General features: G+C 60.7%; 51 protein-coding genes (1 of these 51 only partly in view). 21 read left to right on the top strand and 30 right to left on the bottom strand.

Going from position 1 to position 57372, the window contains the following annotated elements; all coding sequences use genetic code 11:
- Both gdhA and ettA read right to left on the bottom strand, forming a co-directional pair.
- On the bottom strand, window positions 1–148 hold the beginning of the coding sequence (gdhA, locus tag FIV35_RS23905; RefSeq protein ID WP_034139367.1) for an NADP-specific glutamate dehydrogenase. It extends 1190 nt beyond the left edge of the window; only the first 148 of its 1338 coding nucleotides appear in the window; it begins with the start codon at window positions 146–148; its stop codon lies beyond the left edge, outside the window.
- Between the two features lie 296 nt (window positions 149–444).
- The gene (gene ettA / locus FIV35_RS23900) at window positions 445–2109 is read right to left on the bottom strand and encodes an energy-dependent translational throttle protein EttA (RefSeq protein ID WP_034100827.1); all 1665 of its coding nucleotides are present in this window, start codon (window positions 2107–2109) and stop codon (window positions 445–447) included.
- Window positions 2110–2393: 284 nt separating this feature from the next.
- Between ettA and FIV35_RS23895 the strand changes: the two genes are divergently transcribed.
- On the top strand, window positions 2394–6245 hold the full coding sequence (locus FIV35_RS23895) for a bifunctional diguanylate cyclase/phosphodiesterase (RefSeq protein WP_034139368.1): 3852 nt from the start codon (window positions 2394–2396) through the stop codon (window positions 6243–6245).
- Between the two features lie 228 nt (window positions 6246–6473).
- The gene (gene glyA, locus FIV35_RS23890) at window positions 6474–7727 is read left to right on the top strand and encodes a serine hydroxymethyltransferase (RefSeq protein WP_034115170.1); all 1254 of its coding nucleotides are present in this window, start codon (window positions 6474–6476) and stop codon (window positions 7725–7727) included.
- 112 nt (window positions 7728–7839) lie between these two features.
- On the opposite strand, the gene yjiA is transcribed toward glyA, so the two are convergent.
- From yjiA to FIV35_RS23875, 3 genes are all read right to left on the bottom strand, one after another.
- Window positions 7840–8799: a GTPase gene (gene yjiA / locus FIV35_RS23885; protein WP_034100832.1), complete on the bottom strand. Its 960-nt coding sequence runs from the start codon at window positions 8797–8799 to the stop codon at window positions 7840–7842.
- Between the two features lie 153 nt (window positions 8800–8952).
- Window positions 8953–9150: a YbdD/YjiX family protein gene (locus FIV35_RS23880; RefSeq protein WP_003194308.1), complete on the bottom strand. Its 198-nt coding sequence runs from the start codon at window positions 9148–9150 to the stop codon at window positions 8953–8955.
- 15 nt (window positions 9151–9165) lie between these two features.
- The gene (locus tag FIV35_RS23875) at window positions 9166–11232 is read right to left on the bottom strand and encodes a carbon starvation CstA family protein (protein ID WP_034139369.1); all 2067 of its coding nucleotides are present in this window, start codon (window positions 11230–11232) and stop codon (window positions 9166–9168) included.
- 174 nt (window positions 11233–11406) lie between these two features.
- Between FIV35_RS23875 and FIV35_RS23870 the strand changes: the two genes are divergently transcribed.
- Window positions 11407–11775: a PilZ domain-containing protein gene (locus FIV35_RS23870; protein ID WP_034139370.1), complete on the top strand. Its 369-nt coding sequence runs from the start codon at window positions 11407–11409 to the stop codon at window positions 11773–11775.
- A gap of 2 nt (window positions 11776–11777) precedes the next feature.
- Here the strand turns inward: FIV35_RS23870 and FIV35_RS23865 are convergent, their stop codons facing one another.
- Genes FIV35_RS23865 through katB form a run of 4 tightly spaced genes read right to left on the bottom strand, consistent with a single transcriptional unit; the run spans window position 11778 to window position 16064 of the window.
- The gene (locus FIV35_RS23865; protein ID WP_034139371.1) at window positions 11778–12506 is read right to left on the bottom strand and encodes a hypothetical protein; all 729 of its coding nucleotides are present in this window, start codon (window positions 12504–12506) and stop codon (window positions 11778–11780) included.
- 16 nt (window positions 12507–12522) lie between these two features.
- A complete protein-coding gene (gene radA, locus FIV35_RS23860) occupies window positions 12523–13890 on the bottom strand; it encodes a DNA repair protein RadA (RefSeq protein WP_017528869.1) in 1368 nt (455 codons plus the stop codon).
- Window positions 13891–13925: 35 nt separating this feature from the next.
- The gene (locus tag FIV35_RS23855; protein ID WP_034139372.1) at window positions 13926–14465 is read right to left on the bottom strand and encodes an ankyrin repeat domain-containing protein; all 540 of its coding nucleotides are present in this window, start codon (window positions 14463–14465) and stop codon (window positions 13926–13928) included.
- A 57-nt stretch (window positions 14466–14522) separates the two neighbouring features.
- Window positions 14523–16064, bottom strand: coding sequence for a catalase KatB (katB, locus tag FIV35_RS23850; protein WP_034139373.1), 1542 nt, complete (start codon window positions 16062–16064; stop codon window positions 14523–14525).
- Window positions 16065–16351: 287 nt separating this feature from the next.
- On the opposite strand from katB, the gene mscL reads away from it, so the two are divergent.
- A complete protein-coding gene (mscL, locus tag FIV35_RS23845) occupies window positions 16352–16768 on the top strand; it encodes a large-conductance mechanosensitive channel protein MscL (protein WP_034100843.1) in 417 nt (138 codons plus the stop codon).
- A 45-nt stretch (window positions 16769–16813) separates the two neighbouring features.
- On the opposite strand, the gene FIV35_RS23840 is transcribed toward mscL, so the two are convergent.
- The gene (locus FIV35_RS23840; protein ID WP_034100845.1) at window positions 16814–17590 is read right to left on the bottom strand and encodes a ferredoxin--NADP reductase; all 777 of its coding nucleotides are present in this window, start codon (window positions 17588–17590) and stop codon (window positions 16814–16816) included.
- A gap of 459 nt (window positions 17591–18049) precedes the next feature.
- Between FIV35_RS23840 and FIV35_RS23835 the strand changes: the two genes are divergently transcribed.
- Both FIV35_RS23835 and FIV35_RS23830 read left to right on the top strand, forming a co-directional pair.
- On the top strand, window positions 18050–18760 hold the full coding sequence (locus tag FIV35_RS23835) for a helix-turn-helix transcriptional regulator (RefSeq protein ID WP_034139374.1): 711 nt from the start codon (window positions 18050–18052) through the stop codon (window positions 18758–18760).
- 124 nt (window positions 18761–18884) lie between these two features.
- Entirely contained in the window at window positions 18885–20009 is a 1125-nt protein-coding gene (locus FIV35_RS23830; RefSeq protein ID WP_034139375.1) for a methyltransferase, read from the top strand.
- 72 nt (window positions 20010–20081) lie between these two features.
- Here FIV35_RS23830 and FIV35_RS23825 read toward each other — a convergent pair whose 3' ends face one another.
- Genes FIV35_RS23825 through FIV35_RS23815 form a run of 3 tightly spaced genes read right to left on the bottom strand, consistent with a single transcriptional unit; the run spans window position 20082 to window position 22710 of the window.
- Window positions 20082–20249: a DUF2474 domain-containing protein gene (locus FIV35_RS23825; protein ID WP_080758794.1), complete on the bottom strand. Its 168-nt coding sequence runs from the start codon at window positions 20247–20249 to the stop codon at window positions 20082–20084.
- A 12-nt stretch (window positions 20250–20261) separates the two neighbouring features.
- On the bottom strand, window positions 20262–21269 hold the full coding sequence (cydB, locus tag FIV35_RS23820) for a cytochrome d ubiquinol oxidase subunit II (protein ID WP_034100851.1): 1008 nt from the start codon (window positions 21267–21269) through the stop codon (window positions 20262–20264).
- 1 nt (window position 21270) lies between these two features.
- Entirely contained in the window at window positions 21271–22710 is a 1440-nt protein-coding gene (locus FIV35_RS23815; RefSeq protein WP_034139376.1) for a cytochrome ubiquinol oxidase subunit I, read from the bottom strand.
- Between the two features lie 319 nt (window positions 22711–23029).
- Between FIV35_RS23815 and FIV35_RS23810 the strand changes: the two genes are divergently transcribed.
- Window positions 23030–24274: an MFS transporter gene (locus tag FIV35_RS23810; protein WP_034139377.1), complete on the top strand. Its 1245-nt coding sequence runs from the start codon at window positions 23030–23032 to the stop codon at window positions 24272–24274.
- A 2254-nt stretch (window positions 24275–26528) separates the two neighbouring features.
- On the opposite strand, the gene FIV35_RS23805 is transcribed toward FIV35_RS23810, so the two are convergent.
- From FIV35_RS23805 to FIV35_RS23790, 4 genes are all read right to left on the bottom strand, one after another.
- Complete coding sequence (locus FIV35_RS23805) at window positions 26529–28712, bottom strand: xanthine dehydrogenase family protein molybdopterin-binding subunit (protein WP_034139383.1); 2184 nt, start codon at window positions 28710–28712, stop codon at window positions 26529–26531.
- On the bottom strand, window positions 28709–29698 hold the full coding sequence (locus tag FIV35_RS23800) for an FAD binding domain-containing protein (protein WP_034139384.1): 990 nt from the start codon (window positions 29696–29698) through the stop codon (window positions 28709–28711). The genes FIV35_RS23805 and FIV35_RS23800 overlap by 4 nt, the downstream gene beginning before the upstream one ends.
- Window positions 29695–30219 (bottom strand): (2Fe-2S)-binding protein, encoded by a 525-nt coding sequence (locus FIV35_RS23795; RefSeq protein WP_034139385.1) that lies wholly within the window; start codon window positions 30217–30219, stop codon window positions 29695–29697. The genes FIV35_RS23800 and FIV35_RS23795 overlap by 4 nt, the downstream gene beginning before the upstream one ends.
- A 96-nt stretch (window positions 30220–30315) precedes the next feature.
- Window positions 30316–30762 carry a DUF4879 domain-containing protein gene (locus FIV35_RS23790; RefSeq protein WP_034100948.1) on the bottom strand — a complete coding sequence of 149 codons (447 nt, stop codon included), beginning with the start codon at window positions 30760–30762 and terminating at the stop codon, window positions 30316–30318.
- A gap of 188 nt (window positions 30763–30950) precedes the next feature.
- Here FIV35_RS23790 and FIV35_RS23785 point away from each other — a divergent pair, with 188 nt between their 5' ends.
- From FIV35_RS23785 to FIV35_RS23770, 4 genes are all read left to right on the top strand, one after another.
- A complete protein-coding gene (locus tag FIV35_RS23785) occupies window positions 30951–32246 on the top strand; it encodes an NCS2 family permease (RefSeq protein ID WP_034100857.1) in 1296 nt (431 codons plus the stop codon).
- Entirely contained in the window at window positions 32243–33322 is a 1080-nt protein-coding gene (gene trmA / locus FIV35_RS23780) for a tRNA (uridine(54)-C5)-methyltransferase TrmA (RefSeq protein ID WP_034139386.1), read from the top strand. Before FIV35_RS23785 ends, trmA begins: the two co-directional genes overlap by 4 nt.
- Window positions 33323–33505: 183 nt before the next feature.
- Window positions 33506–33952, top strand: a complete 447-nt coding sequence (aroQ, locus tag FIV35_RS23775) for a type II 3-dehydroquinate dehydratase (RefSeq protein WP_034100859.1) — start codon at window positions 33506–33508, stop codon at window positions 33950–33952.
- On the top strand, window positions 33952–34800 hold the full coding sequence (locus FIV35_RS23770; RefSeq protein ID WP_034139387.1) for a shikimate dehydrogenase: 849 nt from the start codon (window positions 33952–33954) through the stop codon (window positions 34798–34800). The genes aroQ and FIV35_RS23770 overlap by 1 nt, the downstream gene beginning before the upstream one ends.
- A gap of 133 nt (window positions 34801–34933) precedes the next feature.
- On the opposite strand, the gene FIV35_RS23765 is transcribed toward FIV35_RS23770, so the two are convergent.
- Together FIV35_RS23765 and quiC are read right to left on the bottom strand one after the other, a co-directional pair.
- Complete coding sequence (locus tag FIV35_RS23765) at window positions 34934–35599, bottom strand: TetR/AcrR family transcriptional regulator (RefSeq protein WP_034139402.1); 666 nt, start codon at window positions 35597–35599, stop codon at window positions 34934–34936.
- Window positions 35600–35677: 78 nt separating this feature from the next.
- Window positions 35678–37579 (bottom strand): 3-dehydroshikimate dehydratase QuiC, encoded by a 1902-nt coding sequence (quiC, locus tag FIV35_RS23760; RefSeq protein WP_034139388.1) that lies wholly within the window; start codon window positions 37577–37579, stop codon window positions 35678–35680.
- A 223-nt stretch (window positions 37580–37802) separates the two neighbouring features.
- Here quiC and FIV35_RS23755 point away from each other — a divergent pair, with 223 nt between their 5' ends.
- Complete coding sequence (locus FIV35_RS23755) at window positions 37803–39137, top strand: MFS transporter (protein WP_034100862.1); 1335 nt, start codon at window positions 37803–37805, stop codon at window positions 39135–39137.
- Between the two features lies 1 nt (window position 39138).
- Here the strand turns inward: FIV35_RS23755 and FIV35_RS23750 are convergent, their stop codons facing one another.
- Window positions 39139–40017, bottom strand: coding sequence for a DMT family transporter (locus FIV35_RS23750; protein ID WP_034139389.1), 879 nt, complete (start codon window positions 40015–40017; stop codon window positions 39139–39141).
- Between the two features lie 198 nt (window positions 40018–40215).
- Between FIV35_RS23750 and FIV35_RS23745 the strand changes: the two genes are divergently transcribed.
- From FIV35_RS23745 to FIV35_RS23735, 3 genes are read left to right on the top strand one after another with little or no spacing between them, the layout of a single operon-like run.
- Window positions 40216–40632 (top strand): membrane lipoprotein lipid attachment site-containing protein, encoded by a 417-nt coding sequence (locus FIV35_RS23745; RefSeq protein ID WP_034139390.1) that lies wholly within the window; start codon window positions 40216–40218, stop codon window positions 40630–40632.
- Between the two features lie 53 nt (window positions 40633–40685).
- A complete protein-coding gene (ypfJ, locus tag FIV35_RS23740) occupies window positions 40686–41570 on the top strand; it encodes a KPN_02809 family neutral zinc metallopeptidase (protein WP_034100865.1) in 885 nt (294 codons plus the stop codon).
- Window positions 41571–42554, top strand: coding sequence for a lipoprotein (locus tag FIV35_RS23735; protein WP_034139391.1), 984 nt, complete (start codon window positions 41571–41573; stop codon window positions 42552–42554).
- 516 nt (window positions 42555–43070) lie between these two features.
- Here FIV35_RS23735 and FIV35_RS23730 read toward each other — a convergent pair.
- From FIV35_RS23730 to FIV35_RS23720, 3 genes are read right to left on the bottom strand one after another with little or no spacing between them, the layout of a single operon-like run.
- Complete coding sequence (locus FIV35_RS23730; protein WP_034139392.1) at window positions 43071–43670, bottom strand: HAD family hydrolase; 600 nt, start codon at window positions 43668–43670, stop codon at window positions 43071–43073.
- On the bottom strand, window positions 43667–44536 hold the full coding sequence (gene tesB, locus FIV35_RS23725) for an acyl-CoA thioesterase II (RefSeq protein WP_034100868.1): 870 nt from the start codon (window positions 44534–44536) through the stop codon (window positions 43667–43669). The genes FIV35_RS23730 and tesB overlap by 4 nt, the downstream gene beginning before the upstream one ends.
- Window positions 44537–44574: 38 nt before the next feature.
- Window positions 44575–45144, bottom strand: coding sequence for a GNAT family N-acetyltransferase (locus tag FIV35_RS23720; RefSeq protein WP_034100869.1), 570 nt, complete (start codon window positions 45142–45144; stop codon window positions 44575–44577).
- A 76-nt stretch (window positions 45145–45220) separates the two neighbouring features.
- Here FIV35_RS23720 and FIV35_RS23715 point away from each other — a divergent pair, with 76 nt between their 5' ends.
- Window positions 45221–46141, top strand: a complete 921-nt coding sequence (locus FIV35_RS23715; protein ID WP_034139393.1) for a histone deacetylase family protein — start codon at window positions 45221–45223, stop codon at window positions 46139–46141.
- Between the two features lie 173 nt (window positions 46142–46314).
- The gene (locus tag FIV35_RS23710; protein ID WP_034139394.1) at window positions 46315–47541 is read left to right on the top strand and encodes a TIGR03862 family flavoprotein; all 1227 of its coding nucleotides are present in this window, start codon (window positions 46315–46317) and stop codon (window positions 47539–47541) included.
- A gap of 122 nt (window positions 47542–47663) precedes the next feature.
- Here the strand turns inward: FIV35_RS23710 and rhlE1 are convergent, their stop codons facing one another.
- A complete protein-coding gene (gene rhlE1, locus FIV35_RS23705; protein WP_034139395.1) occupies window positions 47664–48998 on the bottom strand; it encodes an RNA helicase RhlE1 in 1335 nt (444 codons plus the stop codon).
- Window positions 48999–49045: 47 nt separating this feature from the next.
- Entirely contained in the window at window positions 49046–49942 is an 897-nt protein-coding gene (gene yedA, locus FIV35_RS23700) for a drug/metabolite exporter YedA (protein ID WP_034139396.1), read from the bottom strand.
- Window positions 49943–50101: 159 nt separating this feature from the next.
- Here yedA and FIV35_RS23695 point away from each other — a divergent pair, with 159 nt between their 5' ends.
- The gene (locus FIV35_RS23695; RefSeq protein ID WP_034100874.1) at window positions 50102–50563 is read left to right on the top strand and encodes an Lrp/AsnC family transcriptional regulator; all 462 of its coding nucleotides are present in this window, start codon (window positions 50102–50104) and stop codon (window positions 50561–50563) included.
- 123 nt (window positions 50564–50686) lie between these two features.
- Here FIV35_RS23695 and FIV35_RS29985 read toward each other — a convergent pair whose 3' ends face one another.
- Together FIV35_RS29985 and FIV35_RS23685 are read right to left on the bottom strand one after the other, a co-directional pair.
- Window positions 50687–50959: an acyl carrier protein gene (locus tag FIV35_RS29985; protein WP_034139397.1), complete on the bottom strand. Its 273-nt coding sequence runs from the start codon at window positions 50957–50959 to the stop codon at window positions 50687–50689.
- Complete coding sequence (locus FIV35_RS23685) at window positions 50949–51515, bottom strand: hypothetical protein (RefSeq protein ID WP_034139398.1); 567 nt, start codon at window positions 51513–51515, stop codon at window positions 50949–50951. Before FIV35_RS23685 ends, FIV35_RS29985 begins: the two co-directional genes overlap by 11 nt.
- Before the next feature lie 494 nt (window positions 51516–52009).
- Between FIV35_RS23685 and FIV35_RS23680 the strand changes: the two genes are divergently transcribed.
- A complete protein-coding gene (locus FIV35_RS23680; RefSeq protein WP_034139399.1) occupies window positions 52010–52306 on the top strand; it encodes a DUF3077 domain-containing protein in 297 nt (98 codons plus the stop codon).
- Window positions 52307–52369: 63 nt separating this feature from the next.
- Here FIV35_RS23680 and FIV35_RS23675 read toward each other — a convergent pair whose 3' ends face one another.
- The 3 genes from FIV35_RS23675 to FIV35_RS23665 form a co-directional block, all read right to left on the bottom strand.
- Entirely contained in the window at window positions 52370–52981 is a 612-nt protein-coding gene (locus FIV35_RS23675; RefSeq protein ID WP_034139400.1) for a 3'-5' exonuclease, read from the bottom strand.
- 25 nt (window positions 52982–53006) lie between these two features.
- Window positions 53007–53483, bottom strand: coding sequence for a LabA-like NYN domain-containing protein (locus FIV35_RS23670; RefSeq protein ID WP_034100876.1), 477 nt, complete (start codon window positions 53481–53483; stop codon window positions 53007–53009).
- 129 nt (window positions 53484–53612) lie between these two features.
- Window positions 53613–54347: a DUF2076 domain-containing protein gene (locus FIV35_RS23665; RefSeq protein ID WP_034139401.1), complete on the bottom strand. Its 735-nt coding sequence runs from the start codon at window positions 54345–54347 to the stop codon at window positions 53613–53615.
- A gap of 179 nt (window positions 54348–54526) precedes the next feature.
- On the opposite strand from FIV35_RS23665, the gene FIV35_RS23660 reads away from it, so the two are divergent.
- Window positions 54527–55186, top strand: coding sequence for a YciC family protein (locus FIV35_RS23660; protein ID WP_034139403.1), 660 nt, complete (start codon window positions 54527–54529; stop codon window positions 55184–55186).
- A gap of 40 nt (window positions 55187–55226) precedes the next feature.
- Window positions 55227–56315: an endonuclease/exonuclease/phosphatase family protein gene (locus tag FIV35_RS23655; protein WP_034100878.1), complete on the top strand. Its 1089-nt coding sequence runs from the start codon at window positions 55227–55229 to the stop codon at window positions 56313–56315.
- Window positions 56316–57372 lie beyond the last annotated feature (1057 nt).

Below are 57372 nucleotides of genomic sequence, written 5' to 3'. Positions count from 1 at the left end.
CCAGAATGCCCGAAGTCAGATAGTGCGGATTGACTTCGAGAAACGGCCACAGGCTGCGCAAGACTTCTTCTACGGCCTGGTGAAATTCCGGCTGATCAGGGTCACGTTTCTTTAGGCGAGCGAGGAAGGATTCGACGGATTCGATCATGAAAAGTCTCGGCAAATTGATTGTTTTTAAATGAGATTGGGCCGGACTTTAACAATTCATGTCGCACCGCGACAGGGCAAAATGTCGCTTTTGTGAATTTAAATGGTGCATTGGATGTAAATAAACCCGGAAAACGGGAGTTTTCTGCACTTTAAAGGGGTTGCCAGGCTAGGGTGTGCACCGTCGAGGGAATGGCTATCGAGGGCAAGCCCCCTCCCACATTTGATCGGTGTGGGTCAGGGGAATGTGCAAAAAAAACGGTGCCCGAAGGCACCGTTTTTTTAACCGGCCCGGGATCAGGCCAGTTTTTTGTGACGTACACGGTGCGGCTGGGCAGCGGCATCGCCCAGGCGCTTCTTGCGATCGGCTTCGTACTCCGTGTAGTTGCCTTCGAAGAACACCGCTTGGGAGTCATCTTCGTACGCCAGGATGTGGGTCGCGACGCGGTCAAGGAACCACCGATCGTGAGAGATCACAATGGCGGCGCCTGGGAAGTCCAGCAGGGCTTCTTCCAGGGAACGCAGGGTTTCGACGTCGAGGTCGTTGGACGGTTCGTCGAGCAGCAGGACGTTGCCGCCCTCTTTCAGGGTCAGGGCCAGGTGCAAGCGGCCGCGCTCACCACCGGACAGGTCCTTGACGAACTTCTGCTGGTCGCCGCCCTTGAAGTTGAAACGGCCGACGTAGGTGCGCGACGGGATTTCATAGTTGCCGATGCGGATCTGGTCGGAACCGTCGGAAATCTGCTGGAACACGGTCTTGCTGCCGTCCAGGTCGTCACGGCTCTGGTCGACACAGGCCAGCTGCACGGTTTCGCCGATTTCGATGCTGCCCGAATCCGGGGTTTCCTTGCCCATCAGCATGCGGAACAGTGTGGATTTACCCGCACCGTTACCGCCGATAACGCCGACGATTGCGCCTTTTGGCATGGAGAACGACAGGTTGTCGATCAGCACGCGGTCGCCATAGCCTTTAGTGACGTTCTTGAATTCGATGACCTTGTCACCCAGGCGCGGGCCGGCCGGGATGTAGATCTCATTGGTTTCGCTGCGCTTCTGGAATTCCTGCGACTGCATCTCTTCAAAGCGTTGCAGACGCGCCTTGGATTTGGACTGGCGGGCCTTGGCGCCTTTGCGCACCCATTCCAGTTCTTCCTTCATGGCCTTTTCGTGAGCCGATTGCTGCTTGGATTCGGCGGCCAGACGCTCGGACTTGGCTTCCAGCCAACCGGAGTAGTTGCCCTCGTAAGGGATGCCGGCGCCACGGTCGAGTTCGAGGATCCAACCCGCTACGTTGTCCAGGAAGTACCGGTCGTGCGTAATCGCAACCACGGTGCCCGGGAAATCGTGGAGGAAATGCTCCAACCAGGCGACGGAATCGGCGTCCAAGTGGTTGGTCGGTTCGTCGAGCAGCAGCATGTCGGGGGCCGACAGCAGCAGACGGCACAAGGCCACGCGACGCTTTTCACCACCGGACAGGTGTTCGACCTTGGCATCCCACGCCGGCAAGCGCAGCGCGTCGGCGGCGACTTCCAGCTGGCGCTCCAGGTTGTGACCGTCGCCGGCCTGCAGGATGGCTTCGAGCTTGGCCTGTTCGGCGGCCAGTTTGTCGAAGTCGGCGTCCGGCTCGGCATAGGCGGCATAGACTTCATCCAGGCGCGCCTGGGCGTCCTTGATCACGCTGACGGCCTCTTCGACCACTTCACGCACGGTCTTGGCCGGGTCCAGCTGCGGCTCCTGCGGCAGATAGCCGATGTTCAGTTCCGGCATCGGGCGTGCTTCGCCTTCGAACTCGGTGTCGACGCCGGCCATGATTTTCAACAGGGTGGATTTACCCGAGCCGTTGAGGCCGAGCACGCCGATCTTGGCGCCGGGGAAGAAGGACAACGAAATGTTTTTCAGGATTTCCCGCTTCGGTGGGACAACCTTGCCCAGCCGATGCATGGTGAAGACGTATTGAGCCATGGTGAACCTAGCGTCAGTGACTGATGAATTGAGCGGGCGAAGCCCGTGCCAGGCCATGCGCCGCGCGGGCCTTTGACTATCATCAATGCCAGCGAGCGGAAAAAGCCTGAATATCTGGGGCTGGAACGCCCCGCGTAACCGGCAAAGCTACCTGAATGCGCTTGGTCAGTCCAGCCAGGCGGGACTGGCACTTTGCCACAACACAAGGCATGCTAGCCGCCCTTCGGGCGTCCGGCTTATAGTGCACGTCGCGCGCCAGTCCAGCCAAACCGCAGGATTACAGCTTGTCCAAAGTCACGCCGCCAACTCCTTTGCGCGCCGCTCATTTAGCGCCGGGAGCGCCCCTGCACGGTCCTCTCAAAGGCGCACTGGCGACGCTCGTCCTGCTGCTGCTCGCTTTATTGTTCTGGCAACTGCTGGATCAACTGCAGCAGAACCAGAAAAACCAGCAGCAATACACCATCGACTACAGCGCCGACCTGGCCGAACAGATCAGCCTGAACATGGCCCTGAGCGCCAAGATCGCCCTGAACCTGCTGCCGATGGTTGAAGCGCCCCGCGACAGCGAACAGCAACAGGCATTGATGCTGACCTTGCAACGCTCCTTGCCGGAATTGCGCAGCGTGGCCCTGCTCGCCCCCAGCGGCGCGATGATCAGCGACAGCGCGCCCGATAGCCAGGATGCCGCCTGGCTCGAAGAACTGGTACAGCGCAGCCACGGCCAGGCCTATTACCTGAGCAACAACGACGAAGGGTCCCTTATCTATCTGCTGCTGCACCAGCCGAGCGGTGGTTCCAGGGTGTACTGGGCGTTGCGCCTGGCGCCGGAGTATCTGACCAACCTCACCCGCCAGGACAGCCCGGGCCAGCGCCCGGCGTGGGTCATCGAGAATCGTCTCAACCAACGCATTATCAGTCGCGACAGCGGCATGCCGGCAAAATGGGCCAGCGTCCTGACCCCGGACGAATTGAATAAAAGTGTGCTGGTCACCCCTCTGAGCAAAAGCGACTGGCAACTGCGCGGTCTGTTCGATCGCAGCGCCGTGCTCGAAGAACTGTTGCCGGCGTTTATCGGCAAATGCCTGCTGGGCCTGGCGTTCTCGCTGGTCCCGGTGATCGTCCTGTTGAACATGCGTCGCCGTCAGCGCCAGGTGCATGAGGGCCGCCGCCGTTACCAGGACATTTTCGAAGGCACCGGTGTGGCCTTGTGCGTGCTGGATCTGTCGGGCCTCAACACGTTCTTTGAGCGCGCGCACCTGCGCAGCCGCGAGCAATTGAACGCCTGGCGGCATGCCAACCCGGACGACTACCGCCAACTGCTCAATGAGCTGCGCATCACCGAAGTCAACCAGGTCGCGGTGCGTCTGCTGAACGTGGGCTCGTGCGAGGATGCCTGGGAGCGTTTGATCAGCGATTGCCCGAACAACGTCACCTCCATCGGTTATCAGATCCTCGAAGCGGTCCTGACCCAACAGGACCAGTTAGAGCTGGAAATCCACCTCAGCGATGTGGCCGGCAACGATCAATACCTGTGGCTGGTGATGCGCTTGCCGGAGCAACAGGACGACTTCAAGGCGGTGATCCTCAGTATCAGCGATATCACCAGTCGCAAGCTGATTGAACTGTCCCTGGTGGAGCGCGAAAGTTTCTGGTCGGACGTGGTCCGCACAGTGCCGGACCACCTGTATGTACAGGACGTGATCAGCCAGCGCATGATTTTCAGCAACCATCACCTGGGCCACACCCTCGGCTATAACCGCGGCGAACTGCAGCAAATGGGTGAGTACTTCTGGGAAATCCTGCTGCACCCCGAAGACGCCGAGCATTATCACGACTTGCGCCAGCAGCAACGCCAGACCGGTTATGCCACCCAACTGCACTGCCAACTGCGCTTTCGCCATCGCAACAACCAGTGGCGACGTTTCGATATCCGTGAACAGGCCCTGGCCCGGGACAAAACCTCTCAAGTCACCCGCATCATCGGCGTGGCCAAAGACATTACCGACCAGATCGAAGCCAGCGAATCCCTGCGCGACAGCGAGCAGCGCTACCGCATGTTGGCCGAGAGCATCAGCGACGTGATCTGCTCCACCGACAGCAATTTGGCCCTCAATTACATCAGCCCCTCGGTCAACGCCGTGTTGGGCTATGACGTGGACTGGGTGTTCAAGAACGGCTGGCAATCGATCATCGCCAACCCGCAGCAACTGGCCGGCATTTACAGCCTGGTGGAACAGGTCAGCCGCGCCCTGGGCGACCAGGAGGCCCTGAGCAAGCTGCGCGATCAGGTGCAGACCCAACTGTTTCTGTTCGACTGCCTGCGCGCCGACGGTCGCAAAGTGCCGATCGAACTGCGGGTGGTGCTGGTGTGGGACGAGCACGGCACGTTCGAGGGCATCCTCGGCGTCGGTCGGGACATCAGCCAGCAACGCCGCGCGGAAAAAGACCTGCGCATGGCGGCCACGGTATTCGAGCACTCCACGTCGGCGATCCTGATCACCGACCCGGCGGGTTATATCGTGCAGGCCAACGAAGCGTTCAGCCGGGTCAGCGGTTATGAAGTGGCGGATGTGCTCGACCAGTTACCCAACATGCTCACCGTCGACGAGCAGCAGGAAGCCCACCTGCGCTATGTGCTCAAGCAATTGCATCAGCACAGCACCTGGGAGGGCGAAGTGTGGCTCAAGCGCCGCAATGGCGAGCATTACCCGGCCTGGGTGGGTATCACCGCCGTGTTCGACGATGAAGGCGATTTAGCCAGCTACGTGTGTTTTTTCAGCGATATCAGCGAGCGCAAGGCCAGCGAGCAGCGCATCCACCGCCTGGCCTATTACGACGCCCTGACCCACCTGCCCAACCGCACATTGTTCCAGGACCGCCTGCACACCGCGTTGCAGTCGGCCGAACGGCAGAAGTCGTGGGTGGTGCTGATGTTCCTTGACCTGGACCGTTTCAAACCGATCAACGACTCCCTGGGCCATGCCGCCGGCGACCGCATGCTCAAGGAAATGGCCACGCGTCTGCTAGGTTGCGTGGCCGAAGACGACACCGTGGCGCGCATGGGCGGCGACGAGTTCACCCTGTTGCTGCAACCGCGGGTCAACCGTGAAATGGCGCTCAACCGCGCCATTCATGTGGCCGAGCAAATCCTGGCGAGCCTGGTGAGGCCGTTCGTGCTGGAGGGCCGCGAGTTCTTTGTGACCGCCAGTATCGGTATCGCCTTGAGCCCGCAGGATGGCAACGAGCTGAGCCAGCTCATGAAAAACGCCGACACCGCGATGTACCACGCTAAGGAGCGCGGCAAGAACAACTTCCAGTTCTACCAGGCCGACATGAACGCCAGCGCCCTGGAGCGTCTGGAACTGGAAAGCGACCTGCGCCACGCCCTCGACCAGAACGAATTCGTGCTCTATTACCAGCCGCAATTCAGCGGCGACGGCAAACGCCTGACCGGCGCCGAGGCGCTGCTACGCTGGCGCCATCCGCGTCGCGGGCTGGTGCCGCCGGGGGACTTTATCCCCGTGCTGGAGGAGTTGGGCCTGGTGGTGGACGTGGGCGACTGGGTGATCGCCGAGGCATGTCGCCAGCTCAAGACCTGGCACCAGAACAAAGTCCGCGTGCCGAAAGTCTCGGTGAATATCTCCGCGCGGCAATTTTCCGATGGCCAACTGGGCACGCGCATCGCCACTATTCTGAAGGACACTGGCCTGCCGCCGGCATGCCTGGAGCTTGAGCTGACGGAAAGTATCCTGATGCGCGAAGTCAACGAAGCCATGCACATCCTCGACAGCCTGAAAAACCTGGGCCTGAGCATTGCGGTGGACGACTTCGGCACCGGTTACTCATCGCTCAACTACCTCAAGCAGTTCCCCATCGATGTCCTGAAGATCGACCGCACCTTCGTCGACGGCCTGCCGTCCGGCGAGCAGGATGCCCAGATCGCCCGCGCCATTATCGCCATGGCTCACAGCCTGAACCTGGCAGTGATCGCCGAGGGCGTGGAAACCCATGAGCAATTGGACTTCCTGCGCGAGCATGGTTGCGACGAGGTACAGGGCTACCTGTTCGGGCGGCCAATGCCGGCGCATCGGTTCGAAGCGCAGTTCAGCAATGATGCGCTGTTCATGTTCGATTGAAGGGTGTGGCGCGGCCACTGGCCTCATCGGGGGCAAGCCCCCTCCCACCTTCGACTTGTGAATACATTCAAATGTGGGAGGGGGCTTGCCCCCGATGAGGCCGGTAGAGCCACCCCCCATCCCGAAGTGAATCCCGCTTGTCCGCGACATGACGTCCTTTCATATGCCATCTAAAACCCATTGGGTTAGAATGCCCTCCTTTTCTGCCCCCGATCCTTGAGGACCGCCATGTTCAGCCGTGATTTGACTATTGCCAAGTTCGACGCCGATCTCTTCGCCGCCATGGAGCAAGAAGCCGTGCGCCAGGAAGAGCACATTGAGCTGATCGCTTCGGAAAACTACACCAGCCCCGCGGTCATGGAGGCTCAAGGTTCGGTTCTGACCAACAAGTACGCCGAAGGCTACCCAGGCAAGCGCTACTACGGTGGTTGCGAGTACGTCGACGTGGTTGAGCAACTGGCCATCGACCGCGCCAAGGAGCTGTTCGGCGCCGATTACGCCAACGTCCAGCCACATGCCGGCTCCCAAGCCAACAGCGCCGTGTACCTGGCCCTGCTGCAAGGCGGCGACACCATCCTGGGCATGAGCCTGGCCCACGGCGGTCACCTGACCCACGGCGCCAGCGTGTCCTCCTCCGGCAAGCTGTACAACGCCGTTCAATACGGTATCGATGCCAATGGCCTGATCGACTACGACGAAGTCGAGCGCCTGGCAGTCGAGCACAAGCCAAAAATGATCGTGGCCGGTTTCTCTGCCTACTCGCAGATCCTGGATTTCCCACGCTTCCGCGCCATCGCCGACAAAGTGGGCGCGTACCTGTTCGTGGACATGGCCCACGTGGCCGGGCTGGTCGCCGCTGGCGTCTACCCGAACCCGGTGCCTTACGCTGACGTGGTCACCACCACCACCCACAAGACCCTGCGCGGTCCGCGTGGTGGCCTGATCCTGGCGCGCGCCAATGCCGAGATCGAGAAAAAGCTGAACTCCGCCGTGTTCCCAGGCGCCCAGGGTGGCCCGCTGGAGCATGTCATCGCCGCTAAAGCGATCTGCTTCAAGGAAGCACTGCAGCCTGAGTTCAAGACCTACCAGCAACAAGTGGTGAAGAACGCCAAGGCCATGGCCGGCGTGTTCATCGAGCGCGGCTTCGACGTGGTCTCCGGCGGTACTGAGAACCACCTGTTCCTGCTGTCGCTGATCAAGCAGGACATCTCCGGTAAAGATGCCGACGCTGCCCTGGGCAAAGCCTTCATCACCGTGAACAAAAACTCGGTACCGAACGACCCACGTTCGCCGTTCGTCACTTCCGGCCTGCGCTTCGGCACCCCGGCGGTGACCACTCGTGGCTTCAAGGAAGCCGAGTGCAAGGAACTGGCCGGCTGGATCTGCGACATCCTGGCTGACCTGAACAACGAAGCCGTGATCGACGCAGTTCGCGAGAAGGTCAAGGCGATCTGCAAGAAGCTGCCGGTATACGGCGCTTGATCGCAGTAGCTTGAACAAGAAGCCCGGCTCTTGAGCCGGGCTTCTTTATGCCTGCTCTGCAACTTGAAATGAGATCAACTGTGGGAGGGGCAAGCCCCCTCCCACATTGTTTTCAGGGTTGGTAGACCTTGGCAAAGCCTTCGCGGATTTTGTCTTCCGGCAACTCGTCGGCAATAAACACAATTACACTTTCCCGCGCCTCACCCTCGGCCCACTCGGTGTCCCAGTCGAAGCCGTAGAGTTTCAGCACGCCCTGAAACACCATGCGCCGATCTTCCCCAGCAATGTTCAGCACGCCTTTGTAGCGCAGCAATTGTTTGCCGTGGTCTTCCAGCAGTTCGTTCATAAACTCACTGAGGCGGTCGATATCCAGCGGCTGGTCGGTGCGCAGCACCAGGCTGGAGATACGGTCCACGGAAGGCGCGGCACTTACCGGGCGCAGGCTCATGCCGGCGTTGAGATTGAAACCGCGTACATCGAGCAATTCGCCCAGATCGATCTGCCCATGGTCAACCACACGAATCGGCGCGCGACGGTTGATGCGGGTCAGGCGTTCGCTGAGGGCGTCGAATGTGGCATCGTCCACCAAATCACGCTTGCTCACCAGCAGGCGGTCGGCAAAGCCAATCTGCGCCTGGGCGATGGTCTGGGTCAGGTGGTGTTCGGCGTGGGCTGCGTCCACCAGAGTGATGATGCCGTCGAGGATGTAGCGCTCGCGCAATTCCTCGTCGATGAAAAAAGTCTGGGCCACGGGAGCGGGGTCGGCCAAGCCAGTGCATTCGATCACCAGGCGGTCGAAGGCGATTTCGCCACTGTCCAGGCGTTCAAGCAGCAGGTACAGGGCTTTGGTCAGGTCCGTGTGGATGGTGCAGCACACGCAGCCGTTGGACAGCGTCATGACTTGCACCGGCTCCTCACCCAACAGCTGGGTGTCGATACCGGCGTCACTGAATTCGTTTTCGATCACGGCGATTTTCAGGCCGTGTTCGGCTTTGAGCAGGTGGCGCAGCAAGGTGGTTTTACCGGCGCCAAGGAAGCCGCTGAGAACAGTAACGGGAATGGGAGAGGACACGACAATTCTCCTTATAGCTGAAGAAACACAAAACAAATGTGGGAGGGGGCTTGCCCCCGATAGCGGCGTGTCAGTGGCAGATAAGTGCCTGACACACTGCTGTCGGGGGCAAGCCCCCTCCCACAAGGATCACTGTCAGCGCGGATTACCCGGTCAACAGCACTTGGGCCCACCCTTGCCACCGTAACGGGCTTCCTGGCGTTCGCGGAAGAACGCCTTGTAGTCCATCACCGGTTTGTCTGGGTGTTTGGTTTGCATATGCTCGACGTAGGTGTCGTAGTCGGGCATGCCGACCATCAGGCGTGCGGCCTGACCGAGGTATTTACCCAGGCGACTGATGTCATTGAACATGGTTGCAATCCTCGATCATGCGTCCGGTATGGCCTGGAACGGGGCTTCTTTATCCGTGCGTTCTTTGTTGCCCCAGGCGGCGACGCCGACCTTGAGCGCATAGAACAGGATGCTGAACACCACGAACAGAAACAGCGCCGTCAGCGTCGCGTTGGTGTAGGCATTCCAGATCACATGCTGCATCTGGTCGATGCTCTTGGCCGGCGCGAGGATCTGGCCACCGGCCAGGGCATCGCTGTACTTCTTGGCCAGGGACAGGAAGCCGATTGCCGGGTTGGCGTCGAACAGCTTGATGAAGCCTGCGGTGGTGGTGCAGATCAGCAGCCAGACCGCCGGCAGCATGGTCACCCAGATGTAGCGCTGGCGTTTCATTTTGATCAGCACCACGGTGGCCAACATCAGCGCGATACCCGCCAGCATCTGGTTGGAGATACCGAACAGCGGCCACAAGGTATTGATGCCGCCCAGTGGGTCGATCACCCCTTGGTACAGCAGGTAACCCCACATCGCTACGCAACCGGCGGTCGCGACCAGGTTGGCAGTCCACGACTCGGTACGCTTGAGCGCCGGCACGAACGAACCCAGCAGATCCTGCAGCATGAAGCGACCGGCACGAGTACCGGCGTCGACAGCGGTGAGGATGAACAAGGCTTCGAACAGAATCGCAAAGTGGTACCAGAACGCCATGGTGTTTTCACCCGGCAGCACACTGTGCAGGATCTGCGCGATCCCCACCGCCAGGGTCGGCGCACCGCCGGCACGGGCCAGGATGGTGGTTTCGCCGATGTCATGGGCCACCGCTTGCAGCGCTTCCGGGGTGATAGCAAAACCCCAACTGCTGACGGTCTGCGCCACGGCCATCACATCCCCGCCAACTACGGCGGCTGGGCTGTTCATGGCGAAGTACACACCCGGCTCGATCACCGAGGCCGCCACCATCGCCATAATGGCCACGAACGACTCCATCAACATGCCGCCGTAACCGATGTAGCGGGCGTTGGTTTCGTTATCCAGCAGCTTGGGCGTGGTGCCCGAAGAGATCAGCGCGTGGAAACCCGAGACGGCACCGCAAGCGATGGTGATGAACAGGAACGGGAACAGCCCGCCTTTCCACACCGGGCCGGTGCCATCGATAAACTGGGTCAGCGCCGGCATTTTCAGCTCGGGCATGGTGACCAGGATGCCGATTGCCAGGGCAATGATGGTGCCGATCTTGAGGAAGGTGGACAGGTAGTCCCGTGGGGCCAGGATCAGCCACACCGGCAGCACCGCCGCTACGAAGCCGTAGCCGATCAGCATCCAGGTGATCTGCACGCCGGTAAAGCTGAACGCCTTGGCCCACACCGGATCGGCGGCAATCTGCCCGCCCAGCCAGATCGAACCGAGCAGCAACAGCACGCCGATGATGGAGATTTCACCGATACGGCCTGGGCGGATGTAGCGCATGTAGATGCCCATGAACATCGCGATCGGGATGGTCGCCATCACGGTGAAGATGCCCCATGGGCTCTCGGCCAGAGCTTTGACCACGATCAGGGCCAGCACCGCGAGGATGATGATCATGATCAGGAAGCAGCCAAACAGCGCGATGGTCCCCGGAATGCGCCCCATCTCTTCGCGCACCATGTCCCCCAGGGAACGGCCATTGCGACGGGTGGACAGGAACAGCACCATAAAGTCCTGCACCGCACCGGCCAGCACCACACCGGCGATCAGCCACAGCGTGCCGGGCAGGTAACCCATTTGCGCTGCCAGTACCGGGCCGACCAGCGGGCCTGCACCGGCAATAGCCGCAAAGTGGTGACCGAACAGGATGTGTTTGTTGGTCGGCACATAGTCCAGACCGTCGTTATTGAGCACTGCGGGGGTGGCCCGCCGTGGGTCGAGCTGCATCACATTGTTAGCGATGAACAGGCTGTAGTAACGGTAAGCAACCAGGTAAATGGCCACTGCGGCCACCACAATCCACAAGGCGTTGATCGCCTCGCCGCGGCGCAAGGCCACTACGCCCAGGGCGCACGCTCCTACGATTGCCAGCACCAGCCAGGGTAAGTGGCGTAGCAGGCTATTATTATTTTTCATTTTTATATTCCAGCCAGGGTGGACAGAAAGGACAACCACCCGGAGTTTAGCGCTGTTGGCCTCAAAGGCCACCCCCCTCCGTTGGTCTAGAGCCTTGCAACGCTGAAAAAAGCAGAAAAAACCGCCCAATGATGGCGCAGGGCTACACTCCATCCATCTCCAGAGGGTTTCACCATGACCGATCACCCGTCCGACCGCCGCTGTTTCCGCCGCATCGCCCTGGATGCGAAAACTGAACTTCGACAAAACGGCGAGGAATGGCCGGTAAAGTTAGTGGATTTGTCGCTAAAGGGCCTGGCGGTCAAACGGCCAGAGTCTTGGAAGGGCAATAAAGCCCTGCCGTTCGACGTCGATATCCGTCTGGACCCGAAGGCGCATATCAAAATGCAGGTCAAGCTGACCCACGACGATCACGGCCAACTGGGCTTTGTGTGCAGGGAAATCGACCTGGATTCGATCAGCCACTTGCGGCGGCTGATCGAGTTGAACCTCGGCGATCAAGCGGAACTTGAGCGAGAGTTGGGCGCGTTATTGGAGGTATAGGCTCAGGGAAACGCTTCGCGGCTGGGAAACTCGTCCTCCATGTCCCAGTAGCCCTTTTTCTGACTCGACGCGACTTGCCATTGCCCGTCGACATAGCGATACGTCTGGTAGCGCGTGGTGAAATCGTCCTCACCGTCGCCGTCCATAAAAGACGATACCTGCAACAGTTCATCCGGCCCGCCATTGGCCGGCGTCGCCACCTGCCAGTCAGCCTTTCCCGTGTGCGCCAGGGTCAGCGGTTGGGACTTGCCGTCCGCGCCAGTGAAGCTCAGCGGTGTAAGTTGCTGTTTGGCCGGTAGCAGCATCTGGGTGGCTGGGCCGCTGTACGTGCCCATCGGCGCAGTCATGTCGATGCTCAAAAAATACACAGGTTCGGGCAACCCCTTGAGCGGGGCCTCGCTGACCTCGGCCAGTGGGTAGCCGAGGTCCTGTTGCGCGATCACCTGATCGGCAGCCGACACCAGGCGCACTTGAGCCTCAAGCAACGGGTTGTCGACCAGATCGCCGGGCTCGTCGAACGAGTCCTCATCCAGCCCGCTGCCCCAGCTATCCTTGTGCATCTGCGCGCTGATGCGCTGGTCTTCCAGGATCTGCAACTGGCTGCCCTGTTCGGTTGCCAGGGTTTGCGCCAGGCGATAGCCCGCCGGCAGCGCCGCCGCCCAAGTCATGGCGGAGGCGGCGGTCAGGGTGACAAATAGGGCGGCAATGCCCCAGTGCTTGGATCGTTGCATAGCGGCCCGTCCTGATTTATTCGAAAAGTGCATCCAGCGCCTGCTCCAGTCGCGTCACCGCAATGATCTGCAACCCCGCCGGCGCTTCCTTCGGCGCGTTGCCCTTGGGCACGATCGCGCGCTTGAAGCCGTGCTTGGCGGCTTCCTTGAGACGTTCCTGACCGCTCGGCACCGGGCGCACTTCGCCGGACAGGCCGACCTCACCGAATACCAACAGGTCGTGGGGCAATGGCCGATTGCGCAGGCTGGACATCACCGCCGCCATCAATGCCAGGTCCGACGCGGTTTCCAGCACCTTGACCCCGCCGACCACGTTAAGGAACACGTCTTGATCGTGGGTCGGAATGCCGCCATGGCGGTGCAGCACCGCGAGCAGCATCGCCAGACGGTTCTGATCCAAGCCAAGGGTGACGCGGCGCGGGTTGGCCAAATGGCTGTCATCCACCAGCGCCTGCACTTCCACCAACATTGGCCGGGTGCCTTCCCACGTCGCCATTACCACGCTGCCGGGGACTTCTTCTTGAGCGCGAGTCAGGAAAATCGCCGAAGGGTTGGAGACTTCTTTCAACCCGCGGTCGGTCATGGCGAATACGCCCAGCTCGTTGACCGCGCCGAAGCGGTTTTTCACTGCCCGCAACAAGCGCAGACGGCCGTCGGACTCGCCCTCGAAATACAAAACCGTGTCGACCATATGCTCCAGCACCCGAGGCCCGGCCAAGGCGCCTTCTTTGGTCACATGGCCGACCAGGAAAATCGCCGTGCCGCTCTGCTTGGCATAACGCACCAGCAGCGCCGCGCTCTCACGCACCTGGGACACGCCGCCCGGTGCCGATTGCAATTGCTCGGTGAAAATCGTCTGGATCGAGTCGATCACCATGACTTTCGGCTTTTCGATCCGCGCCGTGGCGATGATGCTTTCGATGCAGGTCTCGGTCATCACCCGCAACTGATCCTGGGGCAGGCCTAAACGGCGGGCGCGCATGGCCACTTGTTGCTGGGATTCTTCACCGGTGACGTACAGCGCCGGCATGCGACTGGCAATGCTGCACAAGGTCTGCAACAGGATGGTCGACTTGCCGATGCCTGGGTCGCCGCCGATCAGCACCACTGAGCCATCCACCAGGCCGCCGCCCAGCACCCGGTCAAGTTCGCCGGAGGCCGTGGAAAAACGTGGGATTTCTTCGACGCTGACTTCAGCCAGGGTTTTGATCTGCGCTTGTTGCCCGGTCCAGCCGGCGCGACCGGTAGGCGCCGCCGCCCCGCCGCTCTCGATCATGGTTTCCGTCAGGGTGTTCCACGCCCCGCATTCGCCGCACTGGCCGGCCCACTTGGGAAAGGTCGCGCCGCACTCCGTGCAGCCGTACATGCGCTTGGCCTTTGCCATTCGAGAACCTCCAACCGAAAAACCGCGATGATAGCTCAGCGCGACGCCGGGGTCCGGATTTCACCACTGGCCAATCGCGAGGCGCTATTGCCCACCGGGTCTTCGGCGTTAAGGTCGGCGCCCTTGGCCTTCAGTTCTTCCAGCAGTTCGACGCGCTTGAACAGCCCGGCGTACATGGCGGCGGTCTGCCCGGCGCCGTTGCGCTGGTCGGGGTTGCAGTCGGTGGCCAGCAAGCGCTGGGCGATTTTAAGCTCACCCTTGAAGATTGCGCCCATCAGGGCGGTATTGCCGCGTTTGTCCTGCACACAGGCATCGGCACCGGCGGCGAGCAAACGATCCACGAACGGAGCCTGGCCGTGGTAGGCGGCCAGGATCAGGGCAGTGTAGCCCTTGTCGTCCTGGATATTGAGGCTGTAGCCGGACTCTATGAAGGTATTGAGCATGTCGAGATCGCCACGACGGGCGGCGTCGAAGTAATAGTCCTGCAACTGCGCTTTGAGCGCGGCGGGATCGGGGGATTCAGCCCGGGCGGTGAACGCCAGCAGGGCGATCAGCAAACCAATAGTTACACGCATGGGGTTTCTCCTGCCAGGGATCGGCGCCGTTGGCCGGCGCCGATCGGAACCAACGGATCAGTCGGTCAGCTTGTCGGCCAGCGCCTTCACGCGGGCCAGGTCACCCTTGGCGACCTTGGCCACACCAGTGCCGTATTCCGGGTCAGCCTTGTAAAGGAAGGACAGGATGATGTGCTTGCTCACGTCGTCCGTTGTAGCCAGGGAACCACCGAAGTTTTCGATCAGGTTCTGACGCTCTTTCTGACTGTACGAACGGTACAGATCACCGGCCTGCTTGAAGTTCTGCTCACGCTGGATCTTCGCCTGCTGGGTGCTGCCAGTCAGCGGCAACTGGCTGTAGCGCGCGGCTTGGGGCTCTTCCCGCGGCTCCAGGCGGCTTGGCTGATAGTTCACGCCGCTGCTGGTTTTACCGCTGTTCATCGCGCCATCTTGGTTGCCGTTGTTGACGGTCACGCGTGGGGCGTTGATCGGCAGTTGCAGGGTATTGGCGCCCAGGCGGTACATCTGGGTATCGGCGTAGGAGAACACTCGGCCTTGCAGCAGGCGGTCTTCAGACGGCTCGATGCCCGGCACCAGATTGGCCGGTGCCATGGCGACTTGTTCGGTCTCCTGGAATACATTGGCCGGATTGCGGTTCAGTACCATCTGCCCCACTTTGCGCTCGGGCACATTCGGCCAGATCTTAGTAGCGTCCAGTGGATCGAAGTCGAACTTGGCCAAGTCTTCCGGTTTGAGCACCTGCACATACAAGTCCCACTTAGGGAAGTCGCCCTTGTTGATATGGGTGACCAAGTCGTTAGTCATGTGGCTGTAATCACGCCCTTGCACATCGACCACTTGTTTCGGATCCAAGTTCTTGATGCCTTGCAGGCTCTTCCAATGGAACTTGACGTAGTGCACTTCCCCTTTGGCGTTAATCAACTTGTAGGCATGTACGCCATTACCGTCCATCTCCCGGTAACTGGCAGGCGTGCCGTAGTCCGAGTACAACTCGGTGAGGGTGCGGGTTGCTTCGGGAACATGGGAGAAGAAGTCGAAACGGCGGGAGTCGTCGTCCAGGTTAGTGCGCGGGTCGGGTTTGAATGCGTGCACCATATCCGGGAACTTGATGGCGTCGCGGATAAAGAACGTTGGGAAGTTATTCCCGACCAGGTCCCAGTTGCCGTCGGCCGTGTAGAACTTGGTGGCGAAGCCGCGCGGGTCACGCAGGGTTTCTGGGGAATGGTTGCCATGCACCACGGCGGAGAAGCGCACGAACACCGGGGTGGTTTCGCCGGGAGCAAATACTTTGGCCTTGGTCAGGTCGCTGAGGCCATCGGTGACGGTGAAGGTCCCGTGGGCACCGGTGCCGCGCGCGTGCACCACGCGCTCGGGGATGCGTTCGCGGTCGAAGCGTTGCAGTTTCTGAATCAATTGCACGTCTTGTAACAGCACCGGGCCGGTGGCGCCGGCGGTCTGGGAGTTCTGGTTGTCGCCGACGGCGGCACCGTTGTCACGCGTGAGGGTGGCGGCGTGTACAGACAGGGAAAGCAGGCTGGCGGTGGCCAGGATCAACGCGTGTCGCGTCAAAGCCGGGCCGCGGCTGAGTGAGTTGTTCATCAAGGTTTCCTCTGGTTTTTTTGATGCACATTCAGTTGTGCTTGCCAGAGGCTAGTGACCCAAGAGTCAGAAGATAAATAGAAAAGCCGTAACAGCCCGATTAATAAAATAATGTGGTAAGCCACTGAAATGCCGGGTATTTCGCGCGCGATTGATGGCACTTTGCAAACTATTTGCGTTTTAATGTGTCGATAAAAACCAACAGTGTTAAGAGTTGTTTCGCGCAAGCCCGCAACGACTGACTTACACTGAGCCCCACCCTTCTCATCTGTAACAAGGAATAACCTATGGGCGTGATCAGTGAGTTCAAGGCCTTCGCGGTCAAAGGTAATGTGGTCGACATGGCCGTCGGTATCATCATCGGCGCCGCCTTCGGCAAAATTGTTTCCTCGTTTGTAGGCGACGTGGTGATGCCCCCTCTCGGTCTGTTGATCGGCGGGGTGGACTTCGGTGATCTGGCGATCACCCTCAAGGCAGCCCAAGGCGATGCACCGGCCGTGGTGCTGGCCTACGGCAAGTTCATCCAGAGCGTGGTCGACTTCCTGATCGTAGCGTTTGCGATCTTTATGGGCGTGAAGGTGATCAATCGTCTCAAGCGCGAAGAGGCCAAGGCGCCGACCCTGCCGCCGACGCCGACCAAGGAAGAAGTGTTGCTGGGCGAGATCCGCGATCTGCTCAAGGCACAGCACGACAAACCGCTTTAAACCGCAGCAGTTTGGAAAAAGGCGCCTCCAGCAGGCGCCTTTTGTTTACCAGTAGTTTTCCACCGCCACCTGGCCAGGGCGCCGCGATAGCGACAGATTCATGTCGCGTTTTTTCAGCAACTGACGGGTGTCATCGACCATTTGCGGGTTACCGCAAATCAACACGCGCGAGTGTTCGGGGCTCAACTCTACGCCGGCCGCGCGCTCCAGCTCGCCGTTTTCGATCAGCGTGGTGATACGCCCATTCAGCGCGCCAGGGTGCTGCTCGCGGGTGACGATGGGCAAGTAGGTAAGTTTATGCGCGTACTCGGCCAGGTACTCGCGCTCGCCTAGCTCCTTAATCAACGCCTGATAGGCCAGTTCCTTGGCTTCGCGGGCGCTGTACACCAGGATGATGCGCTCGAATTTCTCCCAGGCTTCGAAGTCCTGCAGGATCGACAGAAACGGCGCCACCCCGGTGCCCGTGCCCAGCAGCCATAGGTCACGGCCATCGACGAAGCGGTTCAACGTCAAGTAACCCGTGGCCTGGCGCTCCACCATCAACGTATCGCCGACACGCAGGCGGCTCAGTTCACTGGTGAACTCCCCGCCGGGGACGACAATCGAGAAAAAATCCAAATATTCATCGAAGGGCGCCGACACCACCGAATACGCACGCCAGACCGTGCTGCCATCGGCTTTGGTGACGCCCAGGCGCACAAACTGGCCGGCGGTAAAACGAAAGCCGGGGTCACGGGTGGTACGTAGGGTGAACAGGCTGGGGGTCAGCGATTGCACATCGAGCAAGGTCTGACAGGTGTATTTTTCAGCACTGGCCGTCATGGGGAACTCCGTTCTGCAGAAGGCGCTAGTGTCCCTCAAAGCGGCGCCGGCTAACACCGATGATTGATATCTCCCGACTCAATGTGCGATCGAGTAACGATCTAACGCTGTAAAAGACCACTAACTATTTAAGGTTATTTGCGCCACAAGCCTGCATCAACACGCACTAACTATTTAGCTATTAACCCACTCCCAAACTAAAACCATTCCCTATCATCCAACCAAAAGATATCAATTTGATATTACGAGCAACCCCCTTAAATCCGATGGGGAGTCCTTAAGCAAGGCAAAATTAATTACACAGAATTCCGAATCTTGTATAAGTCCAACCCCTTAAATAGCTACCTAACATACTGATTTTTTCACACAACTAAGTAGCCCGTGTCCTACACTCTTTTCCGTGCAGCGTTGGGATTCAGGACGTACCCAAGTCACACATACATCCATGGAGAGTTATCGATGGTCAACTGGCGCAATACACAGCTCCCCAAACTGGAAGAAGAGAACGAGATCACCAGCGTATTCGAAATGGTTATCAATGAAACATATTCACTCGGCTTCCAATTCTGCTCTTTCAAGATGAGTGCACAAAGTCAAACCAATCAAGCTATCGCCTTTGAGAAAAACAACTATCCAAACGAATGGAACGCGCTATACCGGGAAGCGCATTTCTCCGACACCGATCCTGTCATGTCTCACTGTCAACGCTCTGTCCTGCCCTTTGTCTGGAAAGAAACCGCGTTTCACAGCGCGCCTCACTTGTGGGAACTGGCTACCTCCTATGGCGTTCATCTGGGCTGGACTCAACCACTGCATGGGCCTCAGGGCGTCTTCAGCATGCTGACTTTAAGTCGTGGCAGAGGTGAGATCACACCGGAGGAGCTGTATGAAAAAGCCGGCAATGCGCTCTGGCTGTGTCATGCAATGCATACCGTGGTGGCGCATAAGTACGCCGATGGGCCAGCCGCGAAGCCCTGCAACAAGCTGACGCCCCGCGAGATCGAAGTATTACGTTGGTCTGCACTGGGCAAGACCGCCGCGGAGATTGCGCAGATCCTGTGTTTGTCCGAACGCACAGTCGGCTTTCACAATTGCAGCTCGATGCGAAAACTGGGGGTCAACAATAAAATCGCGGCCGTGATGGTGGCCGCAAAGGCTGGGTTTCTTTAAACATCGCATGTAATCCGCATGAAAAAACCGTAACATTTACGACCAGTTCCGGGTGATGACGCGGCGCGCGCCGTCGTGTCGCCGTTCACCCCAATGGTTCGATTACCCAGAGTTTTCTCCCCCCATGCCCCTGCTCGACAGCCCCTTCGCTCAGCTCGATCTGATCCGCCAACCCGAGCAGCACAACGACCCGCTGCAAGCCTTCGACGCCGCCGACGAATACCTGCTCAACCACTTGGCCGCCCAGCAGCCGCGCGTCGACACCCGCGTGTTGGTGCTCAATGACAGCTTTGGCGCTTTGGCGGCCAGTCTGCAAGGCCAGGTGCAGGTGATTTCCAGCGGCGACTCGTTTCTGGCGGCCCAGGGCCTGGAAAAAAACCTGGTGCGCAACGCCAAGGCGTTCGATGCAGTGCCGTTCATTCCCGCCAGCGAAACCCCCACCGGGCCGTTCGACCGCGTGCTGATCCGCGTGCCGAAAACCCTGGCGCTGCTCGAAGAACAGTTGATCCGCCTGCAAGGTCAACTGGCCCCGGGCGCCGAAGTGATCGCCGGGGCGATGGTCAAACACCTGCCGCGCGCGGCCGGTGACCTGCTGGAGCGTTACATCGGGCCGATGCACGCCTCACTGGCGGTGAAGAAAGCTCGCCTGTTGATCGCCACCGTTGCCGAGCGCCCCGCCGCCGTCTCGCCCTACCCGACCCGCTACCGCCTGGATACACCCGCCATCGAGCTGCTGAACCACGCCAATGTGTTCTGCCGTGAAGGCCTGGACATCGGCACCCGCGCCTTCCTGCCGCACTTGCCCACCGGCCTGGGTAACGCCCGCGTTGCCGACCTCGGCTGCGGCAACGGCGTATTGGCGATTGCCAGCGCACTGCACAACCCCGACGCCCACTACACCCTGGTGGACGAGTCCTACATGGCCGTGCAATCGGCCCGTGAAAACTGGCAGGCCGCGCTGGGTGAACGTGACGTGAGCGTGCGCGCCGCAGATGGCCTGGCCGGCCAAGAGCCGCAGTCCCTGGACGTGGTGCTGTGCAATCCGCCGTTCCACCAGCAGCAGGTGGTGGGCGACTTCCTCGCCTGGCGCATGTTCCAGCAGGCCCGCGAGGCCTTGGTGGTGGGCGGTGCGCTGTATATCGTCGGCAACCGTCACTTGGGTTATCACAGCAAACTGGCGCGGTTGTTCCGCGGCGTCGAGCAAGTGGCAGCCACGCCCAAGTTCGTGATTCTCAAAGCGCGCAAATAAAAAAAGACCCCGCCCCTACAAGATGTAGGAGCAGGGTCAAAAAACCGTGCCGCAAGGCAACGGGATGGGATGTCAGTGAGTGGTCAGGCCGGCAGCATTCATAAACATGCGCATCAGGCTGGCGACAACAAACAGCACCAGCACACTGCCGGTCCAGATCATTGCTAACCACCCCAGGCGCCGCCACAGCGGCTGCTTTTCAGCCTGTTCGATCTCGTGCAACGAAGGTTTGCCGGACATGTCACGCCCCTCCTAGTGATAACCGTCTTCGTGGGTGACCTTGCCGCGGAACACGTAGTAGCTCCAGAAGGTGTAACCCAGGATGAACGGGATGATGAACAAGGTGCCCACCAGCATGAAGCCTTGGCTCTGCGGCGGCGCGGCGGCGTCCCAGATCGATACGGACGGCGGCACGATGTTCGGCCACAGGCTGATCCCCAAGCCGCTATAGCCGAGGAAAATCAGCACCAACGTCAGCAGGAACGGCGTGTAGTGCGCATTGCGAGCCACCGCGCGGATCAGCCCGTACATGGTCACCAGCACCAGCAGCGGCACCGGCAGGAACCAGAACAGATTTGGCAGGGTGAACCAGCGCGAGGCGATTTCCGGGTGCGATAGCGGGGTCCACAGGCTGACGATGCCGATCACTGCCAGCACCACGAACGCCAGCGGCCGCGCCAGGTTGTGCATCTGTTCCTGCAACTTGCCTTCGGTCTTCATGATCAGCCAGGTGCAGCCGAGCAACGCATAGGCGACGATCAGCGCCACGCCGCAGAACACGGTGAACGGCGTGAGCCAGTCCAGCGAACCGCCGGCGAACTGGCGATTGACCACCGGAATGCCGTCGATAAATGCCCCCAGCGCCACGCCCTGGAAGAACGTCGCCGCCAGCGAACCGCCGATAAAGGCCTTGTCCCACAGGTGGCGCTTGGCGTCTTTTGCCTTGAAGCGGAACTCAAAGGCCACGCCACGGAAGATCAGCCCCACCAGCATCAGGATCAGCGGCAGGTACAGCGCCGACAGCACCACCGAATACGCCAGCGGAAACGCGCCGAACAACGCCGCGCCGCCCAGCACCAGCCAAGTTTCGTTGCCGTCCCAGACCGGCGCGACGGTGTTCATCATCACGTCGCGGTCGACCTTGCCGGGAATAAACGGAAAGAGGATGCCGATACCCAGGTCGAAGCCGTCCATCACCACGTACATCATGATGCCGAAGATGATGATCACGGCCCAGATCAGCGGAAGATCAATACCCATCTCAATTCCCCTTATGCTGGATGTGGTCGTGGTGGTCGTCGGTGCCATCGTCGGCCGCCGACAACGGACGCGCCGGTGTGCGTTTCTGGCCGGGGCCGCCGTGGGTCGGTTCGGTACCTTCGTGGGTCACGGGGCCTTTGCGCACCAGGCGCATCATGTAGCCCAGGCCCGCACCGAACAGCGCGAAGTACACCACCACGAACAACACCAGGGTGATGGTCATCTGCGCCAGGCTATGCCCAGACGACGCATCCGCCGTGCGCATCAGCCCGTAGACCACCCACGGCTGACGCCCGATTTCGGTGGTGAACCAGCCGGCGAGGATCGCGATCAACCCCGAGGGGCCCATCCACAGCGCCAGATACAGGAACGGTCTGGAGGTGTACATCTTGTCGCCCCGGCGCAGCCACAGGCTGAACAGACCGGTAAAAATCATCAGGAAACCCAGCCCGACCATGACTCGGAACGACCAGAACACAATGGTCGAATTCGGCCGGTCTTCAGGCGGGAACTCCTTGAGCGCCGGCACCTGTTTATCCAGGGAGTGAGTCAGGATCAGGCTGCCCAGGTATGGAATCTCTACGGCGTACTTGGTTTTTTCCGCCTGCATATCGGGCCAGCCGAACAGGATCAGCGGCGTAGGCTCTTTGCCTTTGTTTTCCCAGTGGCCTTCGATCGCGGCGATTTTCGCCGGCTGGTGCTCCAGAGTATTGAGACCATGGAAGTCACCGATCACCGCCTGGACAGGCGCCACGATCAATGCCATCCACATGGCCATGGAGAGCATTTTGCGGATCGCCGGGTTGTCCTTGCCGCGCAGCAAGTGCCAGGCCGCCGAGGAGCCGACGAAGAACGCCGTCGCCACGAAGGCCGCCGTGGCCATGTGCATCAGGCGATACGGGAACGATGGGTTGAAAATTACCGCCAGCCAGTCGGTGGGAATCACACGGCCGTCGATGATTTCAAAGCCCTGGGGCGTCTGCATCCAGCTGTTGGAAGCCAGGATCCAGAACGTGGAGATCAGCGTACCCACCGCCACCATGACCGTGGAGAAGAAGTGCAGCTTGCGCCCCACCTTGTTCCAGCCGAACAGCATCACGCCGAGGAAACCGGCTTCCAGGAAGAAGGCCGTAAGCACTTCGTACGTCAGCAGCGGCCCGGTAACGGCGCCGGCGAAGTCCGAAAAGCGGCTCCAGTTGGTGCCGAATTGGTAAGCCATAACCAAGCCCGAGACCACCCCCATGCCGAAGTTGACGGCAAAGATCTTCGACCAGAAATGGTAGAGGTCACGGTAGGTGTCGTTATGGGTCTTGAGCCACAACCCTTCCAGCACTGCAAGGTAACTGGCCAGGCCGATGGTGATCGCCGGGAACAGGATGTGGAATGAGATGGTGAACGCGAACTGAATTCGGGCGAGATCTAGCGCCTCCAAACCGAACATAAGTCTTCCTCTGTCAGGTAATACCGGCTGCTGGCGGGAGCCTGCACCCACTGCCCCCACGGATATGGAGTGTGGCGAATTTCAATTCGTTTCTTTTTTTAACCAACCACGTAGGGAGTCTGGCCTTGCGGCCCGCCAGAGCAAATCCTGAAAGAAATTTGATCTGGATCAATTACAGCTCAAAGAGTAGTCCCATTTTCTGCGTCCAGTTGTGTGGTCGATTGACGCGTGACAGGCTGCCTCACCCCGGTTCTCGCAACTATTTGTTACAGCTTGATGCTAATCTCGCGGTTCCCCCCGGCCTTGATCTGAATGCCCGATGCCTACTGAACCCGCGTTGCTGTTGCGTCACCACCGCCCTTTTATCGCGTTCTGGCTGGCGCGGATCTTTACCGCCAGCGGCTTCCAGATGCTCACCGTGGCCATCGGCTGGAACCTCTATCAACTGACCGGCAACGTGCTGGACCTGGGCTTGGTCGGCTTGGTGGAGTTCGTGCCGCGCGTGCTGTTTATGCTGCACACCGGCCATGTGGCCGACCGCTATGAGCGACGTAAAGTCGCGGCCATCTGCCAGACCGTGCAGGCGCTGATTGCGCTGTCCCTGGCCATTGGTGGCCTGACCGGCACCGTGACCCGCGAGATGATCTTTATCCTCGCCTTCCTGCTCGGTGCCGCGCGCTCCTTTGAATTGCCCACCACACAAGCGCTGCTGCCGAGCATCGTGCCCAGCACGCTGTTCCCGCGCGCCGTGGCGTCGTCGCAGTCGGCTCAGCAACTGGCCACCATCGTCGCCCCGGCGCTGGGCGGTCTGCTCTATGCGTTTGGCAGCGTGTGGGTGTATGGCCCCACCGTGGTGCTGTACCTGATCGCCTGCACGCTGACCCTCAACCTGCCCGCCCGCCAGACGCCGCTGAACAAAGGCAAGGCCACTCTGGATTCACTGCTGGCCGGCATCCGCTTTATCCGCAGCCGCCCGGACATCCTCGGCGCCATCTCCCTGGACCTGTTTGCCGTGCTGCTGGGCGGCGCCACCGCGTTGCTGCCGGTGTTCGCCAAAGACATCCTGCTGACCGGCGCCTGGGGCCTGGGCCTGTTGCGCTCGGCGCCGGCGGTGGGGGCATTGCTGATGTCGTTGTGGCTGGCGCGTTTCTCGGTGGACCGTCACGTCGGCCGCGTGATGTTCACCGCCGTCGGCGTATTCGGCGTGGCCACCATCGCTTTCGGCCTCTCGACGTCATTCTGGTTTTCCCTGGCGGTGCTGGTGGTGCTGGGCGCGGCGGACATGATCAGCATGGTGATCCGCGCCTCGTTCGTGCAGTTGGAGACGCCGGACGAAATGCGCGGGCGCGTCAGTGCCGTCAACGGCCTGTTTATCGGCGCATCGAATCAGCTGGGCGAATTCGAATCCGGCATCACCGCCCACTGGTTCGGCACCGTGCCCGCCGTGGTCATGGGCGGGATCGGCACCCTGGTGGTGACCGGAGTGTGGATCAAACTGTTCCCCACCCTGGCCAAGCGCGATCGCATGCATGTGCCAGAACCGGTTTCCCCGCCCACCGCCTAACCTTTATGGCAACAAGGTCAATGTGGGAGAGGGCTTGCCCTCGATAGCGGTGTAACTGTCGAGGCATCTATTGACTGAAACACCGCCATCGGGGGCAAGCCTCCTCCCACACCGGTCTCACAGCCAACGCATAGCCACTATGGCAATAAGCTCAATGTGGGAGAGGGCTTGCCCTCGATGGCGATGTAACAGTCGAAGCACAAATTGACTGAAACACTGCTATCGGGGGCAAGCCCCCTCCCACACCGGCCTCACAGCCACCACATAGCCACTATGGCAATAAGCTCAATGTGGGAGAGGGCTTGCCCTCGATAGCGGTGTAACAGTCGAAGCATAAATTGACTGAAACACTGCTACCGGGGGCAAGCCTCCTCCCACACCGGTCTCACAGCCACCACATAGCCACTATGGCAATAAGCTCAATGTGGGAGAGGGCTTGCCCTCGATGGCGATGTAACAGTCGAAGCACAAACTGACTGAAACACTGCTATCGGGGGCAAGCCCCTCCCACACCGGTCTCACGCCCACCGCATAACCACTATGGCAATAAGGTCAATGTGGGAGAGGGCTTGCTCTCGATGGCGGTGCAACAGTCCAGGCATCTATTGACTGAAACACTGCTATCGGGGGCAAGCCCCTCCCACACCGGTCTCACACCCAACGCATAGCCACTATGGCAATAAGGTCAATGTGGGAGAGGGCTGGCCCTCGATGGCGGTGTAACTGTCGAGGCATCTATTGACTGAAACACTGCTATCGGGGGCAAGCCTCCTGCCACACCGGTCTCACAGCCATCGCATAGCCACTATGACAATAAGCTCAATGTGGGAGAGGGCTGGCCCTCGATGGCGGTGTAACTGTCGAGGCATCTATTGACTGAAACACTGCTATCGGGGGCAAGCCTCCTGCCACACCGGTCTCACAGCCATCGCATAGCCACTATGACAATAAGCTCAATGTGGGAGAGGGCTGGCCCTCGATGGCGGTGTAACTGTCGAGGCATCTATTGACTGAAACACTGCTATCGGGGGCAAGCCTCCTGCCACACCGGTCTCACAGCCATCGCATAGCCACTATGACAATAAGCTCAATGTGGGAGAGGGCTTGCCCTCGATGGCGGTGTAACAGTCGAAGCATAAATTGACTGAAACACTGCTACCGGGGGCAAGCCTCCTCCCACACCGGTCTCACAGCCACCACATAACCACTATGGCAATAAGGTCAATGTGGGAGAGGGCTTGCTCTCGATGGCGGTGCAACAGTCCAGGCATCTATTGACTGAAACACTGCTATCGGGGGCAAGCCCCTCCCACACCGGTCTCACACCCAACGCATAGCCACTATGGCAATAAGCTCAATGTGGGAGAGGGCTGGCCCCCGATGGCGGTGTAACAGTCGAAGCATAAATTGACTGAAACACTGCTACCGGGGGCAAGCCTCCTCCCACACCGGTCTCACAGCCACCACATAGCCACTATGGCAATAAGCTCAATGTGGGAGAGGGCTTGCCCTCGATAGCGGTGTAACTGTCGAGGCATCTATTGACTGAAACACTGCTACCGGGGGCAAGCCCCCTCCCACACCGGCCTCACAGCCATCGCATAGCCACTATGGCAACAAGCTCAATGTGGGAGAGGGCTTGCCCTCGATGGCGATGTAACAGTCGAAGCACAAATTGACTGAAACACTGCTACCGGGGGCAAGCCCCCTCCCACACCGGCCTCACAGCCATCGCATAGCCACTATGGCAATAAGGTCAATGTGGGAGAGGGCTTGCCCTCGATGGCGGTGCAACAGTCCAGGCATCTATTGACTGAAACACTGCTATCGGGGGCAAGCCCCCTCCCACACCGGCCTCACGCCCACCGCATAACCACTATGGCAATAAGCTCAATGTGGGAGAGGGCTTGCCCTCGATGGCGGTGCAACAGTCCAGGCATCTATTGACTGAAACACTGCTATCGGGAGCAAGCCCCCTCCCACACCGGTCTCACGCCCACCGCATAACCACTATGGCAATAAGCTCAATGTGGGAGAGGGCTTGCCCTCGATGGCGGTGCAACAGTCCAGGCATCTATTGACTGAAACACTGCTACCGGGGGCAAGCCCCCTCCCACACCGGTCTCACGCCCACCGCATAACCACTATGGCAATAAGGTCAATGTGGGAGAGGGCTTGCTCTCGATGGCGGTGCAGCAGTCGAGGCATAAATTGACTGAAACACTGCTATCGGGGGCAACCCTCCTCCCACATTTCAAAGCACCTTATCCAGGGTGATCGGGAAGTCCCGCACTCGCTTGCCGGTGGCGTGGTACACCGCATTGGCCACTGCCGCCGCGACGCCGACGATGCCGATTTCCCCGACGCCTTTGGACCCCAGCGCATTGACGATCTCGTCGTGTTCTTCGACGAATACCACGTCAATGTCGCCGATATCCGCATTCACCGGGATGTGGTATTCGGCCAGGCTGTGGTTCATGTAGCGGCCCAGTTGATGGTCGATCTGGGTCTCTTCGTGCAGGGCCATGCCGATGCCCCACACCACGCCGCCGAGGATCTGGCTGCGGGCCATCTTCGGGTTGACCACGCGCCCGGCCGCAATTGCGCTGACCACGCGGCTGACCTTGATAGTGCCGAGGTCTTCATCCACGCGCACTTCGACGAATACCGCCGAATGGGTGGCGGTGGCATAGCCTTCACGTTTTTTGTCCGGCTCGCTGTCGACCTGCACCTCCAGGGCGTCCTCACCGCTGTCCTTGACCAGCTGCGCCAACGACACACTCACGTCACGCGCGTGCAGTTGCCCATCCTCAAAGCGCACCGTCTCAGCGTCCTTGAACACCGGATAGGTCTGCCGCGCCACGCTCAACAGTTTGGCGGCCAAGGCTTCGCAGGCTTGTTGCACAGCGGTGCCCACCGAGGAAACAGTGAACGAACCGCCCTGCAACGGCGCGGTGGGCAGCGACGAGTCGCCGAGCACGAAACGCACGTCGTCCACGGCTACACCGCTGGCCTGGGCGGCGATCTGGGTCATCACCGTGTAGGTGCCGGTGCCGATATCGGTGGTGGCGCTGCTCACCACGAGCTTGCCCTCGGCATCGATTCGCGCCTTGGCGCTGGCCTTCATTTGCATGGCCTCCCACACCCCGCCGGCCATGCCCCAGCCCACCAATTGGCGGCCGTCGCGCATGCTGCGCGGTTCCGGGTTGCGCTGGCTCCAGCCGAAGCGCTCGGCGCCTTCGGTGTAACACTCGCGCAGGGCTTTGCTCGACCAGGGTTTGTCTTCGTTCTGGTTGCGCTCGGCGTAGTTGATCAGGCGCAGTTGCACCGGGTCGATGGCCAGGGCGCAGGCCAGTTCGTCCATGGCGCATTCCAGGCCGATCACCCCGAGGGCGGCGCCGGGCGCGCGCATGTCCAACGGCGTGAACACATCCAGCGGCACCAACTTATAGGTCAACTGCACGTTGTCGCAGTGATAGAGCATGCCGCTCCACTCCACCACGTGTTCACTGAAGTCCTCGAAACGCGAGGTCTGGCCAATCGCCGTGTGCCCCAACGCCAGCAGGCGGCCGTTGGTGGCGGCGCCCATTTGCAAGCGCTGCAGGGTGCGTGGGCGGTAGCCGAAGGTGAACATCTGTTGACGGGTCAGGGTCACGCGAACCGATCGTTTGAGCGCCAGCGACGCCATCACCGCCAGGGGTAATTGGTACTGCGGGCGCAGGCCGGAACCAAAAGCGCCGCCGACAAACGCGGCGAACACCCGCACCTGGCTTTTATCCAGGCCGAACACTTTCTGCACATAGGCCTGGCAGTTCTGCGGCCCCTGGGTTTTGTCATGGATATGCAGGGTGCCGTCCGCCTGGTACAGCACGGTGCTGGCGTGGGGTTCCATGGGGTTGTGATGTTCGATGGGGGTGCTGTAGTGCACATCCAGGCTGACGGCGGCAGCGGTCCACTCGGCCTGGAAATTCCCGCGCGGCGCGGGCGGTGTCTGTGGCGAGGGATGGGCCTCGGCCTGCTGGGCGACGAGGTCGGTCTCGAATTCATCGCGCTCGTACTCGATGCGCACCAGGGAACCGGCATGTCGCGCCAGCTCCAGGTTGTCGGCAATCACCAAGGCCAGGGGCTGGCCGCTGTACAGCACGCGGTCGTTGTACAGCGGGCGAAACGGCGAACCATCGGCGGCATCGGCATCGGCGAACGCGTCGTCATAGCTGGCCAGCCGCGGCCGGTTGCTGTGATCGAGCACCATGACCACACCCGGCAGCGCCAGGGCCCTGGACGCATCGATACGAACCACGCGGCCCTTGGCGATAGTGCTGGACACCACGCTGCCATGCAGCAGGTCGTGTTCGGGGAACTCGCCGGCATAGCGCGCCTGGCCGGTGACTTTAAGCAGACCGTCGACACGGTCCAGAGGTTTTCCGACGGCACTCATGGGCGTTCTCCTGCAACAGCGGCATCGCTCAGGGCGCGGATAATTGCGCGCCGTGCCAGCTTGACCTTGAAAGCGTTGTGTTCCAGCGGCTCGGCGTCCTGCAACATCGCATCGGCGGCGAGGCTGAAGGTTTCGCGGCTGACAGCCTGCCCGATCAATCCCGCCTCCACCGCGCGGTCGCGCCAGGGTTTATGGGCCACGCCGCCCAGGGCTAGGCGCGCGTCGACGATCACATCGCCGTCCAACTCCAGAGCGGCAGCCACCGACACCAACGCGAAGGCGTAGGACGCCCGGTCACGGATCTTCAGATAATGGCTGTGCCGCGCCAGGTGGTCGGCAGGCAATTCAATGGCAGTGATCAGTTCATCGTCGGCCAGTTGGTTGTCACGTTGCGGCGCATCGCCGGGCAAACGGTGGAAGTCGGCGAACTCGATGACCCGCGCACCGCTGCGCCCTTGCACATGCACCCGCGCCTCCAGCGCCGCCAGGGCCACGCACATGTCGGACGGATGAGTCGCCACGCACTGCGCGCTGGCGCCGAGGATCGCATGGATGCGATTCAACCCGGTGCGCGCCGGGCAACCACTGCCGGGTTCGCGTTTATTGCAAGGCACGCTGGCGTCGTAGAAGTAATAGCAACGGGTGCGCTGCAACAGGTTGCCGCCGGTGCTGGCCATATTGCGCAGTTGCGGCGAGGCACCGGCGAGGATGGCCTGGGACAGCAACGGATAACGCTGTTCGATCAAGGGGTGCCAGGCCAGATCAGCGTTGCTGACCAGCGCGCCAATGCGCACGCCACCCTCGGCGGTGAGCTCGACGCCATGCAGCGGCAGGCCGGTGATGTCGATCAGGTGCTTGGGGCGGCTGATGTTTTCTTTCATCAGGTCCAGCAGGTTGGTACCGCCGGCAATAAAACGCGACGCGGCACTGCTCAAGTGCACGGCCTCGTGCACGTCGGAGGGTTTGCTGTACTGGAACGGGTTCATTGCTCGCCTCCCGCCGGGCGGCAGGCCGGCAGGGCCTCTTCAATCGCATCGCGAATATTGCTGTAGGCGCCGCAGCGGCACAGGTTACCGCTCATCAGTTCCTGGATTTGCGCGCTGTCGTGGGCACGGCCTTCGTTGGCCAGGCCGACGGCGGAGCAGATCTGGCCAGGGGTGCAATAACCGCACTGGAACGCATCGTGCTTGATGAAGGCTTGTTGCATGGGGTGTAACTGGTCGCCGCTGGCCAGCCCTTCGACGGTGGTCAACTCGGCACCGTCGCACATCACCGCCAGGGTCAGGCACGCGTTCACGCGCTTGCCGTCGCGCAATACGGTGCAGGCACCGCATTGGCCGTGGTCGCAGCCTTTCTTGCTGCCGACCAGATCCAGTTGTTCGCGCAGCAGGTCCAGCAGCGTGGTCCAGGGCAACACGTCCAGTTGGCGGGCCTGCCCATTGAGGGTCAGGCGTATCGAGTGGCGGGCAAACGGCTGGGCCGCCGCGCCTTGGGGGGTTGGGCTCATAAACACCTCACGGGTTGGTCTGCATCCGCGGCGTTCAGGAAAATCGCCGTCTCAGGGGTACGACTTCCCGGGGTTTTGAGCGTTCAAGATGATTGATCAGCGGATATTGAGCTGGGTCTTCAAGGTGTTTCGCGGGGGGTTGATCGAGGAATTGCTGTATTCGAACCAGCCTGGGGCCTGCACATCCATTTCGAATACATAGATGTAGCCCATCAGTGTCCCCGCGCCGTTGCACGCCTGGCTGATGCTGCCAACCTGGCACACCGGGGTGCGCTGGCCGTTCAGTACGGCGCCATTGAACAGGCCCACCGGGTTGTTGCCCAGCCCCACTTCCATCACCGACACCTGGGTGGGCCCACGGTGCGTGCACATCTGCGTCGAGGTGATGCGTTCGGGAATGCTTTCCTTGCAGCGCGCCGACTCGACCTGAAACACGCGCACCTCGCTCAAGGCCGGTGCAGTCGCGCCCCACACCGGTGCCGCGCCGAGCCACAGGCTGATAGCGGTGATCGGAGCTAGACTCCACGCGTTGGCTTTTTTCATGCTGTCGATGACCGTGAATTGAACGTCGGCGCAGTATGCCTCAAGCCCATGCGCCACACAGCCTCGGCTGCTGGTATGATGCGCCGCTTTTTCCGATCCTCTCTGAAACCACAGGCGCTTGGCGCAGTTTGTGCTTTGACTTAGAGGTCAACAAATCACGACGCAAAATAGCGTCACAGGGAGCCGGCATGCTGGAAAAGCTGTTTCAACTCAAAGCACACAACACCAACGTGCGCACCGAGATTCTCGCGGGCATCACGACATTCCTGGCCATGGCCTACATCCTGTTCGTGAACCCGAGCATCCTCGGCGAAACCGGCATGGACAAAGGCGCGGTGTTCGTCGCGACCTGCCTGGCGGCCGCCATCGGTTCGACCGTGATGGGCCTGATCGCCAACTACCCGATCGCGCTGGCACCAGGCATGGGCCTCAATGCCTTCTTTACCTACACCGTGGTCCTGCACATGGGCCATACCTGGCAAGTGGCGCTGGGGGCGGTGTTCATTTCGGCGGTGCTGTTCTTTCTGCTGTCGATCTTTCGCATCCGTGAGTGGATCATCAACAGCATCCCTTTGCCGTTGCGTTCGGCGATTGCTGCCGGCATCGGCCTGTTCCTGGCGCTGATCGCCCTGCACAACGCCGGTATCGTAGTCAGCAACCCGGCCACCATGGTCGGCCTGGGCGACTTGAAACAACCGGCGCCGATCCTCGCCACCCTGGGCTTTGCGCTGATCGTCGCGCTGGAAGCCCTGGCCGTGCGCGGTGCGGTGCTGATCGGCATCCTGGCGGTGACCATCGTGTCGATTGTGATGGGCTTCACCCCATTCGGCGGCGTGACCTCGATGCCACCGTCCCTGGCCCCAACCTTCCTGCAGTTGGACATCAAGGGCGCGCTGGATATCGGCCTGGTCAGCGTGATCTTCGCCTTCCTGTTCGTCGACCTGTTCGACAACTCCGGCACCCTGATCGGCGTGGCCAAGCGCGCCGGCCTGATGGGCAAGGACGGCCACATGCCAAAAATGGGCCGTGCACTGATCGCCGACAGCACCGCGGCCATGGCCGGTTCGCTGCTGGGCACCTCGACCACCACCAGCTACATCGAATCCGCCGCGGGCGTCAGCGCCGGTGGCCGTACCGGTTTGACTGCCATCGTAGTGGCGATCCTGTTCCTGCTCGCACTGTTCTTCTCGCCGTTGGCCGCCAGCGTTCCGGCTTTCGCCACCGCGCCGGCGCTGCTGTTCGTCGCCGTGCTGATGACCTCCGGCCTGGCTGAAATCGACTGGGACGACATCACTGTGGCAGCGCCGGTGGTGATCACCGCCCTGGCGATGCCCTTTACTTACTCCATCGCCAACGGCATCGCTTTCGGTTTCATCGCCTGGACCGCCATCAAGCTGCTTTCGGGCCGCTACCGTGAGCTGAACCCGGCGCTGGTGATTCTGTCGATTCTGTTCGTGATCAAGCTGGGCTGGTTCAACGCATGACTTTTGACGCCGCACGCTACACCGCTCAACTGCAAGATAAGGTCACGCGCCTGCGTGACCTGCTCGCCCCGTTCGATGCGCCCGAGCCGCAGGTGTTCGACTCGCCGCTGCAGCACTTCCGCTTGCGCGCGGAATTCCGCCTGTGGCGCGAAGGCGGTGAGCGCCACTACGCGATGTTTTCCCAGGACGATAAGCGCACGCCGATCCTGATCGAAGACTTCCCTATCGCCAGCGCTCGCATCAACCAGCTGATGCCCCAACTCAAGGCCGCCTGGCAAGCCAGCGCCGCTCTGAGCCACAAGCTGTTCCAGGTAGAGTTCCTCACCACCCTGGCCGGCGATGCAATGATCACCCTGTGCTATCACCGCCCGCTGGACGAGCACTGGCACGCGGCGGCCAACCAGCTCGCCGCTGACCTGAACGTGAGCATCATCGGCCGCTCCAAGGGCAAACGCGATGTGATCGGCCACGATTACGTGGTGGAGAAACTCGAAGTCGGCGGCCGCACCTTCAGCTATCGCCAACCCGAAGGCGCGTTCACCCAGCCCAACGGCACGGTGAACCAGAAGATGCTCAACTGGGCCTACGAGGCTTTGGGCGATCGCCCGGACGATCTGCTGGAGCTGTATTGCGGCAACGGTAATTTCACCCTGCCCCTGGCCACCCGCGTGCGCAAAGTGCTGGCCACCGAGATCAGCAAGACCTCGGTAAACGCGGCACTGAGCAATCTCGATGAAAACGCGGTGGAGAACGTCACCCTGGTGCGCCTGTCCGCCGAAGAACTCACCGAAGCCCTCAACGAAGTGCGCCCGTTCCGCCGTCTGCACGGTATCGATCTGAAAAGCTACGAGTTCGGCAGCGTGTTTGTGGACCCACCGCGTGCCGGCATGGACCCGGACACCTGCGAGCTCACCCGGCGTTTCGACAACATCCTGTACATCTCCTGCAACCCGGAGACCCTGGCGGCCAACATCGCCCAACTGCATGACACCCACCGCATTACCCGGTGCGCGATGTTTGATCAGTTTCCGTGGACGCACCATATGGAATCGGGTGTGTTGCTGACCCGACGCTAAACGTTCCATTGCTCCATGCGCGGCCGCCCGAGCCATTGGCTAAGCGGCCGCGCAGTGGGTTATACCTGCCCTTCCTTGATTAACGGTTCGATAATCGAACACATGCCGCGCTGGCAATTGACCAAATTAACCATCCGGTACATTTTATCTCCACAACCAACAAGAACTGTGGAGATACCCCTCATGCCGCCCATCGTGCTGGTGCTCAATGGCCCCAATCTCAACCTGCTCGGCACCCGCGAACCCGCCACCTACGGGCATGAAACCCTAGCCGACGTGGCGGCCCTCTGCGGCCGCAGCGCCGAGCAACTGGGGCTGAAAATCGAATTCCGCCAAACCAACCACGAAGGCGAGCTGCTCGACTGGATCCACGGCGCCCGCGCGCGCTGCGCCGGTATCGTGATCAACCCTGCCGCCTGGACCCACACGTCGGTGGCGATCCGCGATGCGTTGGTAGCCAGCGAAGTACCGGTGATCGAAGTGCATTTATCCAATGTGCATACCCGTGAGGCGTTTCGGCATCATTCGTTTGTGTCGCCCATCGCCAAAGCGGTATTGGCCGGTTTTGGCAGCCATGGCTACCACCTGGCCCTGGAACATTTCAGCCATCTGCTCAAAGGACGTGCCTGATGAAACCGCGCATTCTTGCCGGCCTGATTGGCGCCGGCATCCAGGCCTCCCGCACACCCGCTTTGCACGAACAGGAAGGCGACGCCCAGGGCCTACGCTACCTGTACCAATTGATCGACCTTGATCCCTTGGGCCTGGATATCAAGGCCCTGCCCGACCTCCTACGCGCCGCCGAGCTGATGCACTTTACCGGGCTGAACATTACCTACCCGTGCAAGCAGGCGATTCTGCCGCTACTGGATGAATTGTCCGACGAAGCCCGAGGCATCGGCGCGGTGAATACCGTGGTGCTCAAGGACGGCAAACGCATTGGCCACAACACCGATTGCCTGGGGTTTGCCGAAGGTTTCCGGCGCAACCTCAATGACGTGCCGCGCCAGCGTGTGGTGCAGATGGGCGCCGGCGGTGCAGGCGCGGCAGTCGCGCATGCACTGCTGGCTGAAGGGGTGGAGCAGTTGAGTGTTTTCGATGTGGACGCCAGCCGCGCCCGCGACCTTGTGGATAACCTCGCACAGCGTTTCGGCAGCGGCCGCGCTCAAGTCGGCGGCGGCCTGGAGAACGCCATGGCCGAAGCCGATGGCCTGGTCAACACCACGCCGATGGGCATGGCCAAGCTTCCCGGTACACCGGTGCCGGCGGCGCTGTTGCGCGCTCAGCTGTGGGTAGCGGAAATCGTCTACTTCCCGCTGGAAACCCAACTGCTACGGGATGCTCGCGCCCTGGGTTGCCGCACTCTGGACGGCGGCAATATGGCGGTGTTCCAGGCGGTGAAAGCATTTGAATTGTTCAGCGGTAAAGTGGCGGATGCGCAACGCATGCTGACGCACTTCAAAAGCATGAATACCTGACTGACGAAACCAGATCACCATGTGGGAGGGGGCTTACCCCCGATAGCAGTGGTGAAGTCAGCCCAACTGTCACTGACGCATCGCTATCGGGGGCAAGCCCCCTCCCACTTGGTATGCATTCCAACCTGAGGCCTCAGGCTTGCAGGTAGCGCATCACCGAGTCGCAGAGCATCTCGCGGTGGCGCTGTTTAACCGCTTCATCCGACAGTTCGATCTGAAAGATCTCACTGAACGTATGGCGGTTGGACACTCGGTAAAAACTGAATGAGTTGATCAGCAGGTGCACATCCAACGGCTCCAGGCCTTCGCGGAACAGGCCCATTTCGGCGCCGCGGCGCAAGGTGGCGCCCAGGGCTTCGAGGATGTTGCTGTTCATGGCCTTGATCGAGTCCGAACGCTTCACATATTCAGCGTTGTGGATATTTTCGATGCTGACGATGCGCACAAAATCCACGTTCTGATCGTGGTGATCAAAGGTGAATTCCACCAGCCGACGGATCGCTTCACGGGGCTCCAGCGCCGTGAGGTTCATGCGGGTTTCGGTATTGCGGATATCGCCGTAGAGCTTTTCCAGTACCTCGACGTACAGCTGCTCCTTGCTGCCGAAGTAGTAATAGATCATGCGCTTGGAGGTGTGGATGCGTTCGGCGATGGCGTCTACGCGCGCGCCGGCCAAGCCTTGCTGAACAAACTCGACAATGGCTTCTTGCAGTATGTTTTCGCGGGTCTTTTCTGGATTGTTCTTACGACTCTTGCGCGGTGCGTCTGACACTGCGGGGAGTTCGGGACTCGACGTCATGGTGCTCACGGCCATTGTTGTTAGGCAGGCCGCGATTATGGGCCGGGGCGCTCCCCGAAGGAAGCACCCGGCCAGGGTTCACAGCCGCGCCTGGCGCACCGCGCCACTGCGCGACTTGGCCATCGCCGCCAGGCGTACCGCCACGTTGGCCGCGCCGTAACCGGCGTAGCCGTTTTTGCGCTGGATGATCTCGAAGAAAAACCGTCCTTCGAAGGGCTCGGTGTAGACGTGAAACAACTCACCGCCCTGAGCGTCGCGGTCGTACAACACGTTGTAGTACGCCAGCTCGCTGAGGAACTCGTCATCGAAATCAAAGCGCGCCGCCAGGTCGTCGTAATAATTGAGCGGGATATCCAGCAGCGGCACGCCAGCCTCTTTGGCTCTGCGCACCTCGGCGAAAATATCCGCACAGTCGAAGGCAATGTGATGCACCCCCGAGCCCCGATAGCTCGATAGCGCGTAGGAAATCGCGGTATTGCGGTTTTCGGAGATATTCAGCGGCAAGCGAATCGAACTGCAGCGGCTACGCAATGCGCGGCTTTTCACCAGGCCGTAGGGGTCGGGTAGCACCACTTCGTCGTCGGCTTCGAAATCCAGCAGGCTCTTGTAGAACAGCACCCAACTGTCGAGGCTGTCGGCCGGCAGGGCCATGGCCATATGGTCGATGCGCAGCAGGCCGCCGCCGCAAGCCGTGGTCGGTTGCAGGTTGAAGTCGGTGTCGTAGAGCCCGCCTTCGCTGGGGTCCACCAAGTAAATCAGGCTGCCGTCCGGCGCACGCACCGCCGCCAGCTCCAGCTCGTTCGGCCCGACCAGGCCGCGATAAGGCTGGCCTTTATAAGCCACCGCGCGTTCCAGGGCCTTGGCGCTGTCCTTGACCCGCAGCGCCGTGGCGCACAGCGACGGCCCATGGGCTTCGAAAAAATTGTGGGCGAAGGAATACGGCTCGCAATTGAGGATCAGGTTGATATCGCCCTGGCGCAGCAGGCTGACGGCTTTGGAACGATGCTGCCCAGCCTTGACGAAGCCCAGACGCTCCAACCAGTGGGAGAGCTTGGCGCCGAGGCTTTCATCCACGGCAAATTCGAGGAACTCGATGCCGTCGTACTCGCTGGCGGGCGGCGTTTCGAACAGGATATCCAGCGGTGCGGCCGGCTGTTCCTCGGCCAGGCGCTGACGGGTTTTCTCCTCCAGGTACAACAACGAGCGCAGCCCGTCGGCGGCATTGGCGCGGGTCGGCGCGGCACGGAAACCATCGTTGAAGATTTCCAGGGACAGCGGCCCGGTGTACCCACTTTTGATAATCGGCGCCAGAAACCCGGCCAAGTCGAACTCGCCCTGCCCCGGGAAGCAACGGAAATGGCGGCTCCACTCCAGCACATCCATGGCCAGGATCGGCGCATCAGCCATTTGCACGAAGAAGATCTTGTCGCCAGGGATCTGCGCGATGGCGCTCGGATCGCCCTTGAGTGACAACGTGTGGAAACTGTCGAGCAACACGCCCAGGCTCGGATGATCCACCTGACGCACCAGGCTCCATACCTGCTGCCAGGTGTTCACATGCTTGCCCCAGGCCAGGGCTTCATAGCCAATGCGCAAGCCTCGTTTGCCGGCGTGTTCGGCCAGCAGGCTCAAGTCATCCCGCAGAATGGATTCGTCGCCCACGCAGTCGGCCGAGGCATTGCTGCACACCAGCACCAGGTCGGTGCCCAGCTCCTGCATCAGATCGAATTTGCGCTCGGCCCGCTCCAGATTGCGCGCCAGGCGGTCGCGGCGGCAGCCTTCAAAGTCGCGAAACGGCTGGAACAAGGTGATAGCGATGCCCAGGTCGGCGCACATCTGCCGCACTTCCCGCGGGCTGCCGTCGTAATACAACAGGTCATTCTCGAAGATTTCCACCCCATCGAACCCGGCGGCGGCAATGGCTTCGAGCTTTTCCGGCAGGGTGCCGCTCAAGGAAACGGTGGCGATGGAACGTTGCATGGAAAACTCCCGGCAATGGTTGTTTGTGGCAAATTATTCGCCCCCAGCCTAACGGCAGCAATTAAAATGTACGAACCGGTTAGTTTTTCGGGCGATTATCGAACACTATGCCCTTCTGGCGAATTGACGATTTTTTAACCGCTGCGCACCATCGATCAGGCAACAAACGTTCACAAAAGACCCAGATCACACCATAAAAATTTCAAAAAACGGGTACGACCTCATGCCTCTGCAAAACTCCGTCCTGGCCGAGCGCCCAGGCATGCCGCATGCCGGCATCGGCAGCAAGATCCGCGGCGCCCTGGCCGTGGGTAAAACCCGCTGGGGCATGCTGGCCCTGGTGTTCTTCGCCACCACGCTGAACTACATCGACCGCGCCGCCCTGGGCGTGATGCAGCCGATCCTGGCCAAGGAAATGAGCTGGACGGCGATGGACTACGCCAACATCAACTTCTGGTTCCAAGTCGGCTACGCCATCGGGTTTGTGCTGCAGGGTCGCTTGATCGACCGCGTTGGCGTCAAGCGCGTGTTCTTCTTCGCAGTATTGCTGTGGAGCCTGGCCACCGGCGCCCACGGCCTGGCCACCTCCGCCGTAGGCTTTATGGTCTGCCGCTTTATCCTCGGCCTGACCGAAGCCGCCAACTACCCGGCCTGCGTCAAGACCACCCGCCTGTGGTTCCCCGCTGGCGAGCGGGCCGTGGCGACCGGCATCTTCAACGCCGGCACCAACGTCGGCGCGATGATGACGCCGATGTTGCTGCCGCTGATCTTGCACGTATGGGGCTGGCAGGCGGCGTTCCTGTGCATGTCGGCACTGGGCGGCATCTGGCTGGTGTGCTGGGGCCTGAAGTACTACAACCCAGAAGATCATCCAACGGTTAAACAATCCGAATTGGACTACGTGCAACAAGAACCCGAACCGGAACAACCGCGCGTGCCCTTCAGCCGTATCCTGCGCATGCGTGGCACCTGGGCCTTTGCCCTGGCCTATTCGCTGACCGCGCCGGTGTTCTGGTTCTACCTGTACTGGCTGCCACCGTTTTTGAACCAGCAATACAACCTGGGCATCAACGTGACGCAGATGGGCATCCCGCTGATCATCATTTATCTAACCGCTGACTTCGGCAGTGTGGGTGGGGGGATTCTCTCCTCGTTCTTGATCGGCCGGGGGATGAACTCGATCAAGGCACGGTTGCTGTCGATGCTGCTGTTCGCCTGCTGCATCGTCGGCGTGATCATGGCAGCCGGCTCCAGCCAGCTGTGGGTGGCGGTGTTTGCCATCTCCCTGGCCATCGGCGCGCATCAGGCCTGGACCGCGAATATCTGGAGCCTGGTGATGGACTACACGCCCAAGCACATGATGAGCACGGTGTTCGGCTTTGGCGGCATGTGCGCGGCCATCGGCGGCATGTTCATGACCCAGATCGTCGGCCATATCCTGACCGTGACTAACAACAACTACACCGTGTTGTTCACCCTGATCCCGGCGATGTACTTCATCGCGCTGACCTGGATGTACTTCATGGCGCCGCGCAAGATTCCCAAAGTCGACGTTTGACTCACCGCCGCCGCTGCTGCCAGGCAGCGGCCAACCCGCTCATGCAGATCACCCCGATGCCGACCACCGTGGTCATATCGGGGGTATGGGCAAACACCAGCCAGCCCAATAAACCCGCGAAGACGATCTGGCAATAGCCGAACGGCGCCAGTAAGGCCGGCGCCGCAAAGCGGAACGCCTGGGTCAGCATCAAGTGCGCAGTCATGCCACAGGTGCCCAAGGCCAGCATCATCACGCCGTGCCACAGAGTCGGCACCTGCCAGAAGAACGGCACCAGCGCACTCATCACCAAGGTATTGCACAACCCGGCGAAAAAGTTGCTGGTGGTGGGGGTGTCGTATTGGCTGAGGATGCGCGTCAGCAACTGGTAAAAGCAGAAGAACATCGCCGAACACAACGGCAGCAGCACCGCCGGTGTGAACAGTTCGCCACCGGGGTGGATGATCACCAACACGCCGATAAACCCGCAGATCACCGCCAGCCATTGGCCGCGTGTCACATGCTCACCCAGCAGCGGCACCGAGAGCGCCGTCACCAGAATCGGCGCGAGGAAGTTCACCGCAGTGGCTTCGGCCAGCGGGATGTAATGCAGCGCAGTGGTAAAGAACAGGCTGGTACCCAACAGACACAACGCGCGTACCACCTGCATCCCCGGCCGTTTGCTGCGCAGCACGCGCAACCCCGATTGCGGCAGGAAGATCCCGGCCATCAGCACCGTGTGCACCACATAGCGTGCCCACACCACCATCACAATCGGGTAGAACCCGGCGAGGTATTTGGACAGCGCGTCGTGGCTGGAAAACAGAAAGGTCGCCACCACAATCAGCAGGATGCCTTTGAAAGGATGGTTGACGCCGGACAGCGGGGTACTGACAGTCATGGAATTCTCTTGCGTGGCGGGCTTAACGCTGAGCACTGAACGAGGCCGCGCTCAACCCGGTAATCTAGCAGGCGGGCCGCAGCCTGCCCCGAGAGCATAACCAAACACCGGGCGAACAGCGCACTAAATCATGGGAATCGAGTCCAACCCTGCACGTCGCCTTCCCGTTGCACATTTTTTAATCAAGGCTTTGCCGCTATGAAAAAAACTCTCTTTGTTCTCTCCGCCATCGCCTTGCTCGCCGCCTGTAACCAGGAGGCCAAGCAAGCGCCGAAACCCGCGCCCGCGTCGGTGCAAGCGACCCTGGTTCCGCCAACCCCACCAACCGATCAGTGGGTGGGCAAATGGGTCGGCGTCGAAGGCCTGCACCTGACCATCGCCAAGGACGACAACATCGGCCGCGGTCATTACATCCTTACCATGCAATACGGCCTCGACGCCGATGACAGCGGCACCTTCAAGGGTGAAGCGGCCGAAGACGGGATCGCCTTCAACCGTCCGGATGGCCCGCAACTGCTGCGCGCTGGTGATGGCGCGGCGACCGGCCTCAAATGGCTGGCGGACAAGAAAGACTGCCTGGTTGTGGTGACCGGCGAAGGGTATTGCCGCGATTAACGGCCATACTCCTCTCAATATTTTGTAGGACCGTTCATCAAGAGGATTGCCCCATGCTATGGAAAAAAGGCCGACGCAGCGACAACGTGGTGGATGCCCGCAATGACAGTGGCGGTGGCGGCGGGATGCGCTTCGGCGGCGGCAAGGGCCTGAGCCTCACGGCCATTGTGCTGATTGTCGGTATCGGCTGGTTGACCGGCCAGGACCCGATGCAGATCCTCGGCCAATTGACCGGTCAGATGGAGCAGGCGCCGTCGGTCAGCACCCAGACGCGCCAGGCGCCGCCGGCCAACGATGAGCAGGCCGATTTCGTCCGCGCAGTGCTGGGCGACACCGAGGACACCTGGGGCCAGGTGTTCAAGGAGAATGGCAAGACCTACCAGAACCCCAAGCTGATTCTGTTCCGTGGCCGGGTCAATTCCGCCTGCGGTGGCGCCACTTCGGCGAGCGGTCCGTTTTATTGCCCGGCTGACCAGCAGGTGTACCTGGACCTGGACTTCTTCCGAGAAATGTCCCAACGCTTCCAGGCCGCTGGCGACTTCGCTCAGGCTTACGTGATCGCCCATGAAGTCGGGCACCACGTGCAGACCTTGCTCGGCATCTCGGCGAAGATCCAGGCCGCGCGCCAGCAAGGCCTGCAAATGCAGGGCGACGGTGGGCTGTTGGTGCGTCAGGAACTGCAAGCCGACTGCTTTGCCGGCGTGTGGGCCAACCGCGCACAAAAACGTCTGAACTGGCTGGAACCGGGGGACATCGAAGAAGCCCTGAACGCAGCCAACGCCATCGGCGATGACCGTTTGCAGCAGCAAGGCCAGGGTCGTGTGGTGCCGGATTCGTTCACCCATGGCACCTCCGCACAGCGGGTGCGCTGGTTCAAGGCCGGCTTCGCCCAAGGCCAGATCAGCCAGTGCGACACCTTTAACGCCAAGAGCCTGTAAATGCATAAACGCTCGGGATTGCTGCTGAGTATGTGCCTGGCCTGCTCTACCGCCGGGGCCGTCGAGCATGGGGTCAAGGTAGTCAGCCCTGAGCGTTTCCAGCTGGAGGCCGGCGCCTTAAGCCTGGGTGTAAGCCAGGACTGGCGCCAGCCGCTGCCCCATGTCACCCGCGTGCTGATCGTCGTGCACGGTCGCCTGCGCAATGCGCAGACCTACCTGCACAGTGCCGAAGCCGCCGCCGAACAGGCGGGCCAGGCCGATACGACGCTGGTGATCGCCCCGCAGTTTCTCAACGAGGCCGACGCGCAGCGCAATCACTTGGACAACAGGGTGCTGCGCTGGAAAGGCAATGAGTGGATGGCCGGCGAACCGTCCACGGGCGCAGATCGCGTCAGTTCCTACGGCGCGCTGGACCAACTGATCGAGCATCTGGGGGATCGCCGGTTGTTTCCGGCACTCAAGGAAATCGTGGTCGCCGGTCATTCCGGCGGCGGCCAAGTGGTGCAGCGCTTTGCCCTCCTCGGCCATGACCATCCGACCTTGCATCAGGCCGGCATTCGCCTGCGTTATGTGGTGGCCAATCCATCGTCCTACGCCTACTTCAGCCCCCAACGGCCCGTGCCGTTCGACGCGGCGACCTGCCCCGGTTTCGACGACTGGAAATACGGCCTGCAAAAACTGCCGACCTACGCCAACGGCCAAAGCGCCGCGCAACTTGAGCAAACCTATGTGTCACGCACCATCACGTATCTGCTCGGCCAACAAGACACCAACCCCAACCACCCCGCGCTGGACAAAGGCTGCGAGGCCGAGGCCCAGGGCGCCTATCGGCTGATTCGCGGGCACAACTATTTTGACTACCTCAAGCAACGCCATCCGCAGCTGCGCCAAGAACTGGTGGAAGTGCCTGGGGTGGGGCATAACGGCGATGGGATGCTCAGATCGCCCGAAGGCCAGAAAGTATTGTTTCCCAGCTTTAACTGAACAAACCGGCCCAACCTGTGGGAAGTGACTAGCACCCGATAGCCATAGGTACCCACACAACCCTCAAAGGCTGAAATAACTCTGTGGTGAACTCTGCTGTTTGTAGTGAGCTGGGCTTGTTGTGGTGACCTTGGCTTATTGTGGTGACCTTGGCTTGTTGTGGTGACCTTGGCTTGCTGTGGTGACCTTGGCTTGCTGTGGTGACCTTGGCTTGCTGTGGTGACCTTGGCTTGCTGTGGTGACCTTGGCTTGCCCCGCGCTGGGTTGCGAAGCAGCCCCATTCCAGGCGATGTGGTTTCAGCTGACACTCCGAGGTGCCTGAGTTTGGGGCCGCTTCGCAGCCCAGCGCGGGGCAAGCCCGCTCACCACTAGAGCCTCGTCTACTGAGGTGATGGCTCACTGAAGGTGGATAGAGACCCATGCCCCGATAGCGCTGGGTCAATCAGCCCAGCTGTTGCTGACGTACCGTCATCGGGGCAAGTCGAATCGGCACACCGCCCCTCCCACCTTTGATAGTCATTGCCTGGGCTGGATCATCCGGTGCAGTGCCGCGCAGTCTGCGGCATGCCAGTCCGTCAACTCGGGCCACGGGTTCTCCGGCAGGTTTACCAACACGGTCCGCGTTCCCGCCGCACGGCCGCAATCGAGGTCGAAGCGGTAATCCCCAACCATCACCATCTCGTCCGGCGCGACCTGCCATGCCGCTGCCAGCTTCAGCAGGCCCCCCGGTTCCGGTTTGGGCGGTGCGTCTTCGCGGCCCAGAACATCGTCGGCGGCGAAGCAGTCGGCCAGGCCGATGGCCTGCAACGTAACGTGGGCCAGTTCCCGTGCGTTGCGGGTCAGGATGCCCAGGCGATAACCGCGCGCAGCCAACTCGCGCACCAGTTCCACCGCACCGTCCGCTGCCACCGAGCCCAGCGCCAGTTCACGCTCATGCTCCAGTAACCAGGCATGTTTGGTCGCCGCCACCTCGGCGGGCAATGCCGCCAGGTGGGTGAGGATGTCGTCCTCGGGTGGAATCTCCAGGGCTACGCGGATGGCCGCGAAATCATGCACAGCCACCGTGAGGGTGCCGTCCATATCGAAGACCCAGTGCTTAACGTCCGTCAGGCTCATGCCCAATCCTTGCGATGGCGGATCAGCCCTTCCTGGGTCACCGACGCCACCAACTGCCCGGCGCGGTTGAACACGCTGCCACGGGAGAAGCCTCGGGAGTTGCCGGCCCACGGGCTATCCATGGCGTAGAGCAGCCAATCGTCGGCGCGCAGATCGGCGTGGAACCACAGCGCGTGGTCGAGGCTGGCGACCTGCATATCTTTCTGCCACACGGTCTTGCCGTGGGGCAGCAACGATGTGGTCAACAGGCCGAAGTCCGATGCGTAGGCCAGCAGGTATTTATGCAGCGCCGGCGCATCGGCCAGGGCGCCGTCGGCACGAAACCACACGTACTTGACCGGGTCGGACGGCTGCGGGTTGTAGGGATCTTTTTCAGTGACGGGGCGCACTTCGATCGGCTTGGCGCACAGCAGTTTGTCGCGCATGGGCTCGGGGATCAGGTGCGCACGCTGGCGTGTCAGCTCCAGCTCCGATGGCAGGTTTTCCGGGCCCACCACTACGGGCATGGTGCTCTGGTGCTCGAAGCCTGCTTCGTCGTACTGGAACGAGGCGCTGCATGTAAAAATCGGCTGCCCCTTCTGGATTGCCGTGACCCGGCGTGTACTGAAGCTGCCGCCGTCGCGCACGCGGTCCACCGAGTACACCACCGGCAACCCCGCATCGCCGGGGCGCAGGAAGTAACCGTGCAGGGAGTGCACATGCCGCGCTTCTTCGACGGTCTGGCTGGCCGCCGACAGCGACTGGCCGAGCACCTGGCCACCGAACAACTGGCGAAAACCCAGGTCCTGGCTGCGGCCGCGAAAGAGGTTTTCCTCAATCGGCTCCAGAGTCAGCAGGTCCACCAGATCTTCCAATACTTGGCTCATTGAGCAACTCCTAAAAACGATAGGGCATTCCGGGCTGCTTATCCGTGCAGCGTGTCCAACCATTGGGCGCGGGTGATGCGGTACAAAACATGATGACGCAGCGGGTCGTCGGCCGCGACTTTGGGGTGCTCGAAATCGGCTTGCGGATCGTAATGCATACCGATGGCCTGCATGACTTTTTGTGAAGGCAGATTGGCCTCGGTGGTGAAGGCGACGATTTCATCCAACTGCAATCGATCGAAGCCACACCGCAGCGCAGTCCAGGCCGCTTCACTGGCGTAGCCCAAACCCCAGTGCTCGCGCGCCAGACGCCAGCCAATCTCCACCGCCGGGGTGAAGCCGGTTTCAAAGCTGACGTTCTGCAACCCGGTGAGGCCGATAAACTCGCCAGTGTCCTTGCGCTGCAAGGCCCAGAAACCAAAACCATATTCGGCGAAATGCCCACGGATGCGCCCGATCAACGCGGCGCTTTCCAGATGGCTCAGCCGGGCCGGAAAATAGCGCATCACCTGAGGGTCGTCGCACATACTCGCAAACGCCTTGAGGTCTTTGTCGCGCCACTGGCGCAGCACCAGCCGCGCGCTTTCCAATTCCAGTATCGGCTCCATGGGGCCCCCTCCCTTGCCATGTGCGTGAGTGTACAGCGCTGTTAAGATCCGTCGCAGGTTCCCGTCAGAAAATTCCATGCCATTGCCACTGATTTACCACGATGACTACAGCCCCGAGTTCCCGGCAGACCACCGGTTCCCGATGGATAAATTCCGCCTGCTGCGTGACCACCTGGTGGCCAGCGGCCTGACCGAGGACAGCCAACTGCTGCGCCCGTCATTGTGCCCGCCGCAGATTCTGGCCCTGGCCCATGAACCTGGGTATATCGAACGCTACATGAGCGGCGAGTTGTCCCGCGAAGACCAACGGCGCCTCGGCCTGCCCTGGAGCGAAGCCCTGGCCCAGCGCACGGTGCGCGCGGTCGGCGGCTCGATTCTGACCGCCGAAAAAGCCCTGGAACATGGCCTGGCCTGCCACTTGGCGGGCGGCACCCACCATGCCCATTACGATTACCCGGCTGGCTTTTGCATTTTCAATGACCTGGCGGTGATCAGCCGTTACCTGCTGGAAAGCGGCCGGGTCAACCGCGTGCTGATATTCGACTGCGACGTGCACCAGGGCGACGGCACTGCACGCATCCTGCACGACACACCGGAAGCGATCACCGTGTCGCTGCACTGCGAAAAAAACTTCCCGGCACGCAAGGCCCATAGCGACTGGGACATCCCGTTGCCCATGGGCATGGGCGATGCCGACTACCTCAAGGTGGTCGATGACGCCCTCAACTACCTGCTGCCGCTGTATCAGCCCGACCTGGTGCTATACGACGCCGGCGTGGATGTGCATAAGGACGACGCCCTCGGTTACCTCAAGCTGACAGACCTGGGCCTGGCCGACCGTGATGAACGCGTAATGCGTCACTGCCTGGGCCGTGACATCCCGGTGATGGGCGTGATCGGCGGCGGCTACAGCAAAGACCGCGCCGCCCTGGCCCGCCGCCACGGCATCCTGCACCACAGTGCGCAGCGGGTATGGGCGTCATCAGGCTGTCATTGAACCGTGGGCCGTTACCCACAATGCCTGTGGAACGGCCTGTGGATAACTTGAGCGTAAGCGTCTACGAGCCAGTAGCTGTATAGCGTGTAGGAAGCTGTACATTTTTTGATCAGGCAAGGCTGCGCCGCTCGGGTAGAATGCTCGGCTTATTTCCGCGACCGTAGCCTCTGCCCATGTCCGACCTTTCTGCTCATCACGTCACCATTATCGGCGGCGGCCCTGCCGGCTTGATGGCCGCCGAAGTCCTGAGCCTGGCGGGCGTGCGGGTCGATCTGTACGACGGCATGCCATCGGTGGGGCGCAAATTCCTGCTGGCCGGCGTGGGCGGCATGAACATCACCCATTCCGAAGCGTACCCGGCATTTATCGCCCGCTACGCCGAGCGCGCGCCGCAGATGGCGCCGTTACTGCGAGGGTTTGGCGCTGACGACTTGTGCAACTGGATACACGGCCTGGGCATCCAGACGTTTGTCGGTACCTCCGGCCGCGTGTTTCCCACCGACATGAAAGCCGCCCCGCTGCTACGCGCCTGGCTCAAGCGTCTGCGCGAACAAGGCGTGGTTATCCACACCCGGCATCGCTGGACCGGCTGGACTGCCGAGGGTGATTTACTTATCCACAGCCCGGACGGCGATAAAACCCTGCGCAGCGACGCGGTGTTGCTGGCCCTGGGCGGCGGCAGTTGGTCGCGCCTGGGCTCCGACGGCGCATGGCTCAAGCTGCTGGAAGACAAAGGCGTGCCCTATGCTCGCTTGCAACCGAGCAACTGTGGCTTTGAGGTGTCTGCCTGGAGCGAGTTGATGGTCAGCAAATTCGCCGGCGCGCCGTTGAAAAACGTCGCCATCGGCTTGGGGGGGGGCAAACCGCGGCTGGGCGAATGCGTGATCACCGCCACCGGCATCGAAGGCAGCCTGATCTACGCACTGTCGGCGCCGATTCGGGAAGCGATCAACCGCGACCGCGCGGCCACCGTGCATATCGATTTGCTGCCAAGCAAACCGCTGGATAAGGTCCTGGCGGCCCTGGCCAAGCCGCGCGGTTCACGCTCGATAAGCAAGCATTTGCACAGTCAGCTGGGGCTGGATGGCGTGAAAGCCGCGCTGCTGCGCGAGTTGACGCCAGCCGAGCATTTCCAGGATCCCGCGCAATTGGCGGTGGATATCAAGGCGTTGCCGCTGACGCTGGTGAAAACTCGGCCGATGGATGAGGCGATCAGCACAGCCGGCGGCGTGCCGTTCGAAGCACTGGACGAACGCTTGATGCTCAAGCAATTGCCGGGGGTGTTTTGTGCCGGTGAGATGCTGGATTGGGAGGCGCCGACGGGCGGGTATTTGCTGACGGGGTGCTTTGCCAGTGGTCGGGCAGCTGGGCGGGGCGTGCTGGAATGGCTTAATCGTTGAGATGTGTGGTGTGTTTGAAACCACCATCGGGGGCAAGCCCCCTCCCACAGTTTGATTTGTGAATACAGTCAAAATGTGGGAGGGGGCTTGCCCCCGATAAGGCCATCAACCACACCGCAAAGTCACTTCTTCTTACGCGGCCCGGTATTGAACACCGGCACCTTACGCACCGGCTTGATCGAAGGCTCCGACGGTGCGACATCACCACTGTCCACCCACTTGCCCAAATTGCGCTTGCCGCCACCACCGGACGCCTTGGGCTTCTTCGGTTTTTTCGGCTTCTTCACCACCTGACCGCTGGCGTCGGTTTCGGGTACGCGGTGCTCGGGCTCGAACTCCGGCTCGGTTTTGCGCGTGAGGGTCTGACGGGTCAGCATCTCGATAGCCGACAGCATGTTCACTTCATCGGCGCACACCAGGGAAATCGCCTCGCCGGTGTTGCCCGCGCGGCCGGTGCGGCCGATGCGGTGGATGTAGTCCTCGGCCACGATCGGCAAATCGAAGTTGACCACCAGCGGCAGGTCTTCAATGTCCAGGCCACGGGCCGCCACATCGGTGGCCACCAGGATCTGCACATCGCTGGACTTGAAGCGGTCCAGCGCGCGTTGGCGCGTAGCCTGGGGCTTGTCGCCATGGATGCCATCGGCGTTCACGCCCAGGCCCTGCAACTTGTCCACCAGCGCGTCCACGCCGTTGCGGGTCTTGGCGAACACCAGCACCTGCTTCCAGCGGCCTTTGCGCATCAGGTGCACAAACAGCTCCGGCTTGCGCTTCTTGTCCACCGGCACCACCCACTGCTTGACGGTGTTGGCTGCCACGTTGCGCGGGCTGACTTCGATGCTCAGCGGGTCGTTAAGCATTTGCCCGGCCAGCAGACGGATGTCATCGGAGAAGGTCGCCGAGAACAGCAGGGTCTGGCGCTTTTTCGGCAGCATGCGGTAGATGTTCGCCAGTTCTTCGGAGAAGCCCAGGTCGAGCATGCGGTCGGCCTCATCCAGCACCAGGGTTTGCAACTGGTTGAGTTTCAGCGCGTTCTGGCGGAACAGGTCGATCAGGCGGCCCGGTGTGGCGACCAGGATGTCGACGCCCTTGCGCAGCTTCATCATTTGCGGGTTGATGCTCACGCCGCCGTACACCGCGTAGGTAGTCAGCGGCAGGTGTTGCGCATATTCGGCGACGCTGGCGTGAACCTGCTCGGCCAGCTCGCGGGTCGGGCACAGGATCAGCGCGCGCGCCGAGTTGGCGGCGACTTTCGGCCCTTCCATGGTCAGCAATTGCAGCAACGGCACGGCGAAACCAGCGGTCTTGCCGGTGCCGGTCTGGGCGGCGGCCATCAAGTCGCGACCGGCCAGCACCGCCGGAATGGCTTGCGCCTGCACCGGCGTCGGGGTCTGGTAGCCGAGCGTCTCAAGGGCGCGCAGCAAGGGTTCGATCAGGCCAAGGGAGGCGAAAGTCATGTAGTTACCGTAGGAAAAATCAACGCAAGGTCGCAATGCGCGGCAGTTTACCTTATTTCCGGCTTGGGCTTGCGCCACTGGGGCAGGCTGATCAACAGCACCGCGCTGATAATCACCAGCATCGCCAAGGCTTCTTCCAGGCCGATGCTCTCACCGACGAACACAATCCCCAGCAACACCGCCACCGCCGGGTTGACGTAGGCGTAACTGGTCGCCGCCGCCGGGCGTACGTGCTTGAGCAGGTACATGTAGGCGTTGAACGCGATGATCGAGCCGAACACGGTCAGGTAGGCCAGGGCCAGCCAGCCTTCCAGCGGCGGCAGGGCTTGCAGGTGTTCGCCGGACAGCGCACTGCCGAGCAGCAGCGCTACACCGGCCACCAGCATTTCCGCGGCACTGGCCATGGCGCCCTGGGGCAATGGCAACTGCCGGCTCCACACCGAACCGAACGCCCACGAAGCCGCCGCAAACAGCAACAACGCGGCCCCTATCGGACTCGATTGCAGGGTGCTGCCCATGTTGAGCATGGCGATGCCGACGATCCCCAGGATCACCCCGGCCCATTCCAGCCGCGTATTGCGCGCGCCCCAGAAGTACCCGCACAGCAGGGTGAACAGCGGCACCGTCGCCACCGCCAGCGCCGCCACCCCGGACGACACGCCGGTGTGCTCGGCCACGCTGACGCCGCCATTGCCGAAGGTGAGCAGCAAAATGCCGATCATCCCGGCGGCTTTCCATTGCCTCCAAGTCGGCGCCGGCACCCCACGCCATCTGAGGTAGCCATACATCAACGCCCCCGCCGTGCAAAACCGAATCCCCGCTAGCAACAGCGGCGGCCAATATTCGACGCCGATGCGGATCACCAGGTAGGTGGAACCCCAGATCACATATAAGGCAAAGAAGGCAGCGATCAACGGTAAGGGAAAGCGACGTGGGCCAGGCATGGGGCGGCTCTATGACGGAAACGGGAGGCTTATTCTAGAAAGGCAGACGGATAAAAATAAGTTACAAAACCTGTTTAAACGGCCCATACACTTTTCAAAACAGGGTTATGGGGGCTATAAGCTTTGTTTTCGAAAGCAACCGGTGATTGGAGCCTTTCTATGGACAAATACGACCGCATGCTCCTCAACGCCCTGCTTGAAGACGGCCGCGCGTCCTACGCACAACTGGCGCGCATCGTTAACCTCTCCGCCCCGGCCGTGGCCGAACGCGTGGCCAAGCTGGAGGCCAGCGGGGTAATCACCGGCTATCAAGCCAAGGTGGACCTGTCCAAAGTGGGCTTACCGATTCAATGCGTGATTGAACTGCGCCTGACCCACCACGGTAATCAAAAGGTCTACGACGCCCTCGCCGAAATCCCCGAACTAACCGAGTGCCACCGCGTCACCGGCGACCCCTGCGTGATCATGCAGGCGGCGGTGGGGTCGATGCAGGAGCTGGAAAACCTGATCAACCGGATTGCAAAATTTGGGTTCAGCAAGACCTCGATCATCCTATCCAGCGCGATAGAACGGCGAGTGCCGTTGGGGCAGTTGGAGGGCAACGGGAAAACGCTTGGCTGATAGATCGCCATCGGGGGCAAGCCCCCTCCCACAGTTTTGACCGCGTTGACTGCGCCAATCCGAAGGTAAACACAGATCCAATGTGGGAGATCCAATGTGGGAGGGGGCTTGCCCCCGATGGCGTCAGTGGCCGCACTGCAAATTCGAGCGTTCAACGATCAAGTCGACTATCTGCTTGATGGTAGTGATGTGATCCCAATCCTCCTGCGTCGCCTGCAAGTTGAATTGCCACTTGATCTGCATGACAAAGCAGGTCAAATCATCATCAATAATCTTGAAGTCATGGATGAAGTCCGTTTGCTCCGTGACCTGGCTTCGGTCGACAAAGCCGATGATATCGACGAATAGCTGAATTACCTTTTCGCTGATCTCGGTTCTAGTCGGGCTACCTTCCATTTCTGGCCTCATAGGCGCACTTACCAATACTGATTAGATCAAAAATAGCTAACCCCGCAGCTACGAACGGAATGCCCCGTCCAATAATGCCAAAAACCCGGACGGTGCCAAACGTTGCTTTCGCCATCCTGGCCACCGTGGGTTGCCTGATCAATGTACGGGGGAAAAAGCGCATGCCAATAAGACTCGCCAAGTTCGTCGTTTTGCTGGAGCCAACATGAACCCAAGTGCCCACGGCTATTTTGCTTATAGGTATGCCCGCGACACCAGTGAGAACCGTTGCGGCCGTCAAGCCGTAGTGTTGCTGTGTGCATTTCCAGAGTTCGTCAAACGTGGTGCTCGGCACCGAGGAGTCAGCATGAACGGGCTTTAGGAACTGGTAACTGGCGCCATGGGTCCAGCTTGGCGAACCAGGTAAAACCATGACTGCCGGGCAGCTTGTCATCGCGTTTCCCAAATGAAACGCCACGTTTGAAGTTGAGCCGAAATCGATGCCGTTACGCTGGAGTTCAAACTGGCTTCGCATGATTGCTGTGTGAAGATCGCTTTCGTGCATGACGTAGTCCCTGTACGTAAATGACAGCCGAGATCTTAGGTCGCAGCGAAGGGCTATAGACGGGAGAAGGGAGAATCCAGAAACGTCTGACAGCACATCAAGGCTAAGCTTACTGACTATTCAGAAAGCAAATAAACGCCCCCAAAAAGAGCTGTTGTTTCAAAGGCCAGCAAGACTGATCCCTTTCATTTGCGGGACGTTTCCGAGAGAATCCAACCGTCTTGTTTCCGTCGGATCAGGTAGCTAGTCTCGCCCAGTCATCAAGTTCTCGGTGACCGGACGTGCAAGTCCGATGGCAAGCGAGATCACAAATCAACCTACAGCTTTACGCCTAGCCTCAGGCTTTCAATATGCCCGTTATGGCGGCTGTGCGTGGGAGACCTTCGGGTCTGCTGGGTTTACTTCTTGCCCCGGTCTTGCACACCTACGTACAGTTGCCACCCTATTCGCGTGCAAGCGAACGGTGTCGACTTCTTCCAGCAAGGAGTTCAACCATGGTCAAAGTCACGCCCGATCCACCCCACTTCCCCAGCGAAGACGCCCTGCTCCACCGCCGCGCCATCGATTACTACCTCAAAGCCTGCGCCCCGGATGCGCCCACTTTCCCCCTGAACGACAACCTGAGCCTCGAAGACGCCCTCGCCCACGCGGCGGATTTGTTGCACTGCGCGGTGGGCACTGCACATTCGTCGGGGGAAGCGATGGATGTGCAGCAGCGGGCGGTGATGCATTTGGTGGAGATGGCAAAGGGCGTGGTGGATCAAGCCCTGGAGTGTGTGCAGCCTCGATGAACGACACATAACTAGTGTGGGAGGGGGCTTGCCCCCTCCCACATTTCCAGCGGCGTTGTTCTGTCAGAACCCGCGATGTTTCTTCAGGTGCTCATTGATCTTCGCCGCCGGCACTTTCTGCAAGGTGCATAGCAGGTCGTGGGACAGTTCGCGCAAGCCGTGAGTCCCGCGCAACTCCTTGGCCAAATGCGCCGTCAGGTTGGCGGCCATTTCCGCGTCCGCCAATGCCCGGTGAGCCTTGCCGGTGTGAGGCAGTTGAGCGAAAGCATTCAAGGTGCCGAGCTTATGGTTGGGGGCCGAGGGCATCAGGCGACGGGCCAGTAGCAGGGAGCAGGCGAATTTCTGCAGGCGGGTGCGGCGGATCAGGCCCAGTTCGAAGTCCCAGAACTTCTGGTCGAACGCGGCGTTGTGCGCCAGCAGCGGCGTGGTGCCGACGAACTCGTTGACTTCGTTCATCACCCGCTCGGCCGGTGGCGCGCTACGCAACATAGCGTTGCTGATGCCGGTCAGTTGTTCGATAAAGCCCGGCACGCGCACGCCGGCATTCATCAGGCTCTGGTAGCGGTCGACGATCTGCCCACGCTCAAGGATGACCACGGCAATTTCCGTGGCCCGGCATTGGCTGCTCGGGGTGATGCCGGTGGTTTCAAAGTCGATGACCGCTATACGTTCCAAACCTGTTCCTACTCCGTCAAAACAACTATTTGAGCAGCAACGCGCCTTCGATCGGCACGTAGCGGCTGGCGGCGCGTATCAATGAATTGGCCGTGAGCCCCGGTACGCCATAAGCCACGGCTTCAACGCCATGTTTGTGGATGATGCGTTCGAGCAGCATGTCGAAATCGCCGTCGCCGGAGGCCAGCACCACTTCGTCGACGTGGTCGGCGGCGTCCATGATGTCGAGGGTGATGCCCACGTCCCAGTCGCCCTTGGCCGAGCCGTCGCTGCGCTGGATATACGGCTTGAGTTTTACCGTGAACCCCAGGTTGCGCAGGATCTGCTGGAACTGCTGCTGCTTGCTGTCGCCCCGGTCGATGGCATAGGCGTACGCCTCGACGATCTGCCCGCGCGAGCTGATATCAGCCCACAGGGCGGCGTAATTGAAGTGGCAGCCATAAGCCTGGCGCACGGTGTAATAGAGGTTTTGTACATCGGCGAACACTGCAATTTTCTTCACCGCACTTCCCCATGACAGCCATTTGGACCCGGCATACGGGGGTCCGCAAAGGCGCCAGTATGCCAGCCAGCGGGAAGTTTCCGGGAAAAAATCAGACCGGGGCGCTATGCCGCCCCGGTCTGGCTATGTTCAGACGAAGGAATCGTCGTCGCCGAAGGAGGATGAATCGTCGGAATAATCGCTGTCGGCGAAGCTGTCAGCATTGTTGCTGCCCCAACTGTCATCGCCGGCGTATTTCTGGTCATCGTTGCCCCAACCGCCTTGATCGCTGGCCGGCGCCGGTTGTTCGATGATTTCCTCCACCACCTGCGGTTGCGAGTTGTGGTGGAACAGGCTGCTGATGCCCTCGGCCAGTAACACACCACCGGCCACGCCGGCGGCGGTTTTCATGGCGCCGCCAAGGAAGCCGCTGCCCACGGGCGCGGCAGGCGCTTGGGGTGGTTGCTGATAGTTCTGTTGTGGCGCGGGCTGGCTAAAGGAAGGCCGCGCCGGTTCGCGCCAACCGCCGCCCGTGGAGGCCGGAGCGCTCTGGGTCGGTTGTGCGTCGCGGGAGCCGCCGCCAAAGATGCTCGACAGGAACCCGCCACCGCTGGAGGCCGCAGGTTGCGCGGATTTGGCACGCTGCAACTCTTCCTGCAACTGCTGGATCTGCTGCGCCTGTTGCTTGTTCTGCGCGTCGAGGCTCTGGAGTGCGTGTTCCTGCACCAGAATCGACTGGGTCATGTAGTACCCGGCGGCCGGTAGGCGAGTCATGTGCTCCTTGATCCGCGCTTCGGCCTGGGCGTCGCGGGGGGCTGAATCCGTTTCGGCTTGCTGCAACCGTGAAAACAGTCCATCGATCAGGGTTTGCTCTTCGCTGTTCATGGCGACCTCGTTAGATTGCCGGTAGAAATCATGGTCCTGCCAGGGTTAAGGCAGGTGCGTGCTAGTTATGGGGCTGTTACCAATTGTTTCAATGGTCTTTACTCAAGGTTTACGTTTGCGCCCCTGCGATGCTGATCGGTTAAAGTGTCGCCCTTGTTTACAGGCCTGCGATGAACCTGATGAATCCGTTAGACGTACTGCGCGACTCCTTCCGTTTTACCCAGCGCAATCTGGGCGCCATCGTTCAGTTGTGCCTGCCCTTGGTGATTCTTGAAGCGGTGCTGCAACAGGTGCTCGACCATACGCTGGGGGCGGATGCCTTCCCCGGTTACAGCGTGGTGGTGGGGCTGCTGGTGTACCCGTTGTACACCGGCGCCCTGATCCTGTTCCTCGATGCCCGCACCCGTGGCGAGGCGCCGCGTACCCGCGATGTGTGGGCGATGGCGCTGACCCTGTGGCCGCGTTTCGCGCTGCTGACGGCGATGAGTACGCTGCTGATTCTGCTGGGGCTGTCACTGTATTTTCTGCCAGGGCTGTGGCTGATGGTGGTGCTGGCGTTCGCCGAATACCTGTTGGTGCTGCGCGACATGCCGGCACTGGAGGCGATGAAAGAAAGTTTTCGTCTGACGCGCGGCCACTTCTGGCGCATCCTGGTGTGCCTGCTGTGCGTGATGACGCCGCTGTGGCTGCTCAAGGGCGCAAGCGTCGCGGCGTATCCCGAACCCGCGCCATTGCTGGGGGTGTTGATCGACAGCGCCCACAGCTTCCTGCAATTGTTCACCAGTGTGGTGCTGTTCCGTTTATTCATGCTGATCGGTGGCGACGCCGACGCACGGTGATATGCTCCCCGCCATTCCTGACACGCCATAAGCCGAGCCGATGACCCGTTTATTGCGCATCACCTTGCTGGGCCTGTTGTTGATCGCGGGCCTGTTGACCGCGTTGATCTATAGCCTGACCTGGCGCCCCGAGCCCAAGCAGACCCTGCCCGTCAGCTGCGTGGCGCCACGTGCGCCGACCCTGTTGCCCGGGCAGGCGCTCAAAGTGATGACGTGGAACGTGCAATACCTGGCCGGCAAGAACTACGTGTTCTGGTATGACACACCCGACGGCAGCGGCCCGGACGAGCGCCCCACCGTAGAAGACATGGCCGCCAGCCTCGACGAAGTGGCGCGGGTGATCCGCGACGAACAACCCGACATCCTGCTGTTGCAGGAACTCGACGAAAACGCCAAGCCCTCCCATTACCAGGATCAACTCGCGTTGCTGCAAGAACGCTTGGTGGACCTCTACCCGTGCAGCGCCCAGACGTTCGACTGGAAGGCCGATTTCGTGCCCGACCGGCATATCTTCGGCAGCGTCGGCCGCAAGCTCGCCACCCTCAGCCGCTACCAGATCGAACACGCCGAGCGCCTGCAACTGCCGGCGCCCGATGCTGGCTTGATCAGCCGCCAGTTCCAACCCAAGCCGGCTCTGCTGCTGACGTATTTACCCCTAAGCGACGGCGGCCAACTGGCGGTACTGAACACGCGCCTTAGCGCCGACATGCCGGGACGCAGCGTCGCACAGGAACAGGTGCAGGCCACGGTCAAGCTGCTGGATAAATTCGAGGGGCGTGGCACGCCGTGGTTGATCGGCGGCGATTTCAACCTGCTGCCGCTGGGGCAATTCCTGCGCCTGGACGCCAGCAAACGCGGGCAATATTCGCCGGACAGCGAACTGCATCTGCTGTGGGATAAATACCCGATGATCCCCAGCAACAGCCAGTCCAGCGGCATCGACCGCGAGAAGTGGCTGACCTACTTCCCCAACGACCCAAGCATCGATGGCCCGGATCGCACCGTCGATTACCTGTTCTACAGCCCTCGTATCAAGCGGGTGGAGGCCAAGGTGCGGCAGGAGGATACGTTGCGCATTTCCAACCATTTGCCGGTGATTGCCCGCTTCCTGCTGCCCGCCGCGCAATAACTGTGGGAGGGGGCTTGCCCCCTCCTACAGTTGGAGGCTTAGGGTTACGACTTTCGGGGTTTGATCCGCGCGGTCGGCTCGGCTATCAGCGGATCATCCGGCCAGTAATGCGTTGTAGCAGCTTGCAGTTCCTAAGATTGACACCCACATACCGCCCGTAACACTTGATCTTCCGATAATTTCATCGTTCAACGATTGACAGTCAATCTTGCTAACTCGGATTGACAGAAATCAAGGTCGTATAGGACAGGATTGACAGTTATCGGACCTATGATTGACTTTCCGGTGCAGCGAAAAACCGTTAAGTTTGACAAGCACCAGGAGCAATCATGGCGTGAGACCACCTACTTAGGCTTAGCACCTGATGACACCAGCGCACAGACAAAGCTCTCTGTCATGTGCGCAGCCGCGTTAACAAATTTTGGCTTAGCTCTTACCTTCCTCAACTGATGATCTCGACACGTATTTGCACGGCCTTAATCGCACGGATACCTCGCATTGATCCGAAGGCAGCGGCCTAGTCGATCCAACGAGTCGTAACGGTCTCGATTCGTCTCACGGAGCGGTTTCCTTGCGTGCTTGCTTTTCAGCTCTTTCAGCCTTCCGAGCGTCTAGGATTGCTTGCTTTTCAGCTCTTTCGGCTTCTTCGCCTTCTGCGATGATGTTTCTGTACATCTCTGCGCAGGAATTTGGATCAGATCGGCCCTTTTTAACCATTTGCTCGCATAGATCGCGCGCTTCACGGGCAGTGTTCCGGTATTCAGGGATAGTTGATCCGTAAATCAACATGCCAATGAAAAGTGCGACGGGGATTCCAATGACCCAAGGCCATATTGCAGGTTTCCTTGGTTTCGGCACCGAAGCGCCACACTTAGGACAGGCAAAAGCAGTTGTGCTGATTTCGTAATGACACTCTCTGCATCCCACTAAGGATGGTCTGAAGTAGCCATGTATTTCCCCGGCATACCACCTAGCGCAACTTTTAAACTCGCCAAATGATCAAAAAACAATCAATTCGACGAGTATTTCTTACGTTTTCGCCACCCGGACCCCACTC

It is taken from the genome of Pseudomonas rhodesiae, from assembly GCF_007858255.1.
Lineage (GTDB): Bacteria > Pseudomonadota > Gammaproteobacteria > Pseudomonadales > Pseudomonadaceae > Aquipseudomonas > Aquipseudomonas rhodesiae.
The sequence above is the reverse complement of the archived record's forward strand: the minus strand, read 5'-3'. Positions and strand labels throughout refer to the sequence as shown.

Bases quoted from the DNA above. Each gene is read 5' to 3' on its own strand.
- ettA (WP_034100827.1), bottom strand. From the start codon at position 2,109: ATGGCTCAATACGTCTTCACCATGCATCGGCTGGGCAAGGTTGTCCCA.
- glyA (WP_034115170.1), top strand. From the start codon at position 6,474: ATGTTCAGCCGTGATTTGACTATTGCCAAGTTCGACGCCGATCTCTTC.
- FIV35_RS23880 (WP_003194308.1), bottom strand. From the start codon at position 9,150: ATGTTCAATGACATCAGTCGCCTGGGTAAATACCTCGGTCAGGCCGCA.
- FIV35_RS23875 (WP_034139369.1), bottom strand. From the start codon at position 11,232: ATGAAAAATAATAATAGCCTGCTACGCCACTTACCCTGGCTGGTGCTG.
- FIV35_RS23870 (WP_034139370.1), top strand. From the start codon at position 11,407: ATGACCGATCACCCGTCCGACCGCCGCTGTTTCCGCCGCATCGCCCTG.
- FIV35_RS23865 (WP_034139371.1), bottom strand. From the start codon at position 12,506: ATGCAACGATCCAAGCACTGGGGCATTGCCGCCCTATTTGTCACCCTG.
- radA (WP_017528869.1), bottom strand. From the start codon at position 13,890: ATGGCAAAGGCCAAGCGCATGTACGGCTGCACGGAGTGCGGCGCGACC.
- FIV35_RS23855 (WP_034139372.1), bottom strand. From the start codon at position 14,465: ATGCGTGTAACTATTGGTTTGCTGATCGCCCTGCTGGCGTTCACCGCC.
- katB (WP_034139373.1), bottom strand. From the start codon at position 16,064: ATGAACAACTCACTCAGCCGCGGCCCGGCTTTGACGCGACACGCGTTG.
- mscL (WP_034100843.1), top strand. From the start codon at position 16,352: ATGGGCGTGATCAGTGAGTTCAAGGCCTTCGCGGTCAAAGGTAATGTG.
- FIV35_RS23840 (WP_034100845.1), bottom strand. From the start codon at position 17,590: ATGACGGCCAGTGCTGAAAAATACACCTGTCAGACCTTGCTCGATGTG.
- FIV35_RS23835 (WP_034139374.1), top strand. From the start codon at position 18,050: ATGGTCAACTGGCGCAATACACAGCTCCCCAAACTGGAAGAAGAGAAC.
- FIV35_RS23830 (WP_034139375.1), top strand. From the start codon at position 18,885: ATGCCCCTGCTCGACAGCCCCTTCGCTCAGCTCGATCTGATCCGCCAA.
- FIV35_RS23825 (WP_080758794.1), bottom strand. From the start codon at position 20,249: ATGTCCGGCAAACCTTCGTTGCACGAGATCGAACAGGCTGAAAAGCAG.
- cydB (WP_034100851.1), bottom strand. From the start codon at position 21,269: ATGGGTATTGATCTTCCGCTGATCTGGGCCGTGATCATCATCTTCGGC.
- FIV35_RS23815 (WP_034139376.1), bottom strand. From the start codon at position 22,710: ATGTTCGGTTTGGAGGCGCTAGATCTCGCCCGAATTCAGTTCGCGTTC.
- FIV35_RS23810 (WP_034139377.1), top strand. From the start codon at position 23,030: ATGCCTACTGAACCCGCGTTGCTGTTGCGTCACCACCGCCCTTTTATC.
- FIV35_RS23805 (WP_034139383.1), bottom strand. From the start codon at position 28,712: ATGAGTGCCGTCGGAAAACCTCTGGACCGTGTCGACGGTCTGCTTAAA.
- FIV35_RS23800 (WP_034139384.1), bottom strand. From the start codon at position 29,698: ATGAACCCGTTCCAGTACAGCAAACCCTCCGACGTGCACGAGGCCGTG.
- FIV35_RS23795 (WP_034139385.1), bottom strand. From the start codon at position 30,219: ATGAGCCCAACCCCCCAAGGCGCGGCGGCCCAGCCGTTTGCCCGCCAC.
- FIV35_RS23790 (WP_034100948.1), bottom strand. From the start codon at position 30,762: ATGAAAAAAGCCAACGCGTGGAGTCTAGCTCCGATCACCGCTATCAGC.
- FIV35_RS23785 (WP_034100857.1), top strand. From the start codon at position 30,951: ATGCTGGAAAAGCTGTTTCAACTCAAAGCACACAACACCAACGTGCGC.
- trmA (WP_034139386.1), top strand. From the start codon at position 32,243: ATGACTTTTGACGCCGCACGCTACACCGCTCAACTGCAAGATAAGGTC.
- aroQ (WP_034100859.1), top strand. From the start codon at position 33,506: ATGCCGCCCATCGTGCTGGTGCTCAATGGCCCCAATCTCAACCTGCTC.
- FIV35_RS23770 (WP_034139387.1), top strand. From the start codon at position 33,952: ATGAAACCGCGCATTCTTGCCGGCCTGATTGGCGCCGGCATCCAGGCC.
- FIV35_RS23765 (WP_034139402.1), bottom strand. From the start codon at position 35,599: ATGACGTCGAGTCCCGAACTCCCCGCAGTGTCAGACGCACCGCGCAAG.
- quiC (WP_034139388.1), bottom strand. From the start codon at position 37,579: ATGCAACGTTCCATCGCCACCGTTTCCTTGAGCGGCACCCTGCCGGAA.
- FIV35_RS23755 (WP_034100862.1), top strand. From the start codon at position 37,803: ATGCCTCTGCAAAACTCCGTCCTGGCCGAGCGCCCAGGCATGCCGCAT.
- FIV35_RS23750 (WP_034139389.1), bottom strand. From the start codon at position 40,017: ATGACTGTCAGTACCCCGCTGTCCGGCGTCAACCATCCTTTCAAAGGC.
- FIV35_RS23745 (WP_034139390.1), top strand. From the start codon at position 40,216: ATGAAAAAAACTCTCTTTGTTCTCTCCGCCATCGCCTTGCTCGCCGCC.
- ypfJ (WP_034100865.1), top strand. From the start codon at position 40,686: ATGCTATGGAAAAAAGGCCGACGCAGCGACAACGTGGTGGATGCCCGC.
- FIV35_RS23735 (WP_034139391.1), top strand. From the start codon at position 41,571: ATGCATAAACGCTCGGGATTGCTGCTGAGTATGTGCCTGGCCTGCTCT.
- FIV35_RS23730 (WP_034139392.1), bottom strand. From the start codon at position 43,670: ATGAGCCTGACGGACGTTAAGCACTGGGTCTTCGATATGGACGGCACC.
- tesB (WP_034100868.1), bottom strand. From the start codon at position 44,536: ATGAGCCAAGTATTGGAAGATCTGGTGGACCTGCTGACTCTGGAGCCG.
- FIV35_RS23720 (WP_034100869.1), bottom strand. From the start codon at position 45,144: ATGGAGCCGATACTGGAATTGGAAAGCGCGCGGCTGGTGCTGCGCCAG.
- FIV35_RS23715 (WP_034139393.1), top strand. From the start codon at position 45,221: ATGCCATTGCCACTGATTTACCACGATGACTACAGCCCCGAGTTCCCG.
- FIV35_RS23710 (WP_034139394.1), top strand. From the start codon at position 46,315: ATGTCCGACCTTTCTGCTCATCACGTCACCATTATCGGCGGCGGCCCT.
- rhlE1 (WP_034139395.1), bottom strand. From the start codon at position 48,998: ATGACTTTCGCCTCCCTTGGCCTGATCGAACCCTTGCTGCGCGCCCTT.
- yedA (WP_034139396.1), bottom strand. From the start codon at position 49,942: ATGCCTGGCCCACGTCGCTTTCCCTTACCGTTGATCGCTGCCTTCTTT.
- FIV35_RS23695 (WP_034100874.1), top strand. From the start codon at position 50,102: ATGGACAAATACGACCGCATGCTCCTCAACGCCCTGCTTGAAGACGGC.
- FIV35_RS29985 (WP_034139397.1), bottom strand. From the start codon at position 50,959: ATGGAAGGTAGCCCGACTAGAACCGAGATCAGCGAAAAGGTAATTCAG.
- FIV35_RS23685 (WP_034139398.1), bottom strand. From the start codon at position 51,515: ATGCACGAAAGCGATCTTCACACAGCAATCATGCGAAGCCAGTTTGAA.
- FIV35_RS23680 (WP_034139399.1), top strand. From the start codon at position 52,010: ATGGTCAAAGTCACGCCCGATCCACCCCACTTCCCCAGCGAAGACGCC.
- FIV35_RS23665 (WP_034139401.1), bottom strand. From the start codon at position 54,347: ATGAACAGCGAAGAGCAAACCCTGATCGATGGACTGTTTTCACGGTTG.
- FIV35_RS23660 (WP_034139403.1), top strand. From the start codon at position 54,527: ATGAATCCGTTAGACGTACTGCGCGACTCCTTCCGTTTTACCCAGCGC.
- FIV35_RS23655 (WP_034100878.1), top strand. From the start codon at position 55,227: ATGACCCGTTTATTGCGCATCACCTTGCTGGGCCTGTTGTTGATCGCG.